This window comes from Phaeodactylibacter luteus, assembly GCF_007993045.1.
In the GTDB taxonomy this organism is placed as follows: domain Bacteria; phylum Bacteroidota; class Bacteroidia; order Chitinophagales; family Saprospiraceae; genus Phaeodactylibacter; species Phaeodactylibacter luteus.
This window is the reverse complement of sequence record NZ_VOOR01000038.1, coordinates 1-50,083: the sequence shown is the minus strand read 5'-3', so window position 1 is coordinate 50,083 and position 50,083 is coordinate 1. Positions and strand designations below refer to the sequence as shown.

At 54.8% G+C, this 50,083-nt stretch carries 35 protein-coding genes and 1 pseudogene; 21 read left to right on the top strand and 15 right to left on the bottom strand.

Annotated elements, in window-relative coordinates; translation table 11 throughout:
- Positions 1 to 192: 192 nt before the first annotated feature.
- The 3 genes from FRY97_RS16070 to FRY97_RS16060 all read right to left on the bottom strand — a co-directional run bounded on the left by FRY97_RS16070 (position 193) and on the right by FRY97_RS16060 (position 3,207).
- The gene (locus FRY97_RS16070; protein WP_147168581.1) at positions 193 to 1,629 is read right to left on the bottom strand and encodes a Glu/Leu/Phe/Val family dehydrogenase; all 1,437 of its coding nucleotides are present in this window, start codon (positions 1,627 to 1,629) and stop codon (positions 193 to 195) included.
- Complete coding sequence (locus FRY97_RS16065) at positions 1,622 to 1,837, bottom strand: CcmD family protein (protein WP_147168580.1); 216 nt, start codon at positions 1,835 to 1,837, stop codon at positions 1,622 to 1,624. The genes FRY97_RS16070 and FRY97_RS16065 overlap by 8 nt, the downstream gene beginning before the upstream one ends.
- 290 nt (positions 1,838 to 2,127) lie before the next feature.
- Positions 2,128 to 3,207: a branched-chain amino acid aminotransferase gene (locus FRY97_RS16060; RefSeq protein WP_147168579.1), complete on the bottom strand. Its 1,080-nt coding sequence runs from the start codon at positions 3,205 to 3,207 to the stop codon at positions 2,128 to 2,130.
- A gap of 114 nt (positions 3,208 to 3,321) precedes the next feature.
- On the opposite strand from FRY97_RS16060, the gene FRY97_RS16055 reads away from it, so the two are divergent.
- The 9 genes from FRY97_RS16055 to FRY97_RS16015 all read left to right on the top strand — a co-directional run bounded on the left by FRY97_RS16055 (position 3,322) and on the right by FRY97_RS16015 (position 12,077).
- Entirely contained in the window at positions 3,322 to 3,783 is a 462-nt protein-coding gene (locus FRY97_RS16055) for a hypothetical protein (RefSeq protein ID WP_147168578.1), read from the top strand.
- Between the two features lie 37 nt (positions 3,784 to 3,820).
- Complete coding sequence (locus FRY97_RS16050; RefSeq protein WP_147168577.1) at positions 3,821 to 4,402, top strand: non-canonical purine NTP diphosphatase; 582 nt, start codon at positions 3,821 to 3,823, stop codon at positions 4,400 to 4,402.
- 489 nt (positions 4,403 to 4,891) lie between these two features.
- Positions 4,892 to 5,905: a hypothetical protein gene (locus tag FRY97_RS16045; protein WP_147168576.1), complete on the top strand. Its 1,014-nt coding sequence runs from the start codon at positions 4,892 to 4,894 to the stop codon at positions 5,903 to 5,905.
- Between the two features lie 4 nt (positions 5,906 to 5,909).
- On the top strand, positions 5,910 to 6,173 hold the full coding sequence (secG, locus tag FRY97_RS16040; RefSeq protein ID WP_147168575.1) for a preprotein translocase subunit SecG: 264 nt from the start codon (positions 5,910 to 5,912) through the stop codon (positions 6,171 to 6,173).
- Positions 6,174 to 6,416: 243 nt separating this feature from the next.
- Entirely contained in the window at positions 6,417 to 6,692 is a 276-nt protein-coding gene (locus FRY97_RS16035; protein WP_147168574.1) for a co-chaperone GroES, read from the top strand.
- 78 nt (positions 6,693 to 6,770) lie between these two features.
- On the top strand, positions 6,771 to 8,414 hold the full coding sequence (gene groL, locus FRY97_RS16030; protein WP_147168573.1) for a chaperonin GroEL: 1,644 nt from the start codon (positions 6,771 to 6,773) through the stop codon (positions 8,412 to 8,414).
- A gap of 131 nt (positions 8,415 to 8,545) precedes the next feature.
- Complete coding sequence (locus FRY97_RS16025) at positions 8,546 to 9,532, top strand: OmpA family protein (RefSeq protein ID WP_147168572.1); 987 nt, start codon at positions 8,546 to 8,548, stop codon at positions 9,530 to 9,532.
- Positions 9,533 to 10,008: 476 nt separating this feature from the next.
- Entirely contained in the window at positions 10,009 to 11,121 is a 1,113-nt protein-coding gene (ald, locus tag FRY97_RS16020; protein ID WP_147168571.1) for an alanine dehydrogenase, read from the top strand.
- 98 nt (positions 11,122 to 11,219) lie between these two features.
- Complete coding sequence (locus FRY97_RS16015) at positions 11,220 to 12,077, top strand: alpha/beta fold hydrolase (RefSeq protein ID WP_147168570.1); 858 nt, start codon at positions 11,220 to 11,222, stop codon at positions 12,075 to 12,077.
- Positions 12,078 to 12,082: 5 nt separating this feature from the next.
- Here the strand turns inward: FRY97_RS16015 and FRY97_RS16010 are convergent, their stop codons facing one another.
- Entirely contained in the window at positions 12,083 to 13,486 is a 1,404-nt protein-coding gene (locus tag FRY97_RS16010) for an RtcB family protein (RefSeq protein WP_147168569.1), read from the bottom strand.
- 147 nt (positions 13,487 to 13,633) lie between these two features.
- On the opposite strand from FRY97_RS16010, the gene xseA reads away from it, so the two are divergent.
- Together xseA and xseB are read left to right on the top strand one after the other, a co-directional pair.
- Positions 13,634 to 14,860: an exodeoxyribonuclease VII large subunit gene (gene xseA, locus FRY97_RS16005; protein ID WP_170254689.1), complete on the top strand. Its 1,227-nt coding sequence runs from the start codon at positions 13,634 to 13,636 to the stop codon at positions 14,858 to 14,860.
- Positions 14,857 to 15,039: an exodeoxyribonuclease VII small subunit gene (gene xseB, locus FRY97_RS16000; RefSeq protein ID WP_147168567.1), complete on the top strand. Its 183-nt coding sequence runs from the start codon at positions 14,857 to 14,859 to the stop codon at positions 15,037 to 15,039. The genes xseA and xseB overlap by 4 nt, the downstream gene beginning before the upstream one ends.
- 47 nt (positions 15,040 to 15,086) lie before the next feature.
- Here the strand turns inward: xseB and FRY97_RS15995 are convergent, their stop codons facing one another.
- Positions 15,087 to 17,489, bottom strand: a complete 2,403-nt coding sequence (locus FRY97_RS15995; protein WP_147168566.1) for a carboxypeptidase regulatory-like domain-containing protein — start codon at positions 17,487 to 17,489, stop codon at positions 15,087 to 15,089.
- Positions 17,490 to 17,704: 215 nt separating this feature from the next.
- On the opposite strand from FRY97_RS15995, the gene FRY97_RS15990 reads away from it, so the two are divergent.
- The gene (locus tag FRY97_RS15990; protein ID WP_147168565.1) at positions 17,705 to 17,941 is read left to right on the top strand and encodes a Kazal-type serine protease inhibitor family protein; all 237 of its coding nucleotides are present in this window, start codon (positions 17,705 to 17,707) and stop codon (positions 17,939 to 17,941) included.
- Positions 17,942 to 18,417: 476 nt separating this feature from the next.
- Here FRY97_RS15990 and FRY97_RS15985 read toward each other — a convergent pair whose 3' ends face one another.
- Positions 18,418 to 18,945, bottom strand: coding sequence for a GNAT family N-acetyltransferase (locus tag FRY97_RS15985; RefSeq protein ID WP_211356894.1), 528 nt, complete (start codon positions 18,943 to 18,945; stop codon positions 18,418 to 18,420).
- Between the two features lie 113 nt (positions 18,946 to 19,058).
- On the opposite strand from FRY97_RS15985, the gene FRY97_RS15980 reads away from it, so the two are divergent.
- From FRY97_RS15980 to FRY97_RS15955, 5 genes are all read left to right on the top strand, one after another.
- A complete protein-coding gene (locus FRY97_RS15980; RefSeq protein ID WP_147168564.1) occupies positions 19,059 to 22,370 on the top strand; it encodes a VCBS repeat-containing protein in 3,312 nt (1,103 codons plus the stop codon).
- A gap of 12 nt (positions 22,371 to 22,382) precedes the next feature.
- The gene (locus FRY97_RS15975; RefSeq protein ID WP_147168563.1) at positions 22,383 to 24,203 is read left to right on the top strand and encodes a sodium:solute symporter family protein; all 1,821 of its coding nucleotides are present in this window, start codon (positions 22,383 to 22,385) and stop codon (positions 24,201 to 24,203) included.
- 41 nt (positions 24,204 to 24,244) lie between these two features.
- Entirely contained in the window at positions 24,245 to 25,183 is a 939-nt protein-coding gene (locus FRY97_RS15970) for a DUF4434 domain-containing protein (RefSeq protein ID WP_147168562.1), read from the top strand.
- A gap of 1 nt (position 25,184) precedes the next feature.
- Positions 25,185 to 26,357 carry an AGE family epimerase/isomerase gene (locus FRY97_RS15965; protein ID WP_147168561.1) on the top strand — a complete coding sequence of 391 codons (1,173 nt, stop codon included), beginning with the start codon at positions 25,185 to 25,187 and terminating at the stop codon, positions 26,355 to 26,357.
- A gap of 513 nt (positions 26,358 to 26,870) precedes the next feature.
- Entirely contained in the window at positions 26,871 to 27,992 is a 1,122-nt protein-coding gene (locus FRY97_RS15955) for a glycoside hydrolase family 10 protein (RefSeq protein WP_147168559.1), read from the top strand.
- Here FRY97_RS15955 and FRY97_RS15950 read toward each other — a convergent pair.
- Positions 27,986 to 29,857, bottom strand: coding sequence for an FAD-dependent oxidoreductase (locus FRY97_RS15950; RefSeq protein ID WP_211356893.1), 1,872 nt, complete (start codon positions 29,855 to 29,857; stop codon positions 27,986 to 27,988). The genes FRY97_RS15955 and FRY97_RS15950 overlap by 7 nt on opposite strands.
- 463 nt (positions 29,858 to 30,320) lie before the next feature.
- Here FRY97_RS15950 and FRY97_RS15945 point away from each other — a divergent pair, with 463 nt between their 5' ends.
- Both FRY97_RS15945 and FRY97_RS15940 read left to right on the top strand, forming a co-directional pair.
- The gene (locus FRY97_RS15945) at positions 30,321 to 33,392 is read left to right on the top strand and encodes a SusC/RagA family TonB-linked outer membrane protein (protein ID WP_147168558.1); all 3,072 of its coding nucleotides are present in this window, start codon (positions 30,321 to 30,323) and stop codon (positions 33,390 to 33,392) included.
- Between the two features lie 36 nt (positions 33,393 to 33,428).
- Positions 33,429 to 34,940, top strand: a complete 1,512-nt coding sequence (locus FRY97_RS15940) for a SusD/RagB family nutrient-binding outer membrane lipoprotein (RefSeq protein ID WP_147168557.1) — start codon at positions 33,429 to 33,431, stop codon at positions 34,938 to 34,940.
- A gap of 302 nt (positions 34,941 to 35,242) precedes the next feature.
- Here FRY97_RS15940 and FRY97_RS15935 read toward each other — a convergent pair whose 3' ends face one another.
- From FRY97_RS15935 to folP, 4 genes are all read right to left on the bottom strand, one after another.
- Positions 35,243 to 40,168 carry a translocation/assembly module TamB domain-containing protein gene (locus tag FRY97_RS15935; protein ID WP_170254688.1) on the bottom strand — a complete coding sequence of 1,642 codons (4,926 nt, stop codon included), beginning with the start codon at positions 40,166 to 40,168 and terminating at the stop codon, positions 35,243 to 35,245.
- A 113-nt stretch (positions 40,169 to 40,281) separates the two neighbouring features.
- The gene (locus tag FRY97_RS15930; RefSeq protein ID WP_147168555.1) at positions 40,282 to 41,250 is read right to left on the bottom strand and encodes a YheT family hydrolase; all 969 of its coding nucleotides are present in this window, start codon (positions 41,248 to 41,250) and stop codon (positions 40,282 to 40,284) included.
- Positions 41,251 to 41,320: 70 nt separating this feature from the next.
- Entirely contained in the window at positions 41,321 to 42,712 is a 1,392-nt protein-coding gene (locus tag FRY97_RS15925) for a hypothetical protein (protein ID WP_147168554.1), read from the bottom strand.
- Positions 42,712 to 43,554: a dihydropteroate synthase gene (gene folP / locus FRY97_RS15920; RefSeq protein ID WP_147168553.1), complete on the bottom strand. Its 843-nt coding sequence runs from the start codon at positions 43,552 to 43,554 to the stop codon at positions 42,712 to 42,714. The genes FRY97_RS15925 and folP overlap by 1 nt, the downstream gene beginning before the upstream one ends.
- A 414-nt stretch (positions 43,555 to 43,968) precedes the next feature.
- Between folP and FRY97_RS15910 the strand changes: the two genes are divergently transcribed.
- Positions 43,969 to 45,369: a c-type cytochrome gene (locus FRY97_RS15910; protein ID WP_147168551.1), complete on the top strand. Its 1,401-nt coding sequence runs from the start codon at positions 43,969 to 43,971 to the stop codon at positions 45,367 to 45,369.
- 1,342 nt (positions 45,370 to 46,711) lie between these two features.
- Here the strand turns inward: FRY97_RS15910 and FRY97_RS15905 are convergent.
- Positions 46,712 to 47,194 carry a hypothetical protein gene (locus FRY97_RS15905; RefSeq protein WP_147168550.1) on the bottom strand — a complete coding sequence of 161 codons (483 nt, stop codon included), beginning with the start codon at positions 47,192 to 47,194 and terminating at the stop codon, positions 46,712 to 46,714.
- On the bottom strand, positions 47,173 to 48,063 hold the full coding sequence (locus FRY97_RS15900) for an RHS repeat-associated core domain-containing protein (RefSeq protein WP_147168582.1): 891 nt from the start codon (positions 48,061 to 48,063) through the stop codon (positions 47,173 to 47,175). The genes FRY97_RS15905 and FRY97_RS15900 overlap by 22 nt, the downstream gene beginning before the upstream one ends.
- A 265-nt stretch (positions 48,064 to 48,328) precedes the next feature.
- Between FRY97_RS15900 and FRY97_RS15895 the strand changes: the two genes are divergently transcribed.
- Positions 48,329 to 48,502: a hypothetical protein gene (locus tag FRY97_RS15895; RefSeq protein ID WP_211356891.1), complete on the top strand. Its 174-nt coding sequence runs from the start codon at positions 48,329 to 48,331 to the stop codon at positions 48,500 to 48,502.
- Between the two features lie 68 nt (positions 48,503 to 48,570).
- Here the strand turns inward: FRY97_RS15895 and FRY97_RS15890 are convergent, their stop codons facing one another.
- Complete coding sequence (locus FRY97_RS15890; RefSeq protein WP_147168548.1) at positions 48,571 to 49,317, bottom strand: hypothetical protein; 747 nt, start codon at positions 49,315 to 49,317, stop codon at positions 48,571 to 48,573.
- A pseudogene (locus tag FRY97_RS22435) lies at positions 49,307 to 50,083 on the bottom strand (hypothetical protein); the annotation flags it as partial. The pseudogene FRY97_RS22435 and the gene FRY97_RS15890, both read right to left, overlap by 11 nt.

Below are 50,083 nucleotides of genomic sequence, written 5' to 3'. Positions count from 1 at the left end.
TCGTAAGATATTGAGTAAAAAAACAAACAACAAGCAAACAATTGATTTTGAGCTTCAATATTTTGAATTCAAGAAAAAATCAAAATTTTAAACACCCGCTCTCCGCCTGTTGCTTATGTTGGCCTTTATATGGGGCGGGGCCGCAAAAGTGCCCCGCCCTGCTCATTATTTACAACCCTATGCGTAGCCTGCCTATGGGAAAATGCCCAAAGACAGATAATCGCTGCTGATTTTGTTGATAGCGCTCACAAAAGCAGCGGTACGCAGGTCCTCCACTTTTTTGTTCCGCTCCATAATCTCCCGGATCTGCTGATAAGCCGTGATCATCGTCTCTTCCAAGCCTGAACGGACCAAGTCGATTTCGTCCGCTCCCCGGGCGATCATCATGCGCTCGCGGTCGGTAACGTTTTTGCCTGTAGTGCGCTCGATGAGGTCGACCAGGTTTTGGTTGATCTGCTGATTGAAGCGCTTCTCCATCCGCCCAAAGCGCATGTGAGAAAGGTTTTTCAGCCATTCAAAATAAGACACTGTCACACCGCCTGCGTTCAGGTAAACGTCAGGGATAATGAGCTTGCCGTTTTTGAGCAGGACCTCCTCCGCCATAGAAGTGATAGGCCCGTTGGCCGCCTCAGCGATGATTTTGGCCTTGATCTTGTGGGCGTTCTCCATGGTGATCTGATTCTCAAGCGCCGCGGGCACCAGGACATCACAATCAAACTCCAAGACCTTCATCCGGTCCTTCTGTTCGAGGCTAGTCGCCCCCGGGAAGCCCAGGATAGAGCCCGTCTCCTGACGGAACTTGATGAGCTCGTGGATATCGATGCCATTTTCATTGTAGATAGCGCCTTCCACTTCGCCCACGCCCACGATGAGCACATCCCCTTCATCTTGAGAGATGGTAGCCGTGTAAGAGCCTACATTGCCCAGCCCTTGAACGACCATCCGCTTGCCTGCAATGCCCTTGCTCAGGCCCAGGCGCGCCATATCGGCTTCCTGCTCACAAGCCTCGCGTATGCCATAGAACACCCCGCGGCCAGTAGCCTCTGTACGCCCGCGGATACCGTTTTGGCTCACCGGCTTGCCCGTTACGCAGCCAGCAGCATCGATGTCATCACCTTTAAACGTGCGGTAAGTGTCATAGATCCAAGCCATTTCGCGGGAGCCTGTCCCATAATCCGGTGCCGGCACATCCACAGATGGGCCGATCATATTCCTGCGGACCAGCTCTGTGGTGTAACGCCGGGTAATTTTCTCCAGCTGCTCGGGCGTGTATTCCCAAGGGTTGATTTTCACACCGCCTTTGGCACCGCCGAAGGGCACATCAACGATAGCGCACTTGTAGGTCATCAGCGTGGCCAAAGCCATCACTTCTTCCTGGTTTACGTGGTTGGAGTAACGGATACCCCCTTTCGTCGGGGCCCTGTGGTGGCTGTGCTGTACACGGTAGGCCTCAATTACATGGTACTCATTGCCAACCTGCACCGGGAAGCGGATCTGGTAAACCGCGTTGCACTCCCGGATCTGATCGAGCAGGCCACGGTGCAAGCCAGTGTGGGCTGCAGCTTTTTCAAAGTAGTTCTGAACACTCTGATAGAAGCTCGTCTGTGACTTTGGTTCGAGATCAATCATTGTCCTTAATTTGGTTTTCTAATTTGGTTAGCTTACGGTCCAGGTATACTAGGAACAAGACTAGGCCAACAAAAATGGCAAGAACGACAGCGACAACCACGTAAATTTTACCTGTACTGCGCATAAAGTCTGTATCGGTGCTATTTTGGGCAGCCAGTACATTCAACAGGCACAGAGAGAGTAAGGCGAGTGAAAAGCGCTTTTTCATCTTGTTGGTTTCATGATGACTCCTGGAAAGCCTTTTCTCAGGCGTTTTCCCGGACATAAATTGCGGGGCTAAAGTCGGTCTAATTTTTAACTTCGCAAAATATTATTTGGCATTTTGGTTGCGATTTTGCCCCGCCCATATAACTTAAGGCAGCTATACTATTTGGTGCAGGCAGCAGTTTGCATTTTCTGGTTTAGCCCCAGCCATATCATTGCGGGTATAAACGAAAAACAGGCCCCCTAATTGCTTGAGGAGCCTGTTTTTTCAGCTGTATTTTCAGCTGCCTCTGCCTAAGCGTTTACGGGTTCGCCTACCGGGACGATCCAACCGTGCTTATCGTCTATTGTGCCAGCACGGAGGGCATCGATATGCTCTTTGATGGCTGGCCCGACTTTGCGCTCCGCTACCGGCGGCAGCTCCATGTCTTTGCCTTTGTAAGCGATTTTGGACACATGCGCAATCACAGCGGCAGTGCCCGAGCCAAAGACCTCCTGCAGCTTGCCAGCGGCATGGGCCTCTACCACCTCATCGATAGAGATGGCACGCTCTTCTACCTCAATGCCCATCTCAGGCAGGAGCTTAAGGATGGTATCGCGGGTAATGCCGGGCAGTATGCCACCGTTGAGGGCTGGAGTGGCCACTTTGCCATCGATGACAAAGAAGATGTTCATCGTGCCCACCTCCTGAATGTACTTGAACTCCTTGCTGTCCAGCCACATGACCTGATCATAGCCTTTTTGGTTGGCCAGGCGGGCGGGGAGCAGAGAAGCTGCATAGTTGCCAGCTACCTTGGCTTCGCCCGTGCCGCCGTGCACAGCCGCCCGGACATACTCCGTATCCGCAATAAGGCTGACCGGCTTTGGGTAGTAGGGCCCAACCGGGCCGGTGAAGATGATGAACCGGTAAGTCTCAGATGGCTTGACCCCAATGAACTCGTCCATGGAGAACATATATGGACGGATATAAAGCGCACTGCCCTTTTGAGGTGGGATCCAGCCCTGGTCCAAGTCGATGAGCTTGTGCAGCCCCTCGAGGAAAAGCGCTTCTGGAACTTCAGGCATGCACATGCGGCGGGCCGAGTTGTTCAGCCGCTTGGCGTGCATCTCCGGGCGCAGGAAAAAAGGCTTGCCCTCTACAGACTTTGAGGCCTTCATCCCCTCGAATATCGCCTGCCCGTAGTGCAGCACCATGGCCGCCGGGTGCATTTCGAACCTTCCGAAAGGGACAATCCTGGCATCTTGCCACTCGCCTTCCTTATAATCGGCTACGAACATGTGGTCCGAGAATACCTTGCCAAAAGGGATGTTCTCGAAATCGACTTCGCCAAGGCGGGAGTTTTGAGCTTTTGTGATTTTTATATTAAATTCCATCTCCATAATTTTGGTACAAAGATAATCAAAACTAATTTTATTTCAAGCTCCGCCCTAAAAAGACCGAGCCAACAATCATTATTCGGACATCCACAGCCAATAATTACAATTATTTTGAAGCCTTCCTTTTTCGACTTCCCGCTCATCCCTGCCCCTGAGCCGTGCCTGCCCGAAAACCGCATCAGCGGCCTTGGGCAAAAAGGGGTCTTTTGCATTGTGCTTTGCCCGGAAGGGCAAGACCCTGAAGCCTTGAAAAGCTTTTTGGGCAAGGTGCTGGGCGCTGCGAAAATCGACCTGCACGAAGATACCTACACCTTGCTATTACAGGAAAGCGAAGCCATAAGTTTTAGTTCATTGCAGCGGAGGTTAAACATCAAGACCCTTCTGCTGTTCGGGCTTCCGCCCCAAAAAGCGGGGCTTGGCTTTGCCCTTCCTCCGTATCAGCCGGCCCTGTTCGGCGGGGCCCGCTTCCTGGCAGCAGACCCGCTACATGACATTCTGGCAGAACGCCAGGCCGGCGGCAAAGCCATGTCCGGCAAGCTCTGGGCAGGGCTGAAAACGCTGTTTTTGCCCTGACGGACATCCGCTCTTTATTCCAAACAACCCAACCATTATGCCAACTTTAGTTTTTGCCACAGGCAACGCCAACAAGATCAAAGAAGTCGAACAGCAGCTAAACGGGCAGTTTGAGCTCCTCAGCCTGAAGGACATCAACTGTGAAGAAGAGCTGCCAGAGACCCGGCCTACCATCGAGGGCAACGCCTTGGAAAAGGCCACCTATGTGCACGAACACTACAACGTGGACTGTTTCTCGGAAGATACGGGGCTCGAAGTGGACGCCTTGGGCGGAGAGCCGGGGGTCTACTCCGCACGCTATGCAGGCCCTGCACATGACGACGAAGCCAATATGTCTCTCCTTTTGGCCAACCTGAAAGGAAAAGAGGACCGGTCCGCCCGGTTCCGGACCGTCATCGCCCTCATCCTCAATGGGCAGGTACACACTTTTGAAGGGGTTGCAGAAGGGCAGATCATCCACCGCAAAAAAGGCAATAACGGCTTTGGGTACGACCCTATTTTCATCCCAGATGGCCACGACCGTACCTTTGCGCAAATGGATACCGCTGAGAAAAGCGCGATCAGCCACAGAGGCCAGGCCGTAGCAAAGCTTGTCGCCTTCCTCAATGAGCAGGATTGACAAAGCCTCCGCTTTTCAGTATCTTGGTCTTTCGTCCCTTTAGGCCTATGCCTTTGCCCGCTGAGGGCAGGCCATAAAAGCTGGGCTAAAAAGGGCCGGGCGCAAACCAGATTGCCATTTTTTTTGGGGCCTGCTCCTGCCACAGGGCAGGAGCCGCTATGCTACGGGGCTCGCTATCCGCTCGGCCCCTCGCCCTACAGGCGTCGGGTCTGGCCTTCGGCCACCCCTCCGCAGCGCTAGGCCGGCTCCACCCTAAAGCCGATAAGGCTAAACGCTAGCGACATTTTGGTTTACGCCTAGAGGGCCGTTATCCGGGCGAGTGAGCCCATTGTCATATTTTATAGCCTGACAACCTAAGATTTATCAATGCTGACTTGCTATTTGCCACACCACGCAGCAGACGCAGAGCGAAATCCTAAGTTGTCAGACTTTAAACTTACTTTTGAACCCCGGGCGCTTACTTTTTAATGCCAGGCAGGATATAAAATCATGAACGCAGACCACTTCCATCAATACCTGCAGCACCCTGAAATGCTGCAGCGGGTATCCTTCCAGGAGATCAAGACCCTGGTACTGCAATATCCATACAGCCAGCCGCTCAGCGTACTGCTGCTGTGCAAAGCCTTGATGGACAACCGCGACGACTGGAAAGGGCACTTGGCGAGGGCATCCGCACTGACTACCGACCGGAGGGCACTCGCTGCACTGGTGGACCGCCTCACCTCTCCAGAGCCGCAGCAAGAGTCATTCACTTTGCAAGAAGAATACCTTGAGCTAAGGAGCCTGGAAGAGCTTGATGCGGAGCAGGACAGCCTGCTCCCCCTTCAGGAAGAAGATGGTGCGGCCGGGCCCGATACCCTCCACATCCATTTCCCGGAAGGGCTGGGGCTCAGCCCTGCTCAGGAAGAAGAAGACCTCGCCTGGCCGGCAGGAGCAGGGCCGGAAGCCGAAGACCCGCCCCTGCCCGACCAAAGCCCTCCCGCCCCTGCAACGCCTGAAGAACAGGCGGCAGGGCCGGATACCACCGCTGCTGAAATGCCGAATGCCAGCATGCAGCCGGCACCTGCACGCGAGCGTTGGATAGAACATGCCGTCAGCACGGCGGTCAGCATTGCGGGGCTCAGCCCCATAAAGCCTGAACCCGCTGATGAGCGCATGCCCGTAGACCGGCCACTGCATACCGGAGTGCCGAAGCCCAGGCCCAAAGCCTCTTTCAGCAGCTGGATCGCACAGTTCCAGCCGCCAGATATACAGTCCCAGCTGGGCGACCTGATGGAGGCCAGCAAAAAAGAAAAAGACCGACACAGCAAAAAGAAAGTGGACCATATCGCCGCCCGCAGTATCACTGAGAACGATGAGATCGCCTCCGAAACGCTCGCCCGCCTGCTCGCCCGGCAAGGGCAGACCGGCAAAGCAGTGGAAATGTACCGGCGGCTGATGTTGGTTTTTCCAGAAAAAAGTGATTACTTTGCGCAGCTAATTCAGAATCTTAAAAGCGATTAGAGATATGCTGACTACCATGACTGTATTCATCGCCCTCGTTTGTATCCTGCTGATGGGCGCTATTCTGATCCAAAACCCCAAAGGTGGCGGCGTAGACTCCACTTTCGGTGGCACACAGGCTAACCAAATGTTCGGTGCAGCCAAATCAACTGACTTTATCGAGAAGGCTACCTGGTACCTTGCCATCGCCCTCTTCGCGCTTTGCATCGCCACCACATTGCTCGTAGGCGGCACCGAAGGCGCAGCAGAGCAGCTTCTTTCTCAATAACACACTGACGGCCAGACCATAAGCATGGCCGCCTGAACAGGCTGAGTGAGCAATTCACTCAGCCTGTTTTTTTTGCCATTCTGTCACCATGCACGCAGTGCAGCAAGGGCAACTGACAAAGGAGGCTGGCCCGACCTGCAAAAATGACAGAAAAGCGCGTTTGGCACGCCCTGTGATGGTACATTCCCGTGCGAAAGCACTCCAACAATTATTTAACAAAACGAATTCATAAAAGCTTTAACTATGAAGCCCATCAATGACAGAGTTGTGGTCAAGCCTGCTCCCGCTGAAGAAAAGACGCAGGGCGGCATCATCATCCCTGATACGGCTAAAGAGAAGCCGCAGCGCGGCGAAGTGGTAGCCGTTGGCCCCGGCAAAGACGGCAATGAAATGACCGTTAAGACCGGTGACGTCGTGCTCTATGGCAAATATGCCGGACAGGAGCTGCAATATCAGGGGCAGGATTACCTCATCATGCGTGAAGACGACATCCTTGTCATCCTCGAAGGCAACGAATAAGGCCTTCCCTCCCCACAGCGGCCTGCCCGCTGCTGAATTCATCAAACTATTCTCAGAACACAAAAAATCAACCTAACCATGGCTAAAGAAATTAGCTTTGATAGAGATGCAAGGGAGAACCTGCGCGCTGGCGTGGATGCCCTCGCTAACGCTGTAAAGGTGACCCTCGGCCCCAAAGGCCGCAATGTGGTCATCCAAAAGAGCTTCGGCGCACCACAAGTGACCAAAGACGGTGTGACGGTCGCCAAAGAAATTGAACTGGAGGACGCTGTAGCCAACATGGGCGCTCAGATGGTCAAAGAAGTAGCTTCCAAAACTGCCGACATCGCCGGCGATGGCACTACAACAGCGACCATCCTTGCACAGGCTATGATCAATGCAGGTCTAAAGAACGTTACTGCAGGTGCCAACCCTATGGACCTCAAGCGCGGTATCGACAAGGCGGTCCAAGCCATTATCGCCAATCTCAAGGAGCAGTCTGAAGTGATTGGAGACGACTTCGAAAAGATCAAGCAAGTTGGCGCTATCTCTGCCAACAACGACGAAGAAATCGGCACGCTGATCGCGGACGCGATGAAGCGTGTTTCTAAAGACGGGGTCATCACAGTGGAAGAAGCCAAAGGCACCGACACCTACGTAGAGGAAGTGCTCGGTATGCAGTTCGACCGCGGCTACCTCTCCCCCTACTTTGTGACCGATACCGAAAACATGATCACGGAGTATGAAAACCCTTATATCCTGATCCACGACAAGAAAATCTCCAACATGCAGGACATCGTGCCTGTGCTGGAAAAAGTGGTACAGGCCGGGCGCCCGCTCCTCATCATAGCAGAAGATATTGAAAGCCAGGCTTTGGGCGTATTGGTGGTCAACCGCCTGCGCGCTCAGCTGAAAGTAGTGGCCGTAAAAGCCCCTGGGTTTGGCGACCGCCGCAAAGCTATGCTGGAAGACATCGCTATCCTGACCGGCGGCACAGTCATCAGCGAAGAGAAAGGCTACAAGCTGGAAAACACTGGCCTGGAGCACTTGGGGTCTGCTGAAAAAATCACCGTTGATAAGGACAACACCACCATCGTCAATGGCAGCGGCGAAGCCGACATGATCGAGGCCCGCATCAATCAGATCAAACAGCAGATCGAGGCGACTACCTCTGATTACGACCGTGAGAAACTGCAGGAGCGCCTGGCCAAGCTGTCTGGCGGTGTGGCAGTACTCTACGTTGGCGCTGCTACTGAGGTAGAAATGAAAGAAAAGAAAGACCGCGTGGACGACGCCCTGCACGCTACCCGTGCTGCAGTGGAAGAAGGTATCGTAGCCGGTGGCGGTGTCGCCCTGGTGCGCGCCATCAAAGTCCTGGACAACGTAAAAGGCGAAAATGAAGATCAGAACATTGGTGTTCAGATCATCCGCAAAGCCTTGGAAGCCCCTCTGCGCACCATCGCGGACAACGCAGGCGTAGAAGGGAGCGTTGTTTTCCAGCGCGTATTCGAAGCAGAAGGCAGCATGGGCTACAACGCCCGTACTGATGTCTTCGAAGACATGAAGAAAGCTGGGGTGATCGACCCGACCAAGGTTACGCGCATTGCCCTCGAGAATGCTGCTTCTATCGCTGGCATGGTCCTCACTACAGAGTGTGTGATCAGCGACAAGCCTGAGCCAGAAGGTGCAGGCGGCGCTGGCATGGGCGGTGGCATGCCGGGCGGTATGCCAGGCATGATGTAATCAGCCCCTGAGCAGATTAACCCTTAAAAAAGCTCTCTGGCGGGAAACGCCAGAGGGCTTTTTTCGTTCTCTTATTGGGCTTGAGGGCCCTAGTGGCTCAAGCCCTATTTCCTGACTAACCAACTTTCCTTATGAAAAAAATATCGTCTGCCTTTTTTGCCCTTGCCATCGCCTTAGGCATGAGCAGCTGCGTAAGCTACCAAAAATATGAAGATACGCTTGCTGAGCGGGACAAGCTGCAGGCCAACTACCAGGACCTGGAAACACAGCTGGCCAGCAGCGCCGAAAGCAACCGGGGCCTACGCGAAGAGAACCAGTCTCTTTCCAAGCGATTGGCAGAAGCAGAACAGGACCTCCGCACTTCCCGGGACCGGTACAGCAGGCTGGAAAAGTCTAACGAAGACCTGATGAAACGCTACGACCGCATGCTCGAGCAAAATCAGCAAATGCTGGAGTCTTCCTCCGACGAACGCAAACAGCTCATGGCACAGCTTACCCTCAAAGAGCAAGAGCTCAACCGGCGCGAACAACAATTGCGGCAGCTGGAGCAGGCCATAGAGGAAAAAGAAGCGGATGTGGAAGCCCTCCGACAAGGCTTAGTGGAACGGGAAGCCAGGGTCAATGAACTGGAAGAGGCTATTGCCGCTAAAGAGGCCAAGCTCAACACCCTGCGGGAGCGCATCAACCAAGCCTTGCTCGGCTTCTCCGATGCCGACCTCTCCGTGCGGGAAGAAAATGGGAAGGTCTATGTTTCGCTTAGCCAGAACCTCCTGTTCCGCTCTGGCAGCAAAACCATCAACACAGAGGGCAAAGACGCCATCCGGAAGGTCGCAGCGGTCCTGAAAAGCAACCCTGACATCGGCATTACGGTAGAAGGGCATACCGATACAGATGGGGAGGCAGCCTTCAATTGGGACTTGAGCGTGGGCCGGGCCACTTCCGTCGTGAAAGTCATTACCGATGAAGGCGTCGACCCTGCACGCATTACCGCTGCAGGGCGGGGGGAGTTCTACCCTATCGCCAGCAACGATACTGCAGAAGGCAAAGCCAAAAACCGGCGGACAGAAATCATCCTGACCCCCAAGCTTGATGCCCTTTACCAACTGATAGAGGAGTGAACAGCACTTGGCCGGCAGCTGCCCAAGGCGTAAACCCAAATATCGCTTATGCTTTCCGGGCACTAGTGGTCTGTCAAGGCTAAAACTAGGGGTTGCCTGCGGCGACTTTTGAGGCTACGCTTCGTTGGACAACCTCTTACGTAGCGCTGCTATGCGCGGGAACATCCGCCTTGATTAGCCTCAAAATCCGCTCCCACTCAACCCATAAATTAACACTTGACAGACCACTAGGCTGGCATTGGCCTAGCGCTGCGAAGGGGTGGCCGAAGGCCAGACCCGACGCCTGCAGGGCGAGGGGCCGAGCGGATAGCGAGCCCCGGAGCATAGCGGCACCTGCCGCGAGGCAGGGGCAGGCCCCGGAAATAAAGCAGCTAAAAACCAGGGCGGCTCGGCTAAATATCCACAGTTTGACTATTTTTGCGGGGCATTTTGGGCAGCAGCCCTATTCCCTAACCAAAGGTTAAAACACCAAGCTTATGATTATTGGGGTTCCTAAGGAAATCAAGAATAACGAAAACCGCGTAGCGCTCACCCCTGCCGGGGCCATTGAACTCACCAAACGCGGGCATGAAGTTTATGTGCAGGCTACAGCTGGCCTGGGCAGCGGCTTCCCGGATGCAGACTATGAAGCAGCCGGCGCTCATATCCTGCCGACTATCGAAGCCGTATACGCTAAGGCTGAGATGATCGTCAAGGTCAAAGAGCCCATCGAGCCGGAATATGAGCTCATCCGCGAAGGGCAGCTGCTCTTCACCTACTTCCACTTTGCATCTTATGAGCCACTGACCAATGCGATGATCAAAAGCAAAGCGGTCTGCCTGGCTTATGAGACCGTTGAAATGCCAGACCGCAGCCTGCCCCTGCTCATCCCTATGTCCGAAGTGGCCGGGCGGATGTCAATTCAGGAAGGCGCCAAATTCCTCGAAAAACCAATGGGCGGCCGTGGTGTGCTGCTCGGCGGCGTGCCCGGTGTGGAGCCTGGCCGCGTGCTCATCCTGGGAGGGGGCGTTGTCGGCACCCAAGCTGCTAAAATGGCAGCTGGCCTAGGCGCTCAGGTGACCATTATGGACATCAGCCTCAACCGGCTACGGCACTTGTCAGACATCATGCCGGCCAATGTGAATACCGTATACAGCAACGAGTTCAACATCCGCCGGCACATGAAAGAAGCTGACCTCATCGTAGGCGCAGTCCTCATCCCCGGCGCCAAAGCCCCTCACCTCATCACACGCGATATGCTCAAAGAGATGAAGCCGGGCACTGTACTTGTAGATGTTGCGGTAGACCAAGGCGGGTGCATCGAAACCTGTACGCCTACCACACACGAAGCACCTACCTTTATCATAGACGACGTAGTGCACTACTGTGTCGCCAATATGCCGGGCGCAGTACCCTATACTTCTACCATCGCCCTGACCAATGCGACCCTTCCTTACGCTATCCAACTGGCGGACAAAGGATGGAAGCAGGCCTGTGCAGACAATGAGCCCCTTAAGCTCGGGCTGAATGTTGTGGACGGCAAAGTGGTCTACAAGGGCGTAGCAGATGCTTTCGGGCTCGACTACACGCCTGTAGATGCCATGCTCTAACGGCTACGCTTTACTGCCGTCAACCTTGAAAAGCCCTTTCCCCTTGTGCGGGAAAGGGCTTTTTGTACCTTCATGCCAACCATCCGCTTTTTGCCCCTATGCAACGTCCGCAGCCTATCCGAAAATACCTCATCCGTACCCTTCTCTTGCTGGGCGCTCTCCTGCTAGGGCTCGGGCTGTTTATCGAAGCTGCCGACCGCTACCTCTCTTCGCAGAGGGGGGCAGAATGGCTGTATGAGGACATCGGGCAGCCTAAATCCATCAACTACAGTGAAAGCGGCTTGCGCTACCTCACCGTAGGGGATACCAGCCTACAGCCGCTGCTCCTCCTTCACGGCGCACCCGGCGGCCTGTTCGATTGGCTGCCCCTTGCCGGCCAGGACAGCCTGTACCGCCAATTTTACCTCATCATCCCCGAACGGCGGGGCTATGGGGGCACCCGCCCACGGCAGCCGGAGCCTGATGTGGCGGCACAAGCTTCTGAGATGGCCCTGCTTCTGAGTGATGCTGCCAATAAGCCAGCTACCGTAGCTGGCCACAGCTACGGTGCGCCTATTGCTGCTGCGCTCGCAGGCCTGTCCCCGGGGCAGGTCCGGCAGCTCTATGCTATTTCCGGGCAGTACGACCCAAGCAGCGAAGTGACCTTCAGCATCTCTTATTGGGTAGCCCATCCTTTTTTCAGCTATTTTATGCCGAGCATGCTGTGGTCTGCCAATACCGAAAAACTTGAACACCCTGACGCCCTCGTCCGGGCAGAGCCCCTTTTCCAATCCATAAAATGCCCTACCTACATCATACATGGAGACGAAGACGCCCTCGTCCCCTACTCCAACGCGGCCTATCTTGCCGAACGGGTGCCACAAGCCGAAGTCTTCACCCTCAAGGGGGAAAGCCACCCTGTGCATGTGCAAATGCCAGCTTTTTTTGCCCGCCTGTTCCTTCGCAAAGCACAGTAGCCGTTTCACTTGCCGTCATCCATCCTGACCACTTTCGGCCAAAAACGCCCCAATACCTCGACCAGCCCTTCTTGCGCGGCCATTACCTGGTATATGTCTTTGTAGGCAAAAGGCGCTTCATCTAGCCCACCGCCGATAAGGCTCACCCCATGGCCTGCCAAATGCTGTTTTACTGCTTTTGGGCGGATGGACTCTTTGGCTTTCCGCCTGGACAGCTGCCGGCCGGCACCATGAGCGGCAGAAGACAAAGCGCTGGCCTCACCTTTCCCCCTCACGATAAAGCCTGGCGCAGTCATAGAGCCTGGGATGATGCCCAAAACCCCTTTCCCTGCAGGTGTAGCCCCTTTGCGGTGCACTATCCACTCCTGGCCATCAGCCTGTACTTCTTTCCAGGCAAAATTATGATGGTTTTCTATCTTGCCCAGCGGCTCCTCCCCTAGCGCCGTGCTAATGCGCTCGTGTATTTGGCGGTGGCAGGCAGCCGCGTATGTTCCGGCCAGGTTCATCGCCAGCCAGTATTCCTGCCCAGCTTCCGACTCCATATCCAGCCAAGCCAGGTGGGCAGCCTCCCTGGGCAACAGGCATACTTCCCGCGCTATTTGGGTGTAGTGCTGGGCGATGGCAGCCCCCATGCCCCGAGAGCCAGAATGGGACAGCAGCCCCAGGTATTGCCCAGCGGGCACGCCCAGCTGTGTATCCTCTTCCGTAAGCTCTGCCACTCCAAACTCCACAAAATGATTGCCAGAACCGGACGTCCCGATTTGTAGCCGGGCCTTGCCTTGCAAAGACCGTAGCTTTGGGATTTCACAGAACAGGCTGTGGTGCAGTACTTCATCATCCATCGGGCGGTCAAAGGCCGCTTTGCCAAAACGGGTGTTCTCCAAAAGCAGCGACTGCAGCTTCTCCCTGTTCTTTTCTAAAAAGGACGGCGGGAGCGGATAAACTGAAAGCGACATACGGCACCCGATATCCATGCCCACGCCATACGGCATCACTGCATTTTCGGAGGCCCAAACACCGCCTATGGGCAGCCCATAACCATGGTGGGCATCTGGCATAAGCGCCCCTGCCGACACTACGGGCAGGCGCATGGCCAAATCCATCTGCCCTCTGGCACTGAGCGAGATCCCCGCTTCGCCAAAGGCCTTGTAGGGGATGGGCTCGTCTTTTAGCACCTGCTCCACAACAACCGGCAGCCCAGGCTCCAGCTTTTCGGCTACTGTGCCCCATACCTCGTCGGCCCGAAAGCCATCCGGGCTGCGCAGCACCGCCGACAGCTCAGCAAGCACCTCCTCCTTTTGGGCGAACTTACGGTGGCGGCCGGCTTGTTCTAAGGCCAGGCTGACTGCCGGGCCTTTGGGGAACCCCATCTTGATCAGGTCACGGCCTCTCAACTTCAACTTTTTCATGCTGGCAAGTCTGGTATATGGGCAAGGAACTCCTGCCTGTGCACTTTAGTTCCCCGTGCATGGCTTGCAAAAGGCCCGCTGTGCCTATTTTGCTCAACTCTCCCCCTCCATTTTTCGTTACCTTTAGCCTTATAAATGTCTTCGGCCTTGGAAAAACACTCTCTTTTTGAGCTCAACCGCTATCTCAGGCGGGCCATTGCCCTTAATCTGCCAAACGGGGTATGGGTCAGCTGTGAAATCAATCAGCTGGGGCAATCTCGTGGGCATTACTACCTCACCCTTGTGGAGAAAGAAGCAGAAGGGGAAGCGATCATTGCGCAGGCAGAAGCGGTACTGTGGAGCCGGCAACACAAAAAGCTGCAACGGCAGCTGGGCAGAGAACTGCAGCTCGTGCTGCGGGAAGGCACACAAGTCCTGCTCAAAGTACAGGCCGACTTCCACGAGCGCTATGGGCTGAAATACATCATTGAAGAAGTAGACCTCAGCTACACCATCGGGCAGCTTGAGCTCCAAAGGCGCGCGGTAAGGGAACAACTAGAAAAAGAGGGCTTGCTGTACCTGAACAAACAGCTGAAGCTGCCCACAGCGGTTCAGCGCCTGGCCATCGTCAGCGCCGCTACGGCAGCAGGGTATGCCGATTTTATGCAGCAGCTGTCGCAAAATGAGTATGGCTACCGTTTTTCTGCCCGACTGTACAACGCAGCTGTGCAGGGGCAGTACGCTGCGGATGAAATTGCCCGTCAGCTAAAAGCTATTGAGCAAGCAGCCCGTCCGTTTGATGCGGTTGCCCTAGTGCGCGGAGGCGGTGCCCGGCTAGACCTTGCAGCCTTTGATGAGTACAAAGTTTGCAAAGCCATTGCACAATGCCCCTTCCCTGTAATCACAGGGGTAGGGCACGAAACAGATGAGCCCCTCGTAGAGCTCGTGGCACATACCCCTTTGAAAACGCCTACTGCGGCTGCGGCTTTCCTGATAGACCGGAACCTGCAGTTCGAAGCCCATCTGCTCGAGCTCGGACAGGGGCTGCAGCGGCGTGCTATGTCCACGTTGCGGGAAGCCAACCTCGGGCTAGAGCAGCATGCGCAGGCTATCGCCCTTTTGGCCCGGCAAGGGGTGGACAGGCAACAGCAGGCCGTTGGCTTCCTGAGCGCCCAATTCCCTGCTGCCCTGAACCGCCAACTGCAACAACAGTCCACACGGCTCGGGCAGCTGGAACAGCTCTTCGAACTGCTCAGCCCCGAGGCTACGCTCAGGCGGGGCTATACACTTACCCTCCGCAATGGGGCCCCTGTCAGAAAGGCGTCTCAGCTCAAAAGCGGCGACTCCATCACCACCCGATTTATAGACGGAGAACAAAAAAGTACAGTAGAATGAACCTTAGCTACGAAGAAGCCCTGCAAGAGCTACAGGGCATACTGCAAGAACTGCAGGACGGCAAGACCAATATGGACGAGCTTGCTGCGAAAGCTAAAAGGGCCAAAGCCCTCATCACTTATTGCCGGGCCAGGCTCCGAGAAACCGAAGAAGAGCTCGGCGGGCTATTTGAATCCTAAGGAGTGCCCACGGCAAGGCTGCTGCGCTTTGCCGTGGGCCTGCCTCGCTAAGGATACACCTTTTCCATTGCGCCGTTCGCTTCCCGCACCACAAAGGAAGTGTTGAAGCCTGCTGCACGCGCAGCCTGCCAAGCTTGCACCGCCTCTTCCACTGTCCGGAAGCCAGACAAGTACATCACCGTCAGCCCGTCTGACCGGCGCACATCTTCTATTGGCCCCAAGCCCTTGATTGCGCTGCCATCGAACCAGCGCGGGTCTTTGTAGGCTGCCAATTGTACTTTAAAACTGCCTTGCCCTACCCGGCGGGCAGGAGGAGCAATTTCGGGCTCGGCCATAGTGCTGCCCCCTTTAGGGCTAAACCCCTGGTTGACCCCTTCTTCCGTAACGAGGAAAGCCTCCTTATACCCCTTGGCTTTGATGGCAGAAAGCGCTTGATTGGCTTCCGACCGGGAGCTAAATACCCCGACCCGGATTTTGTATTTCCCGCCTTCTACTTTTGAATACACCTGCCCAACCCCTGTCAAGTTGGAAAATGCATCAAGCCCTGGCTGGCTGAGGGCTGCGACCTGTACCGCAAAGCCGCTTACTGTCGGAGCAGCCGGCTCGGTTGGGGCAGTAGGCTCTTCTAATACGCCCGGGCGCGGCATAGTGCCAGGAGGGGGCGGAGACACCGCAGCATCAATCGGCAACATCGCGATACTGCCCAGTATGTCGCCATCCAAACCATCGCTCGTATTGACCGTCCGGCTGATATCCCGGAAACCTGGGCGAGAATAACGGATCAGGTAAGAAGCATTGGGCGCAAGCGCAAGGGTATACTCCCCGTTGGTCCCTGTCATCGACTCCATAGTGGTACTGGTAGCTTGGTTGGTTGCCATAACAGACACCCCGGAGACCGGCATACGGGTCTGATAGCTCGTTACCTGCCCCTGGAATTGTTCCCCCAGCCGGCTAAGCATAATGTCGTGCTCGCGGTTTTGGCGCAAGCCTAGGGTAGAAACCCTGAAAACCGCATCTGTATAGCCATCGGCCCGGATGACCACGTTGCAGTCCAGCCCTTCCACCGCCTGAAAGCTGTAGGTGCCCTGAGCATCAGCCCGGAAAAGCCCTTCCCCACAGTTGATGAAATCTACAGAGGCATAAGGGATAGGCTGCCCATCAGAAGCATTCCGGATATTCAGGACGATGTTGTCGGCTGATTTGAAGACTTTGTAAATATCTTCTGCCCCGCGCCCGCCCGGCCGGTTAGAGACCAGGTAGCCTAAGTTGCGGAAGCTGTCGAAGACAAAGCCGTAGTCATCACGGGGGCTATTGACCAAGTTGCCCAAGTGGAAGATACGTGCCCACCGCCCGTTGGCGGTCTCTGCCCGGAAAATGTCATAACCGCCGAGCCCTTGATGCCAATTGCTGGAAAAGTAGAGCATATTGCCATCAAAGAAAGGGGAGATCTCGTCGCCGGCAGAATTGACGATCGGCCCCAAATTTTCGGGAGCGCTCCAGGTATTGCCCATACGGTAAGACACGTAAATATCGAAGCCCCCGAAGCCGTCTGGCCGGTTGGATGCAAAGTACAGGGTATTCCCATCTGGCGACAAGCTTGGCCAGCCCGTAGAGAAGCCATTGCCGTTGTAGGGGAAAGGCATCTCTTCGGTCCAATCGCCGCCCCGATTGACAGGGGATATGTAAAGGCTGAGCTCCAGCCCACCGGTAGGCACATGCCGGGTCCCATCGATGAAGTTGTTTTTGGTATAAATCACTTCATCCAGTTCTGGCGTAAACGCCACCGGGCCGATATTGACAAAATTTTCCCTTAGAGGGCTACGCTGCGGCACAGCTGCATCTAAGAAACCATTGCCGGAAACCCTAGCACGGTAGAGCTGATTATTCGCTTTGCCCGTCCAGGTAGCGCCAGGCTGCTGCAGGTCGCTCCTCGCAGAAGAGAACATAACCTCTTCCCCATAAAAAGCCAGCCCGAAGTCTGATGCATTGGTATTGATGTACTCATTGCTGACCAGGTAAGGCGAAGAAAGCCCCTGCTGATTGCGGGCGAACGCACAGCTTTGGGCAAAGTGGCTGCCTTTCTCTGCTCCATCTTTATTCGAACGGGCATAAGCGTTAAACCACTGCTCGGCCTTATCATACTGGCCTAGCGCCTTCAGCACCAGCGCGTATTGAAACAGCTCCTCCCCTTGCAGTTTGTGCTCCCGGATGACTTTTTCGAACCAGCTGCGGGCCTCCTCCATCTGATTGAGGTAGCGGTAGGAATCCGCCAGCCGCACCATCGCCTCGTAATTGGCAGGGCGCTTTTCGAGCAGCTCCAGATAAGAGCGTACCGCAAGGTTATAGGCGCCTAATTCATAATCTTTATTTGCCCGGCTAAGCTGGGCTTGCAGGGGGAAGGCCGTTGCGGCCAGCAGGGCCAGAAGGCAGGCACTAAGCAGTGGTTTCATAGTTTTGGTATGTTTTCCAAGTCTTTGGCAACAGCTGGGGGCTGTTGAATTGAGGGTAATCGGTTGTCCGTGGGCTGCGCAGCCCGGTATTTCAAAGGTAAAGAAAATTAAAATATCTGGGAATAGGCCATATCTTAGCCTTATCTACGAGCTTGTCCGGAGCGGTAACGACGGTACTGCGCCTGATGTTGCCCGCCGCCAAAACCATACGCCCTATGAAGTACCCTCTCCTCCTTGCTGCCCTGTTCATGCTTACCCTTTCTGCCACCTGCAACCGGAAGAGCAGCCTGCCGGAAGGCTGCATAGACCCCGATAAGATCAATCCGGAAATGGCCTGCGCCGAAATCTACCAGCCTGTATGCGGCTGCGATGGCAAGACTTACCCAAACGACTGCTATGCCAAAAACAATGGGGTCACTGCTTGGACGGATGGGGCCTGCGGGGAAGAATAAGCGGCCGCTCAACGACAGTGGCAGCAGCTGGGCGCAAACCAGATTGTCGCTTTTTTGGGGCCTGCCCCCTCCGTAAGGATAGGGGCCTGCCCCTGCCTGGCGGCAGGTGCCGCTATGCTGCGGGGCTCGCTGTCCGCTCGGCCCTATCGGGCTTGCCACCCCTTCGCAGCGCTAGGCCGGCTTCATCCTAAAGCCTACAAGATTGAACACTAGCGACATTTTGATTTACGCCCCAGCAGCTCAGCTTAAGAAAGCGTGTTGGGGTTTTGGCCTTCTAGTCGAAAATTAGTGCCTCAAGCCATTTTTTGATTAGACGAGGCCCGAAAACCGGAGCTTAGCCAAGTCCCGCTTTTTATGCACAAAAGCGGGAAGGGTTTTCGGGGCGAAGTATAAGCGAAAAAGTGTCCCGCTGTCCAGCGGGACAGACCGATTACTAAAGCCCCAACACGCTCTAAGACGGGGCCAGGACATGATGTTCAGGGCAGCCCATCTTCAAACCGGTACAACAAGCCCGGCTGCCCCTCAAAAACAATCTGACGCTCCTGTACGAAGCCCAGCTTCTCAAGCACCCGCACCGATGCACGGTTGGCTGCCATCGCCCTCCCGATGATGCGGGCCAGCCCCAGCTCGCCCCGGCCGTACGCCAGACAAGCCGCCGCCGCCTCAGTAGCGAACCCTTGCCCCCAATACCTTCGGAACAGACGGAAGCCCAGGTCAGCCTCCCTTGTTGCAGGGTGCCACTTCAGCCCGCACCAGCCCAAAGGCTCCTGATGGCCCGTCCGGAGGCAGACCGCCCAGCGCCCCATCCCATAGCGCAGGTAGGCCTCAGCCGGGTAAGCCTCCAGAAATGCCCGGGCCGCGGGCAGGCCCCTGAACGGCCCATCGCCCGTGTAGCGCACCACCTCCGGGTCATCGTTCAGGGCTTTGAACCAGGGGGCATCCTGCGGGCATAATTCCCGCAACACCAAGCGGGAAGACTGAATCTTGATGATGCCTTTTTTCATGAAACATTACTTTACAGCCTGATGCTGCGCAATGGGAATAACCCAACTGTGTGCGCACACAAATATTTTTTAAAAAACTAGGCGCTTCTATGGGATTTGTTTAATTTCCTCACATGAAACGAATAAAACCTTTTATTGCTGCCTTATCCTTAGTCTTTTCAGGCTGCGGGGCGCCCCCGCCCCAATCTTCTTCTGATGGCTTTGCCAAGCTGACAGCCGATCAGACCGGCATCTCCTTCTCCAATGACCTTTCGGAAACGGAAGAGCTCAACGTCCTCGCTTATGAATACTTCTACAATGGCGGGGGCGTAGCCGTAGGCGACCTCAACGGAGACGGCCGCCCCGACCTCTACTTCACCGCCAATATGGGGCCCAACCGGCTTTACCTGAACCAAGGGGGGATGAAGTTCGAAGAGGCTACACAGGCAGCAGGGCTGGCAGGCAAGAAAGAAGGATGGAGCACCGGTGTCAGCCTGGCAGACCTCAACGCAGATGGCCGGCTCGACCTGTACCTCTGTTATTCCGGTGACAAGCCTGAACAGCTGAGGAGAAACGAGCTTTACATCAATCAGGGCAACGACGACAGCGGCAGGCCGATGTTCCGGGAGCAGGCTGCCGATTTCGGGCTGGACTTCCCCGGCTACACCAATCATGCTCTTTTCTTTGATTATGACCGGGATGGCGACTTGGACTGCTACCTGCTCAACCACTCCATAGAGGACTTCCAAAGCTTTGATGCCTCTTTTGTAAAAAAACAGGCCGACCCCTTTGCCGGCGACAAGCTGCTGCGCAACGATAACGGCCAATTTACAGACGTCACCGCCGAAGCTGGCATCAAGAGCACCCCCCTTGGCTTTGGGCTTGGCATAGCTGCATCCGATGTGAATGGCGACGGCTGGCCCGACCTCTATGTCTCCAACGATTATATCGAAGAAGATTACCTCTACATTAATCAGCAAGACGGCACATTCAAAGATATGCTCAAGGAGCAGCTGGGCCATATTTCCCATTTTTCTATGGGCTCTGATATTGCCGATATCAACAACGATGCCCTACCTGATATCTTATCCCTTGATATGCTGCCAGAAGACAACCGCCGGCAGAAGCTGCTCTATGGGCCGGATACCTATGAGAAGTACCAATCTATGCTCCGCAATGGTTTTTACCATCAGATCATGCGCAACATGCTCCACCTCAACAACGGGGACGGCACCTACAGCGAGATCGGGCAGCTGGCAGGCATCTCCAACACAGACTGGAGCTGGGCGCCGCTTTGGATCGATGTTGACAACGACGGCTGGAAAGACCTCTTTGTCTCCAATGGCTATCTGCGCGACTATACCAACCGCGATTTTGTAGCTTACTACGCAGATCAGCGCATCAAGGAATCTAGAGGGCTGAAATCCGATGCGCTGATGGACATCATCGCCAAGATGGAATCTACGCAAACGCCCAATTACCTTTTCCACAATCAGGGCGGGCTGGCTTTCTCCGATCAGTCTTCCGGCTGGGGCTTTGGCGAGCCCCTATTGTCCAATGGAGCTGCAGCGGCAGACCTTGACGGGGACGGCGACCTTGACCTTATCCTCAACAACGTCAATACGGCAGCCTGCATTTATGAAAACCGCCTGAAAAGCCGCAGCCAAAACCACCTTCAGATCTTGCTTGAAGGGCAGGCGGGCAACCGCTATGCCATAGGGGCACGGGTCACAGTAGAAGCTGGCGGGAAAACACAGCTGCAAGAGTTTTACCCCAACCGGGGCTTTCAGTCCTCTATGCACCTGCCCTTACATTTCGGCTTAGGCGAAGCTAGGGCTGCCAGCCGCATACGGGTGCAATGGCCCAATGGAAAGGAGACGGTGCTGAAGGATATGCCCGCAGGCCAGCTGATAACCCTTTCCATGGCCGAGGCTAGCCCTGCTGCTCCCCCCGCTCCAAACACTTTACCCCATTTTTCAGAAACCACTCCCCCTCTGGCCTATCGTCATCAGGAAAATGCCGATATCGACTTTAAAGTCCAATCCCTGCTCCCTTGGGGCGTATCCTACAGCGGCCCTTGTGCGGCACAAGCCGACGTCAACGGGGACGGGCGGGAGGACCTCTTCATTGGGGGGGCAAAAAAGCAGCCCGGGGCCATCTTCCTACAACAGCCCGATGGCACCTATGCCTTATCCCCTCAGCCAGCTATAACAGCCGACCTTATCATGGAGGATACCGGTGCCGCCTTCTTCGATGCCGATGGGGATGGTGATGCCGACCTCTACGTGGGCAGCGGCGGCTACCATTACCTGCCCCAAGATCTTGCCCTTCAGGACCGTCTCTACCTCAATGACGGAAAAGGGCGCTTTGAAAAAGCAGCTACTGCCCTGCCCCTCATGCGCAACAGTACCGGAGCTGTAGCCGTTGCAGATTATGACGGGGACGGGGACATAGACGTGTTCTCCGGCGGCCGCCTTATACCAGGCCAATACCCGCTTGCCCCGCGCAGCTACCTGCTGCTCAACGACGGGCAGGGGCAATTCCGGGATGCTACCGAGGAGCTTGCCCCCGGCCTGTACAGCCCGGGCATGGCCACTAGCGCCCAATGGCTAGACCTTAACGGGGACGGTGCCACCGACCTCCTCATCGCTGGCGAATGGATGCCCCTCAAAGCTTTCATCAATCAGGGCGGGAAACTGAGCCTCAGCCCTGACATCCTTGGGCCTGGCACAGAAGGCTGGTGGTGGGCACTGGAAAAAGCGGACCTCGACGGAGATGGGGATGAAGACCTCATCGCCGGCAACCTCGGCACCAATACCCAACTAAAGGTAGGCCCGGACACCCCCGCCCGGGTGTACGTGGGCGATTTTGACGAGAACGGGGCTGTAGACCCCCTTATCGAGCACTACATTCAGGGCAAGCCCTACCCCTTCAACAGCCGGGACAACCTCTTCGGGCAGCTGCCCGGGATGAAGAAGAAATTCCGCGACTACGCATCCTATTCCAATGCTACCATCAGCGACATCCTCAGCCCACAGCAATTGGAAAGCGCTCAGCTATTGGAGAGCCGGATGGGGCATACCGTGGTACTGATCAACGGCGGGCAAGGCCAATGGGACATCCGCCCCTTGCCCGCTGAGGCCCAGATCAGCCCTGTTTTTGCCATCTGCCCTACCGATATCGACGGTGACGGTGACGCCGACCTCATCCTGGGCGGCAACCTTTCTGATACACGGGCCAGTATGGGCCCCTGGGACGGCAACTATGGGCAGGTTTTCCTCAATGATGGCAAAGGAGGGTTCCGCTACCTGCCACAGCGGGAATCCGGCTTCTCTATCATAGGCGATATCCGCGAAATTGTGCCCCTGGGCAACGGGCGCCTCCTTTTCCTGCCCAATAACAGAGCGGCACGGGCTTATGCGCCCGCTTCCCCCAACCTCCAATAACACCCCTGATTAATGAACTTATCCATACTGGACATCAGCATCATCTTCGGCTACCTTGTACTGACTATCCTATTCGGCTTTTGGGTGTCAAGGCGGGCTTCGAAGGATATGCAAGCCTACTTCCTGGGCGGCAACCAAATCAAATGGTACCTCCTTGGCCTTTCCAACGCCTCCGGCATGTTCGACATATCGGGCACGATGTGGACAGTGACCATCCTCTTCGTCTACGGGCTAAAAAGCGCTTGGATACCCTGGCTCTGGCCCGTTTGGAACCAAGTGTTTGTCATGGTCTTCCTGGCGCTATGGCTACGGCGGTCAGGCGTACTAACTGGCGCACAATGGATTACTTTCCGCTTTGGGGACAAGGCTGGTGGGCGGTTGTCCCACATCATCGTCACGGTTTTTGCCATCATCAGCGTATTTGGGTTCATCGCCTATTTTTTTGAGGGCATCGGCAAGTTTGCCATCATCTTTTTCCCTTGGGACCTCAGCGCCGACCTCGGTTTCATGGCGCTCACTTCCGCCCAGTCTTATGCGCTGATCATCATTGCCATCACCACCCTGTACACCATCAAAGGCGGGATGTACAGCGTCGTTGGCACAGAGGTCTTGCAGTTTGTCATCATGTCCATCTCTTGCGCCGTGGTCGGCTTCATCGCCTACACCTCTGTGAGCCAAGAGCAGATAGCAGCAGCAGTGCCCCCTGGTTGGGACGAGCTCTTTTTTGGGTGGGAAATGGGGCTAGACTGGACCGGCTACCTGGACAGCGTGAACCAGCGCATTGCTGAAGATGGGTTTGGGGCCATTGGGCTGTTGCTGATCGCCATGATCTTCAAAGGCATTTTTGCCAGCTTGGCCGGCCCAGTGCCCAGCTATGATATGCAGCGGGTGTTATCTACCCGTACGCCCGCTGAAGCTGCACGCATGAGCGGGCTGACCATATTGGTCCTCTATTTCCCGCGTTACCTGATGATTGCAGGGTTTGCGGTGCTCGCCTTAGTTTACCTGACCCCTGAATTTGAGGCGATGGGGGCCGATATCGACTTCGAGACGGTCCTCCCCCTGGCCATCGACCGGTTCGTCCCTTCCGGATTTCAAGGGCTGCTGCTGGCGGGCCTGTTGGCGGCTTTCATGGGCACCTTTGCAGCCTTCATCAATGCCGCGCCCGCCTACCTGGTCAACGACCTCTACAAAAAGTATATCAACCCTGAAGCGCCTCAAAGAACCTACATCCGCTATAGCTACCTGGCCTCTTTTGCCTTGGTGGCCATAGGGTTGATCGGCGGGTTCTTCGCCCAGAGCATCAACGCCCTAACGCTTTGGATCACCTCTGCCCTTTACGGCGGGTACGCTGCAGCCAATGCGTTGAAGTGGGTGTGGTGGCGGTTCAATGGCTATGGCTATTTTTGGGGCATGATCGGCGGGCTCCTTGGCGCTACCTTTATACCGCCCCTCTTCCCTGATGTGGTCGCCATCTACCTTTTCCCCGTGATTTTTGCCATCTCTGTGGCCGGCTGCCTGCTGGGCACCTTCCTCACGCCCGCTGAACCGGATGAAGTGCTGATGCACTTTTACAAAAAAACCAACCCTTGGGGCTTTTGGGCGCCCATACGGGAAAAAGTCTTGGCTGCAGACCCTGGGTTTGAGCCCAACCAGGACTTCAAACGCGATGCCTTCAACGTGCTTGTCGGCATCATTTGGCAAATGACCCTGGTGGTCATGCCCATGTACCTGCTCATTAAGCAATCGGCAGAGCTGGGCGTGGCTTTCCTTATTTTCCTGCTCACCTCCTGGCTCTTGAAAAAATACTGGTGGGACCCCTTAAAAGACTAGGCTAGGGCAATGGGCCCTTTCAAAACAGACATCAAGCAATCATGCAGATAACAGGCACTTTCCTGGACGAAATCTCCCATGACATCCCCCACCAAAATTGGGGCGAAAAAGAATGGGACCTTGATTTTCAACACATGAAGCGCATGGGGATTGACACCGTCATCCTTATCCGCTCTGGCTACCGGCAATGGCTGGCCTACCCCTCCGCTTACCTCATGAAAACCGAAGGCGCCTACAAGCCCCCCGTAGACCTTGTCCGGCTTTTCCTAGAGCTGTCGGAGCGGCACGGCATGCAATTTTACTTCGGCCTATACGACTCCGGCAAATATTGGTGGGACCAAGGCGATTATGCGCGGGAGGTGGAGCTCAACCTTCATGTCATTGATGAAGTCTGGGCTGCCTATGGCGACGCTCCGGCATTTGGAGGCTGGTACCTCAGCCAGGAGGTCAGCCGCAAAACCGGAGGCATAACCGGTCTGTACCGGAAGCTGGGCATCCACTGCAAAGCCGTGAGCGGAGGGCTCCCGACCCTTATTTCACCCTATATAGACGGCAAAAAAGCCATTCTGGCCAAAGACCCTTCCCTCTCCCGCGAAGATGCGGTAAGCTTGGAGGACCATCAGCGGGAATGGCGGGAGATCTTCGCAGGCATACAAGGAGCTGTGGACATCGTCGCTTTCCAGGATGGCCATGTCGACTACCATGAGCTGGCAGACTACTTCGCCATCAACAAAGCTTTGGCAGATGAATTCGGCATGCAGTGCTGGACCAACGCAGAATCTTTCGACCGAGATATGCCCATCAAGTTTTTGCCCATCAAGTGGGAAAAGCTGCGGCTAAAGCTCGAAGCAGCCCGGGCTGCAGGGCTGGACAAAGCCATCACTTTCGAATTTTCCCACTTCATGAGCCCGCAGTCTGCCTACCCACAGGCAGGCCATCTCTACAACCGTTACCAGGAATACCGCAAAATGCTCGCCTGAAATGACCACAGCAGACCACTACAGCCCTATTTACCGGGACGAACTACTCGGCAAAGTGTTGCCCTTTTGGGAAAAACACAGCCCGGACCCAGAGCATGGCGGCTATTTCACCTGCCTGCTGCGCAATGGCCAAGTTTACGATACCGACAAAATGGTTTGGCTGCAAGCCCGCCAAGTCTGGACTTTTTCTATGCTCTACAACCGCTTGGAGCAAAAACAGGAGTGGCTGGATATGGCAATGCTCGGCGCCGATTTCCTGGAGAAGCACGGCCGGGCGCCCAATGGGGACTGGTACTTTTCCCTCAGCCGGCAGGGGCGGCCGCTGGTACAGCCCTATAATATTTTCTCAGACTGCTTCGCTGCTATGGCCTTCGGGCAATTGTACCTGTCTACGGGGGAAGCGCGCTATGCAGAGACCGCTTCTGCTACCTTCCGGAAAATACTGGAACGGCGTGGCAACCCCAAGGGCATTTACAACAAGGCAGTGCCGGGCGGGCGGGCACTGCAGGGCTTTTCCCTGCCCATGATCTTGTGCAACCTCTGCTTGGAGCTTGAGCCCCTGCTTGAGCCCCAACTCGTTGAGCAGACTATAGACGAGTGCATCCACACCGTGATGGAAGTCTTTTTTGACCCGACAACCGGGCTGGTGCTCGAAAATGTGGAGCCCGGCGGCGGGCTGAGCGATTCTTTCCCCGGGAGGCTCATCAACCCCGGGCACGCCTTAGAAGCCATGCGCTTCATCATCGACCTGGGCGCGAGGAGAGGAGATGCCAAGCTCTGCAGAAAAGCCGGGCAGCGCATACTCCATATGCTCGACTTTGGCTGGGACACCACCTATGGGGGGCTGTACTACTTCCTGGACCGCAAAGGCTATCCGCCCGAACAGCTGGAGTGGGACCAAAAACTATGGTGGGTGCACTTAGAAGCCCTGGAAGCCGTTTTAAAAGCCTATGTACAGACCAAAGACAGCCGGCTGGCGGATTGGTTCCTCAAGCTGCACCACTATTCCTGGCCGCGGTTTTCAGAACCTGAGTACGGAGAATGGTATGGCTACCTAAAGAGGGAAGGCACACCGCTGCACACCGCCAAAGGCGGGAAATGGAAGGGCTGCTTTCATGTGCCCCGTGCATTGTGGGGCTGCTGGCAGGCCTTGGAAGCGCTCCGCACATCTTAGGCATGAACCAAACTGTCGCAGGTGTTTATGCTTTTCGGGCTCTAGTGCCTCAAGTCATAAATCCTTGCCACCCCAAGTTTTGTTCTTTTCCGCCTACTCTTCGTTAAAGAACCGCTCCTTTAGCTCGGGCTAAAGTCGCGAACCTTCGCCTTGATTAGCCGGAAAATAACCTCAACTTAAGTATCATAGATTTATGGCTTAAGGCACTTGCCTGGCATTGGCCTAGCGCTGCGCAGGGGTGGCCGAAGGCCAGACCCGACGCCTGCAGGGCGAGGGGCCGAGCGGACAGCGAGCCCCGGAGCATAGCGGCACCTGCCCGGAGGCAGGGGCAGGCCCATCCCAAAAAAACGACAATCTGGTTTGCGCCCCACATCTTAGCGTTTATCTGGAGTCCATTCCCATTGCCAATCCAACGCTTGATGCCCGCCTGCCAGCAATGCCATTCGATATAAACCCTAGATTTTCAAAATAAAACCACTCCAAACAAGCCCTAAACTTCTCAAAATCCACCTTATGCTCAACACCCGGCTGCATTTCCTCTTGCTCTTGCCCGTCCTGCACCTCTTTATCCACAGCTGTGCGCCCGCTCCAGAAACAGCACCTGGCCCTCCGCCCGTCCGGGGTTTCTGGCTGACCAATGTTGACAGTGACGCCATGGACAGCCGGGAAGGGCTGCAGGAAGTAGTCAGGCTATGCGAAAAATGGGGGTTCAACACGATATATACCTGTACTTGGAACCGGGGGTACACCCTCTACCCCAGCCCATTGATGGACAGCCTCTTTGGAAAGCCCATCGACCCCCGTTTTGCAGGCCGCGACCCCCTGCAAGAGCTCATTGAGCTCGCCCGGCCCAAGGGTATCCGGGTCATTGCCTGGCTCGAATTCGGATTTGCCAGTTCTTATGAAGAGCCCGATGGGGGCCACCTGTTGCGTGCCCGCCCCAAATGGGCGGCCAGGGACACTGCAGGGGCCATCGTCTCCAAAAACGGTTTCCAATGGATGAACGCCTTCGACCCAGAAGTGCAAAGCTTTATCCGGCAGCTGGCACTAGAAGTAGCCCGCAGGTATGATATAGACGGCATACAGGGGGACGACCGCCTGCCGGCCCTGCCCTCAACAGCAGGCTACGACAGCCTGACAGTGGCCCTTTACCAGGCCGCACACAAAGGGCTATCTCCGCCTGCCAACCCAAAGGATACCGCTTGGGTGGCCTGGCGGGCCGGTTTGCTGAACCAGTTTATGGGCACGCTCTCCGATGCGCTCCAAGCGGAGTCGCCCGGCCTTGTGCGCTCCTTCTCCCCCAGTATTTACCCCTGGAGCAAATACGAATACCTTCAGGACTGGCCTACATGGGTCAGGAACGGATGGGCAGATGAGATCATACCGCAGGTCTACCGCTACGACTTCCCTGCCTACAAAAAAGCACTTTTAGACATTACCCAAGAGCAGCTTGCCCCAGAGGGCAAAGCCCTGCTTGCACCAGGCATACTGCTCAAAGTTGGCGAATATGTAGCCCCGGACACCCTGCTGCAGCAAATGGTCGGCCTCAACCGGCAGGAAGGCATCCAAGGCGAAGTATTTTTCTTTTACGAAGGCCTCAGGGAACGCCCAGCCTTCTTCGAGCAGCTCTACTGACCACGCAGCCAACGGCCAGACATATCTACCGGGGCGTGTTCAAAAGGCTTTAGCAGCTCGTCGGCCAGCACAGCCCACTGCGCCCGGGTAAGGTTGTGCGCTGGGGGCAAAACGCCCAACCCGGCCTTTTCTGCCAACTGCTGCAGATAAGCTACCCGCCCTTCTCCATCTTCGGGCCAGCCCAGCGGGGCCTGCCAATGAGCAGAAAGCCCATCCAGCCATTGGACAGCAGCCCTGAGCGAGACTGGGCCTTGTGCTGTGCCAGTTGGAGCTGGAGCGCCCACCTCTTCAAACGCGGCCAGCAGAGCGGCCGTCTGTAGGGCAGAATCAGGAAAGATCCAGGTCCGGTTAGCCCATTTATAAGGCTCCCCCTCTCCAAGGAGGAGGCCTGCAGCAGCAGCCCGCTGCACCGCCTGGAAATGTGGGCTGCCCGCAGGCAGGTCGTAAAAAGGCAGCAGATACCCCCCCGCATCTAATACAGCTTGCTGTACCAACCGCACAGGCAGCTCTGAAGGGGCGATGCCCTGGGCAGCGGACAGTGCAGCCATAAGCCCCGCTACCTGCCCGGCTTGCAGGATGACCGGCTGCAGCCGGGTGGAGCCGTTGGCCACGTTCGTCACGCTTATGGCTTTATCCGCTATCAGCAGCCAAGGCACATCGCTAGGGACGAGGCTGCCAGCCGGTATGCTAAAGGAAGGGACAGGGGGGAACTCCATGGCAGGCGCTACCGGGTTTTTATCGTGGTGATGGTCTACCGGGTAGTCCCCTACCGCGATGGCAGCACGGTAAAGGGGCAGCGGGGCAGTGTAGGGGTTGAGCATATGCTGGAGGCCCACCCGTGCGAGGCCGTGCACACGCCGCCCTTCTCGATGGTAAGGCATGAGGGCCATGCGGTCTTCGGAAGGGAACTCGTCGTCTGCAAGCCCTAAATGGGTATAGCCCAGCTCCTGCTGCAGATAATAGACAAAGCGCCGGGTCTGGTCTTTGGCCCGTTCATAGGCCAACATGCGCTGGGCATCTGTCTGCCCGACCGGGTTGTAATAATAATCGTTGCCCTCTATCGGCCAGTTGATCATATATTTCCCATTGGGCAGCTTGCCGTAATCCAACATCTGCTGGCAGGCCAATTTCCCGGGCTCCGCGCACCGGTCTTCACAAATACAGAAAAACTCGGCGGCCTCGTAGGCGGGCGGCTCCTGCAGCAAGGGGGCTTGGCCTGGCCCGTAATCTTTCAGGACCGCTACGTAGGTCAGGTCTTGGATGATGGAATTGGGCTTTTGCGGAGCAGGGGCCTCTCCGGTATCCTCCCGGCTGTCCATGCCCAAGTCAAAAGCAGCGCCTACGGCAGCAGCCACATCGCCCAGATCGGTGCCATCGATGAGCACCTTTGCCCTGATGGCTCCCTGGCCTGGGAGCTCAATGGCCCACAAGCCATCTACCCGCTTGATGCTGCCCCATTTTTGCTCCTTGAGCACAGTGAGGTTGGGCTCGCCCCTAGCCATTTTCTCAAAAATAGCCGCCCCTACGTGAGGCTCGAACTGTGTCATGCTGACCCACCCTGTAGCAACAGCTTCAGGCCCGCCATAGTGCTGATAGAGCTCCTGACGGAATTCCCCCCACAGGCCGGCAGGCAAATGGTGATTGCCATCGATTGCGCTCACGCCGGCTGATGTGAGCATACCGCCATGCCAGGGCATGGGGCCCGCCAAAAAGGTTTGGGCGCCAGACCTGGCAGCCTGCAAACCGGCAGCAATCGCCCCTGTGCCCGAACCCAGCACGGCCACATCATACTCCCTTGGTTCATCGGGCTTGGCGCAGCCTGACAATAACCATAAAGCCAACAGGAAAAATAGATTTCGCATCATAGCATAAAGATTTTAAGGTCCTTTCAAAACCAAAAGCGCACAAAACCGCACCCTAATCGGCACAAAAGCGCACTAATACTTACTTTTTTCGGCCCTGCCCATCCGGCTTTAAAAATTGTGTGCGCACACAATTTTGTGCAAATAATTGTGCTAATCTAACAATAATGCATAAATTAGTACCTTGAAAGCAATAATTGATGGCTATACAATACTATAGCCGCATAAAATCTCAAAGCCTGACCCCAGAAAGCCCACCTATTGACCTAAACCGGCACAAAACAGCGAAAAACCAAACTACAACTGCCCTTAGGCCGGCCTGTGAGGATATCATGAATGAGCGACTATATCATCAAACTAAACCTTTTTTCACTAGCTGCCTGATGCGATGTGCCCTTACAAGGGGGAAGTCACTTCAGTCCAGCTAAACCTTATTTCATGATTGTGACCAACAAAATTCAAAACAATGAGTAAGAAACTACTAACGACCCTTTGCTTTTTAGCAATGCTGGCCTTTCCGTTGGTGGCCCAGCAGACTGTCTCGGGCACCATTACCGGTGACGACGGAGAAACCCTGATCGGGGTCAACATCCTCGAAAAGGGGACGTCCAACGGGGTGCTTTCCGACTTGGACGGCAACTATTCCATTAAAGTAGCGGATGGGGCTACACTGGTTTTCAGCTACACTGGCTTTGAGACCCAAGAGGTGGAAGTGGGCAACCAAACAGCCATTGACATCACGCTTTCTGCCGGGGTCAACTTGGACGAAGTGGTGGTAACCGCTTTGGGCATCAAAAAAGAGAAGAAAGCCCTTACCTATTCCGTTTCGGAAGTATCCCCTGACGGATTCGCGGAAGCCCGGGAGACCAACGTGGTCAACTCCCTGGCCGGCAAGGTGGCTGGGGTGAACGTAGCCTCTACCGCTACAGGTGCAGGTGGCTCCTCCCGCGTGCTGATCCGGGGCAACAACTCCCTGTCCGGCTCCAATCAGCCGCTTTATGTTATCGATGGGGTGCCCATCGACAACACCAACTTGGGCTCTGCAGGCATGTGGGGCGGCGCTGACGGCGGCGATGGCATTTCTTCCATCAACCCGGAAGACATCGAAAGCATCTCTGTATTGAAGGGGGCTTCTGCAGCAGCCTTGTACGGCTACCGCTCTGCCAACGGTGTGATCCTGATCACGACCAAAAGCGGTGCAGCCCGCAAAGGCATCGGGGTAGAATTCAATACGCAGGTACGGACAGAGACCCTCAACAATACCTACGACTTCCAGCGGGAGTATGGCCATGGCCGCGACGGCCTCAAGCCTTCTACCGAAGCGGAAGCGCTGGCCAACGGCCTGTATGCTTGGGGAGCGCCGCTTGATGGCTCTAGTGTCATTCAGTTCGACGGTGTTTCCCGCCCGTACAGCGATGCCGGAGACAACGCCAGCCGTTTTTACCGCACCGGGCTCTCTTACATCAATACCCTGACGCTTTCTGGCGGCAACGACCGGGCGAACTTCCGCTTCTCGGCCTCCAACTTGGACAACGAGGACATCATGCCGAACTCTGGCCTGACCCGCCGCAACTTCACGCTGAACACCAACGCGAAGCTGGGCGAGCGCTTTACGACCAGCATCATGGCGATGTATGTCAACGAAAAAGCGCACAACCGCCCCCGGCTTTCTGACTCCCCGGGCAACGCCAACTACACAGCGCTTTCTCTTCCTGCAAGCATCAACGTAGAAGACCTCAAAGGCGATGCGGATAAGCTTGGCGCCAACGCTGATGGGACGGAGTTCCAGTTCAACGACAACGTTTTCGTCACCAACCCTTACTGGGCTGCGTACCAGTTTGAGAACGACAGCCGTAAGGACCGCCTCATGGGCAAGGCTCAAATTCAGTACGACATCACTGAAGACCTCTTCGCACGTGGCCGCATCGGCCTCGACCGCTTCACTTACCGGGCACGCAACCTGACACCGTTTGGCACCGCTTACAGCCCGAACGGCCAGATCAGCGAGACCACACGCGAGGTGCAGGAACTGAACACGGAGATCCTGTTGGGCTACAACAAAGACATCTCCGACAACCTTTCCCTCACCATCATGGCTGGCGGCAACCAACAGCGCAACTTTGATGAGACTTTGGGCGGCAGCGGCAGCAACTTCAACGTGCCTTTCCTCCACAGCATCAACAATACCGCCAACCGCAGCGTGACCTTCGGCTTCGGCGAGTACCAGGTGAACAGCTTGTACGGCTCTGCTGAAGTGGGGCTGATGCGCGCCATCTACCTGAGCGGTACTTACCGCAACGACTGGTTCTCTACCCTGACTGCCCCTGATGGCAGCGGAGAGAACAATCAGGGGTACTACTCCGCTGGCGTCGGTGTTGTCCTTTCTGACCTTATGGCACTGCCCCGCGCTATCGATTTTGCTAAAATCCGCGCGTCTTACGCCACTGGTTCTGGCCCGGGCGTAGCAGCACAGCCTTATCAGCTGGCGCTCACTTACGGCATCTTCGGCCAAGGCCACCTCGGCAATCCCCTGGGCTACATCACCAACGGATCTATCCCGAATGCGGCCCTCGTACCGCTTGTGACAAAGGAAATGGAGATCGGCTTTGACCTGCGCATGTTCACCGGCCGTCTGACCGCCGACTTCACTTACTACGACCGCGCTACAGAGGACGATATCATCAGCGCTGCTGTTTCCGCTACCTCAGGCTTTACGTCTAAAATTGTGAACATCGGCTCCATGTCCAACAAAGGGGTGGAACTGCTGTTGACCGGCACACCGGTCAAAAACGAGAACTTCAGCTGGGACATCAACTTCAACTTTGCCCACAACGAGAACCTCGTTGAGCGCCTCCTGACGCCTGAGGGCGACGAAGAGACCCTGCGCGCAGACGAAAGCCGTACGCGCAACGCTTACATCGAGCACGTGGAAGGCCTCCCTTACAGCCAAGTGGCTGGTTTTGCTTATCAGCGGGACGAAGCGGGCAACATCGTTGTCAACGCAGATGGCCTGCCACAGCAAGGCGAGTTCACTTACTTCGGCACAGGCGTTGCTCCAACTACCATGGGCATCGGAAGTGCGTTCAACTACAAAAACTTCAGCCTGAGCTTCCTGATCGACATGCGCATGGGCGGCAAAATTTACTCTGCGACCAATGCCTTCGCTTACACCCGCGGCCTGCACAAGAACACCCTGGAAGGGCGGGAAACAGGCATCGGCCCTATCGAAGCTGCTAACGTAGAAGACTACTACGGCCGCATCGGTGGAAGCATCACTGAGCAGTTCATCTACGACTCTGACTTCGCTAAGCTGCGCCAGGTCGTACTTTCTTACAACCTCCCACGCAGTGTCATCCAAAAACTGCCAGTTAGCGGCGTCTCCCTTAGCGTAGCAGCACGTAACCTGGCTATCCTTTGGAAGAAAGCGGAAAACATTGACCCAGAATCTACCTACAACGTATCCAATGCCCAAGGTCTGGAAATGTTTGGGGTGCCTTCTACCCGCACGGTTCAGTTCAACCTCGGCGTGAAGTTCTAAGCGATGCGCTTTCCGTTAATCTAAAAACTAAGAAACATGAAACTTCGATTCAAAAATATACTTCTCCTGGCGGTGGCGCTCCTGATGACCACAACCGCCTGCGACGAAGGGTTTGGCGAGCTCAATACCAACCCCAACGCCGCCAATGAGATCAACCCTAAGTTCCAGTTCACCTTCATACAGCTGCGCACCTCCGGTGAGCGCTATGAAAACTGGCGGGCCAGCCTCATCTATTCTTCCATGATGATGCAGCACATGGCAGCCCTGTGCAGCTACTGGACAGGCGACAAATACACCTACAACGCGGGTTACGCCTCTTCTTTGTTCGACCGTCAGTACGAGCAGGCTGTGCGCGATATGCAAGACCTGATCGTGACGCTGGAGAGCGGAGAGGCTGGCGATCAGACGATGCTCGGCATGGCACGCATCTGGCGCGTCGTGATCTTCCACCGCCTGACCGACCTCTACGGGGACGTCCCTTACTTCGAGGCTGGCAAAGGTTTCCTGGAAGGTGTTGACCGGCCTACCTTTGATGCTCAGGAAGCGATCTACATGGATATGCTCAACGAGCTGGAGCAGGCTGTAGCACAGCTGGGCGAGGGCGGATTTGAAGAAGCAGACCTCATCTACGGCGGCAATGTAGACCAATGGCGCCGCTTTGGCAACTCCATGATGCTGCGCTTGGGCATGCGGCTGTCTGAGGTGAACGCCTCAGAAGCTCAAAAGTGGGTAGAGAAAGCCATCCAAGGTGGCACCCTTCAGCCTGGCGACGATGCCTTCATTGAGCACACCAACGGGCCAGAAGGCATCAATATGAACGGCATAGGCGAAGTGCTCGACTTGGCTAATGGCTCTGCGGGCGAAAACTGCCCACGCATCAGCGAGACGTTCATCAACTGGATGAAAGACCACAACGATCCCCGCCTGACGGTTATCGCGAGCCCTGCCGTCAACACTGGCGAGTTCACAGGCCTGCCTAACGGGCTGGATAATACGACTATCCTCGACAACCCTACTGGCACAGACATCGAAGACTTTAGCAGGGTGAACCAGGCTATCGTCCGCGTATCCTCCCCTATGATGTTCATGACTGTAGCTGAAGCAGAACTGCTGCAGGCTGAAGCTGCTGTACGTGGCTGGGGCGCTTCCGATGCAGCCGGCCACTATGCCAATGGCGTACGTGCGGCCATGAAGCGCTGGGAAGTTTATGATGCCAGCCTCGCCATCAGCGATGCAGACATCGACGCCTACCTTGCGGCCAACCCTTTTGACAGCGGCGATGCCATGCGCCAAATCGGCGAGCAGTACTGGGCAGCGACTTTCCTCAACGAGTACGAGACTTTCGCCAACTGGCGCCGTACCGGCTACCCGGAGCTGACGCCCGTCAACTACCCTGGCAACGTGACTGGTGGCACTATCCCTGTGCGCCTCGTATTGCCACAGGGCGAGCTCAGCGTGAACCCGAATATGCAGGCTGCACTCAACAACCAAAGCCTGGGCACCGACTTTGCTACCCACATGACGATCCCCGTTTGGTGGGACCGCTAGCATGGCCAAAGCCAGCCGGCAATAAATTAGAATCTATTACTTTTTTACCAAGCTACTGAGTTTAAGGAGATGCCCCCGCAAGAAATTGTGGGGGCTTTTTTATGTGCCGGCCTGATCGGGGGCTTATTGGGGGCCTGCCCCTGCCATCGGGCAGGTGCCGCTATGCTACGGGGCTCGCTGTCCGCTCGGCCCTGTCGGGCTTGCCACCCCTGCGCAGCGCTAGGCCAATGCCAGGCTAAAGCCCGAAAAGCATCAGCGCCTGCGGCATTTGGGCTCACGCCTTTATTGGGAACTACAGCAGGCTAGTCCCGCACCTTGCGGCCTGCTTTGCGGAAGCTCTTCAAAAACTCGCTAAAGGAATCGAACTCTTTGCGGTAGCTGATGCCGGAGCCAATTTCCAGCCGGCTGCCCCCGCCGATATCGGGCTCGAGGCGCTGATAAATGCGCAGCTTGAGCGTACGGTCTCGGTTGAGGACATACTCAATGACCACGTCGTTGCCCACGAAAGTGCCACCCGACTCCGGCACCCTGGCATTATTGCCTATATCCACATTGCCGCCCACTAGGATGGTCAGCCGGTCGTTGAAAAACTCTTGGCGCAGCCGGACCTGGAATTCATCCCCCCGCCGGAAATTGGCATCGCTGCCGAAGTTCGTCTGATACTGGTTGTACGCGATGTCAAAATCAATGCCCGACAAAGCGCTCTGCTCTCCAAAAAACTCAGAAAACAGCTCTGTCAATAGCAAAGACAACTGATTGGAGATGAACTCGCTTACGGTATTATAAAAAATATCGGTGCCTTGTATGGCCAGGTCGGCTGGCAAAAACTGCCCGACCACAATGAGGCCAAAGACCTGCCGGTTCAGCTCGTTGGGGTCCTGTTTGAGGATACGCAGCTTACTGTCGGTCATTGTTTTCAGCCCCCCAGTCAGCTGCGGGAAGCTGATATCGAAATTGATGACCGGCTTGAGCAGGTCGCCGCGGAGGTCCATCGTAAGGTCAACATCAGTAGCTTGGCTAGCCCCTTGCCGAAGGTCTTCGGGCGCATCGATCAGGTACTCCTGTATGAAGTTGGCGACCGGAGTAGCCAGGCCAGAGTATTCGGCTTCGAGCTGTATCTGTGCTTCGAAGGGGTCTCCCGACCAGGTAATCACGCCGCCCCGCTTGATTTCGAAGTCTTTATTCACTACGTTGTACAACGTAAAGAGGTAGTCGCCCTCTTCTATAACATAATCGCCAAACATCTGGAACTCCCCGGTACGTGGCACCGAAATCCTGATATTCCCCCTCCCTTTCCCCCTAATGATATCGCCAGCCTGCTCGTCGAAGATGATCTCTCCACGGGCTTCTTCCGTGATGACGAGGTCCATTTCCAGGTCAACGCCGGCAGGCGCAGCCTGTGCCTTGCCGCCCTCCTCTGCTTCCTGCTTACGCTGAGTGAAGTTGATAAAATTGAGCTCGGAAGCCTCCGAGCCATAGCTGACCGGAATGACGAGGCGGGTCTCCCGCCCCACAGTGGCGTTGACGTAGATGTCAATTTTATTCATAGGGCCGTCAAACGCTACCCGGCCCTGCCCTAGGGCATGGCCATAGAACAGATCATTGTCTTCTTTGCCAGTATCTAGGGCAAGGAAGCGATCGGTCTCTAGCGTGGCCCTTAGCCCAAGGTTCTTGAGGTACTCATGGGTTACGCCCCCCTGCACCCTAGCTGTATTGCCGTATTTGTCGTAAACGACGGTGCCGGTGGCGTCGAACAGCCCATCTTGGGCATAAATGGTGCCTTCCGGGAAACGGTAGCGCGTTTTAAGAAAATCAATGGTGGTCGCTCCATTGCGCACGGCCACCGTCCCCCCAATGTGGGGCTCGCCTGGGAACCCGTAGATATCCAAGCGGGTATCAAAACGGCCCTCTGTGCCCGTAATAGTGCCTGCCAGCCAATATTCTGCGATATCCACAGGGAAGCTCGTGACATCAATGTCTATGTCAAAAAAACGGGCTTGGTTGCCTTGGGGGTAGAACGTTTGGAGGCCAGGGTTGTCCTGCGGATTGTAATACCCCTCTGCAATGAGCTGAGCAGTATCTTTGGTCAGTGCCAGATAGCCCCGGTAGGGGCTTTGCAAGTCTTTAGCAGAAGCATCGAGGCGCAGTGCGCCCCAGTCGTCTTCATTGACCCAAAAGGTATCTGCCCGGACGACCGCCTGCAGCCCTTTCATCTCGAAGATGTTATCTACTTCTGCGGTGAGGCTAAACGGCCCTCCGAAGTCCAGCTCGTTGTAGTCCCAAATTTCGTCTATAAAGCTGAAATCAAATTTCTCCATGGCCAACCGCAGCCCTTTCTGCCCTTTGGTCTCAAGCCGGATGGTACGCTCCTTGTTGGACAGCACAAAGTTTTCAGAAGAGATGTACCCCTTGCGGAAAATGATGTAGTTGTCGGCTTCGATAAGCCAGGGGGTCTCCAGCAGGATGAGGTTCGACTGATCGAACCGCAGCTGATAGTTGAGGCTGTCCGCCAGGAACAGCTGAGCATTCAAATTGAGGTTGTCTAGCAGCGCGAGCCCCTCTGACTGATAAGCCAGGGCAAGGTCTAGGGTATCCCGGTCCAAGTCTGCCAAGATACGGATAGGCGATAGGTAATGCTTATCGTTGAGCACGGGCTCGCTGACCATGAAACTGAGGGAGCCCGTACTGTCCTCCAAACGGGAGAACAGCCCTACCTCATTGAGCTGAATGTTGCCAAAACGGAATTGCGGGATGCTGGCAGAGACCAGTATGGAATCCCGCTCATTGTCAAAATACCCTTCCAGTTTGGCACCGGAAATACGGCCCAGCCGGGGTTCGAACAGCCCCAATATGCCTTTGGTATCCTTGATATCGACCCGGTAAAAAAAACGGTTCTCCCGCTCGTCCCTCCTCGGCGGCTGTAGGCCCAGGCGGTCAAAAAAGCCGGTATAGTTGCGCCTTAGATAGCCCATAAAAGCACCGGGAATGTCTTCGATATCAAAGTTGCCGCTCAGCTTCGCGTCCAGCAAGTCAGACGCCACAACAAACTGCTTTTCCCCGGAAGGGAGAAAGAAAGACCGGAAGCTGACACCTTCTACAAGGATGGTATCCACCCCACGGTGGAGGATGCGGAACCCTGCAACCTGCCCAGCCCCTTCCAGCTCAGACAAGCTGCTGTTGCGGAGGTCGAGGCTGAGGTCTCCCGAAAGCACCAGGTCTTTTTCGGACAAATTCAGGCGCTGCATGACCAAGCGGTTGACCGATGCATCAAAATTGAAAGCGGGCACTGTATCCGTAAGATCTACCTCGCCCTGGAACGAGAAATCGATATTCTCATCCTGGATGTTAAAATCCCCCTCAAACCGGTTTTTCTTAAGCACTCCTGTCAGGGTGGCATTTTCGTAATTGTAGCCCCGGTAGAGGAAGCTCCCGACCTCTGCGCTCAGGTCGGCACTAGCGCTTTCGGCGGTAAGCCCTACCCCATTGCGTACGCTGGAGGAGAAATTGACCAGGCCCAGGTCTTGGTTTTGGGCAAACCCGCCCAAGTCAAAGTCGATCAGGTCCAGGCTGCCACTGTAAGCTGCCCGTTCCCGCCCCCGGCTGAGGTTCTTGATCTGCATGTCCATCCGTGCGCCCCCCAGAGCAGTCTTAAGCTCCCCGTAGGCAATATAATCTGAGAAGAACACGTCGAAACTGCCGGTAAAATAGAGCCAGCCCAAGCGGTTGAAAGCCTCGGGAGGGTTGAACTGTGGGAAAAGCTGCCGCAGGGTGCGCATATTGGTCCTAAGCTCCCTCAGGCGCAAGTTGATGGTCCGGAAATCGGGGGAAGTCAGGTCTCGGGTGCTCAAGTTGCCCTGTGCCACGAAGTTGCGGTTCTCCAGGGCGATGTACATATCCCGTGCATCAAGGTTGTTGACGGTCCCCTTTATCAGCCCATCCACATAAAGGCTGCGCTCGCGGTTGGCGGTAAAGAATGCGTTGCCCTCAAGCCCCGGTGCAAAGGTCATAATGTCGTCGAGGGTGACGGAAGCATTATTGAGGCGGGCCTCCATCCGGACTTCATCCGGGAATGACTTAAAGTCTTCGTAGGTGTCGTAATCGAAAAACAAGGTATCCCCAATTTCGCTATTGGGGGTAGCGAGGTTCAGGCCATAAAGCCGCAGGCCGTGGTTCCATACCCTGCCCCAGCTAACGGAAAGCTCATTGAGGACAAACCCGCTGAGGTCGCGCAGGTTGAAGGCTTCAATACGGCCTTCGAAATCGAGGCTGTCTGAACAAAAGGACATGTCCCGGAAAGCAATATTGATATCGAAAACGTCCATGTGCTGGTAGTCCAGCATATCAGCGGGTGTTGTCTTGACGGGTGCGTTGCGCCAGTTGTGGAGGGAGAATTTGCCACCGGCCACGTCAATGGCTTCGGCTGTGATATACAGGGGCTGCACAGGAGCTGATGCCGCATCGGCAATGGCCGCGGAGGGTTGGGCCTCGGGGGCAAAAAAGGCGATAGAATCCGCTTCAGAAATTTTGCGCTCGTACTCATCCAGCCGGATGTAAGGGCCCTTGAGGGTGATTTTTTTGGCGTGGATGGTTTTTTGAGGCAAGTTGAAGGACTCGAAAGTAGCCTCGCCCTCTGCAAGGTACATTTCGTGCCGCTGCCCCCAATCTTCGTCCTGTTTCAGAAAGCGGACACGAGAAAGGGACAACCGTTCTACCCCTAGCCTGAAGGGGCGCTTCGCTGCCGTTGTGCCCACGGTATCGGCCGGGGGGGACAACCGGCCGAGCAAGGTTTGGATGTTGTTCTGTGCCGTCCCCACTTTTTTGCGCAAATTGACCGTAGCGCTGTCTAGAGCCAGCTCTTCCACCACCAGCCCCTGCCTGGCTAAGACGACAGGGTTGATGTTGAAGTTGACGTAAAGCCGGCGGCTGTAAACTGCGGTATCTCCAGGCGTCAGGTCTTCGATGTAGAAATTTTCCAGGATAAGGCGATTGAGGAAGCGCACGTTCAGGCGGTCAATGGTGACGGTAGTCTGCAGGGCATTGCTCAGCGAACGGGTCACTTTGCCGGCAATCCAGTTTTGTACTGCAGGCACCTGGAGCATGCCCATCAGCAAAAGCAGCAGCAAAGCCAGGCTAAGGAGCAAGCGCTTTAGCCAGTGCCAGGCCCTGCCAGCCCAAGACCGCTTTTGCGCCGCCCCGCCTGTTTCTTGCTCTGCTTTTGGTTCTTCCATGCGTTTCGCTAACATTTGGCAGGCTCCAGCCTGTGACAGCGCACAGGTTTGCCCACCCTATACAACTCCTATCAACGGGTTTTTCTCTGCCTTAGCTACAGTTTAACGTCCTTTTAATGCGGAAGGCTATCCCGAAGGAACTCATAAGCCCGGCGCTCGGTCCAATACTGCCCATCTTTGCTGCGGGTTACAAACCCGACGTGGCCGCCCCAGTTTGGCACCTCAAGGTGGAAAGCGCGGTGCCCCTCGGCCAGCTCCCAAGGGTAGCAGGACTCGCTCAGGAAGGAATCGTCTTTGGCATTCACCAAAAGGGCCGGATGCCGGATGCTCGGGATGAAGTGTATGCTGCTGCTGCTCACCCAATAATCTTCAGCATCGCGGAAGCCGTGTATAGGTGCGGTGAACTGATCGTCAAAGTCGATAAAATTGCGGGGCATGCGCGCAGGCAGTTTGATGCGCCCGGGGAAGCGCGCTGCCTTTTCCTTCATCTTATCATTGAGGGTGACCAGGAAGCGCTGACGGTACTGCCAATTGTAGAGCTTATCAATTTCCGTATTGGCCGAAAGGACGTCGCAGGGCACAGAAAACGCCACGCCCCCCACCAGTTCTTTGGGGTATTCATTGCCTTCGCCCAAGTACTTGAGCACTACGTTGCCGCCAAGGCTGAACCCGATCAGCCCGACGTGGCGGTAACGGCCAGTGCCCAGAGCATGGGCGATGATGTGCTGCAGATCAGCAGTTTCTCCGATATGATAGGAGCGCAGCGCCCAGTTCGGCTCTCCGCTGCAGCCCCGGAAATTCACGCCCAGGGCGTCCCATCCCCGCTCATTGAAGTAACGGGCCATGCCACGGATATACGGGCGGTCTGCAGAACCTTCCAGGCCGTGCAATACGATGACCAGCTTGTCGTGCCCTTCCACAGACCAGTCCAGGTCCAGAAAGTCTTTATCGGGGGTGGAGATCCGCTCCCGCTCATAAGCTACGCCATCGACCCGGCGGAAAAAGGCCGGATAGATGGTATTGACGTGGCGGTTGCGGAACAGCCCGCGGACTTTGTAGGAAGAAGAGTTGACGACTGGCATAAAAGACAAATGGTTTTGCGAAAAAAGTAACAGGCTGGAAAATCCAGTGCAAAGATAACAGCCCCATACACTATTTTACGGGGTTAAGGGAGCGAATGTTCAAGTTCAATTGCAGGACGTTATCCCCCAAGCGGCGCTCATAGCCTTCGAGGGCACGGCGGGCATGGCCCAAATCTGTAAAAATCAGGCCAAAATAGAGGGCATAACCGTTCTCGAGCTCATCGAAGCAGCCCAGCCAGACGGCACTTGCCGTAAACCCATAAGACTCCAGCGTGGCTACCCTCGACATAGCGGCTGTGAACGAAGCGTATACCCCTTCCTGTACGATATACCCGACTTCGTCCAGTGGGCGGATGCGGGAACAATCATAAACGGTAGCCTGGCTGGCGATGAAGGCTTCTATGGGAGAAGCGCCTTGGCTTTTAGCAACAGGCCTGGCCGGCTCAGGCTGCAGCTGTGGGCCGAGGTACGCCTGCAGGTCGCTGCGGATGGGGTAAGGCCATACCAAGGGCGTATCTATCCTGAACTCCAGGGGCTGCGTATACTGTTCATTGCGCTGACGGGCAAGGGCCACCCGCTCTTGGTACGCTTCTTCGCTCTCTACAATCCGGGTAACGGCTTTTTGAGACTGAAGGTACAACAGCCCGGCTGCGAGCAAGGCCGACAGCAAACATACCAAAGCCTGATACTTGTACTGCTGCTGAAAGCGCTTGAGATTCTCGGCATCGAACTGCCGCAGCCATGCGGGCAGGTTGCCTGCTTCAAACAAGCGGTTGACATCAGCTTGGGAGAGGAGCTGTACGTTCCTGCGTTTGCTCTTGAAGGTATCCGTCCGCGAAGGGGTCATCAGCAGGCGGGGCTCCTGACGGTTTTTCAAGACCAATAGGCCGATGCCATGGTAACGGCACTGATTCTGCAATTCCAAGAAGTAGGGGTCGCGTTCAAAATCTGTGAACACCCCCTCCCCCAAGGCGATCCACTGCTCATTGGCATAATAGCGCTTGAACTGCTCTATGGCATAGATGTAGCGGTACCTTCTGTGCCAGCCGATGAGGAAACGGTAGGTGGCCAGCCCTGCGGAAAAAACCGCAATCAGCAGGGCGATACTGCCGGTGAGGGTCAGCTCGGCCACGGTCAGCACAGCAGCCTGGTGCGCCCAGAAGAGGAGGGCAAGGGCCGTGATGGCCGACAAAGCGGCAGCATCCCACCACATCAGCCCCGGCTGTTTCCGGAACCGTACCTCCCCTTGGCGGTCTATCGCAGTCGCCTCGAAGGTAGCCCGGAAGAGCTCCCCGTTTTTCTGGGTAAAAGCGTAGAGCCCGTCGGCTACAATCCCCCCTTCCCCCCTTACATCTACCGTAAGCGTAGCAGCCCCCTGCCGCTCCCGGAACCGGTAATGGTGCTTCAGAAAACGGAGCGTGGCCCGTTTCACCTCCTGCTCGGTCATATATTCCAACTGCATCAGGCTTCTTCTAGGGCTTTCCAGAGTGAAATGACATCAACGGCGGCCTTGACGTCGTGCACCCGGAGCAGGCGGGCGCCCTGCTGAAGGGCGGCCATGTTCAGGGCAGCCGTGCCCGGCAGGGCGCTTTGGGCGTCGCCCCCCGTTACTTTGTAGATCATAGATTTACGGCTCAGCCCAGCCAAAACCGGCACTTCCGGCACCTGAAAAGCGTGCAGGCGCTTCAGCAGGGCATAATTGTGGGCAACCGACTTGCCGAAGCCAAAGCCGGGGTCCACAATAATATCCTTCACCCCAAGAGCCCTAAGTTTCCCGATTTCAGCAATCAAGAAATCCAGCACTTCCTGCACCACATCGGCGTATGCCGGCTGCTCCTGCATTGTCTTGGGGCTGCCTTTCATGTGCATAAGGATGTAGGGCACACCGAGCTCTGCCACCGTAGCATAGAGCGCATCATCAAAAGCGCCCGCTGAGATGTCGTTGATCATATGCGCACCTGCGGCCACCGCAGCTCTTGCCACTTTTGAGCGGATGGTATCCACACTGATGATAGCTTCCGGGAATGCTCGGCTTACGGCTTCCACAACGGGGAGGACCCGCTTCAGCTCCTCCTCCGGAGAGATCAGCTCTGCGCCCGGGCGGGAGGACATGCCGCCCACATCGATGATGGCCGCCCCCTCGTTCAACATTTGGGCAGCCTGCTTTACCGCCTGATCGAGGTGGCGAAAGCGGCCCCCATCGTAGAAGGAATCGGGCGTGACATTGAGTATCCCCATCACTTGAGGCGTTTGGAGGCTGAGCAGCCTCCCTTTGCAATTTAAAGTCAGTCGAGGATTGAGCATGGAAGTACATTTTGTGGGCCCGCTTCTACAGCTGCAAAGGTAAGGAATCTAAAGATATCCCTTAGCAGAACCTCTGATCAGGGGCAGCTGCAGAAAATGGCCTGCTGTGCTCAACCTTCCCTCCTATCTGATGGTTAGGCAGTCAGTACAGGGGGGAGCGAAACAGAACACCGCTGTCGTTCATGCTTTTGGGGCTTCAGCCTGGCATTGGCCTAGCGCTGCGCAGGGGTGGCCGAAGGCCAGACCCGACGCCTGTAGGGCGAGGGGCCGAGCGGACAGCGAGCCCCGGAGCATAGCGGCGCCTGCCATCGGGCAGGGGCAGGCCCCATCAAAAAAATAACGATCGGGTTTGCGCCCATACCAAGCATTGCCCTGCTGCCCGAAGAACATTCAATTGGACAACCACTTTTCCTTATGCGTACCTTGCTCACTGCCGCTTTGCTACTGCTCATACTTTTTGCCTGTCAGCGCTACCGGGAACTGCCCGGCACCCGGACAGACGACAGCTGGAAAGTAAAGCGCATTGCCGCCTCTGCCCAACAAACAGGGGGCGACCCCGAAGCCGGTTATGCTTTCATAGGCAGCGGCGCTTATATTGGCAGCGGCGTACCGTATGATTTTTTCAAAAAACGCCTGCCCAACAAGCCCGATTCAGTGCTACTGCGCGAGGGCAGGAACGGCAGCCTGCCCTATGCACTGAGCGTTTTCCCTGCTGCGGAAAATGGCGTGCCCGTACTGAGCGGAAATTGTTTCACCTGCCATGCCGGCCGGATCAACGGGGAGCTGTTGCCTGGCTTGGGCAACAGCTATTCCGCCTTCCAGAAAAGCTTCAAACCGCTTGCCAAGGCCATGAAAGTGGGCATGAGCTTGAAGTACAAAAAATCGGACCCGGAGTGGGAGGCCTATGAAGACTTCGCCCGTTACTTTGCCGCTATGGCCCCTTACATTCAGACCAATCAGCCGGGGGCCAACCCTGCCTTCCGGCTGGCAGAGGCTTGCATGCGGCAGCGGGACCCCGTTGACCTGACTTGGAAAGAAGCCCCCAACTACCCTATGATGGCGTATACCATTGCCACAGATGTGCCCCCCCTATGGCACGTCAAAAAGAAAAACGCCCTCTACTACAATGGCATAGGGCGGGGCGATTTTACCAAGCTGCTCTTTCAAGCCTCCGTGCTAGGCATACCAGACAGCACCGCCGCGCGGCAAGCGATCATTGGGTTTAAAGATGTGCTGGCCTGGCTGCAAGAGCTTGAGCCCCCACCCTACCCAGGCCCTATCGATGCGCCCTTGGCCGCTCAGGGGCGGGCCCTTTTTGAAGAGCACTGCAGCGGCTGCCACGGCACCTACGGGGCCGTAGAAACCTACCCCAACAAGCTGATATCCCTCAGCCTGGTCGGCACGGACCCCATGTACGCCAACTATGCCTTCAACAGCGGCATTGTGGAATGGTACAACAGCAGTTGGTTCGCCCAATCGGCCCCCCGTTCTTACTTTCAGCCAGAGCTGGGCTATATGGCACCGCCCCTCGATGGCATTTGGGCTACTGCGCCCTATCTGCACAACGGCAGTGTGCCCACAGTGGATGCGCTCCTTAACAGTAAAGCCCGCCCAGTCCTGTGGGAGCGCACGGGCGATAGCCATGATTACGACCACAATGCCCTGGGGTGGAGGTATACCTCACCCAAAGAAGCCAAGGGGGAATGGGCTTTTGATACCCGCCTGCCAGGCTACAGCAATCAAGGCCATACCTTTGGGGACGAACTGAGCCCTCGAGAGCGCAGCGCAGTGATTGAATATTTAAAGACCCTGTAGCGCGCTGCCCCAGCGTGAACCTCGTAGGCATGACCTGCTGTTAATTAGATTTTCCAAAATATACGCAAAACAGTGTTCTGATTGCGCTGCGGCGAAGGTAAAACCTGCGCAAAACGGAGTTTTGATAATGATACGGCGTAGGCGAAACCTACGCCGGACGGCGGGAGGATCACGCGCTGTTTCTGGAGCGGGCGCACAGCTGTGGATAAGGAGGTGCAGGACGGGCAAGAGCAAGAGGAAATGCAGCCGGGTGTTGAGCATAAGGTGGATTTTGAGAAGTTCAGGGCTTGTTTGGAGTGGTTTTACATTGAAAATCTAGGGTTTATATCGAATGGCATTGCCTGCAGGCGGGCATCAAGCGTTGGATTGGCAATGGGGCCGAGCTTCAGATATGCGCTAAGATGTGGGGCACAAACCAGATTGTCGTTTTTTTAAGGGGCCTGCCCCTGCCAGCGGGCAGGTGCCGCTATGCTCCGGGGCTCGCTGTCCGCTCGGCCCCTCGCCCTACAGGCGTCGGGTCTGGCCTTCGGCCACCCCTTCGCAGCGCTAGGCCAATGCCAGGCAAGTGCCTTAAGCCATAAATCTATGATACTTAAGTTGAAGTTATTTTCCGGCTAATCAAGGCGAAGGTTCGCGACTTTAGCCCGAGCTAAAGGAGTGGTTCTTTAACGAAGAGTAGGCGGAAAAGAACGAAACTTGGGGTGGCAAGGATTTATGGCTTGAGGCACTAGTGCCTCAAGTCATATACTTCTGATACTTAAGTTGAAGTTATTTTCCGGCTAATCAAGGCGAAGGTTCGCGACTTTAGCCCGAGCTAAAGGAGCGGTTCTTTAACGAAGAGTAGGCAGAAAATAACGAAACTTGGGGTGTCAAGGGTTTATGGCTTGAGGCACTAGAGCCCGGAAAACATAAACGCCTGCGATAATTTGGTTTACGCCCAACTTGGTAGCGCGCAAGAGAAGTTTTTTGGGGGGGATAGCAAGATACTGCCCTCAACAGAAGCGGACACCAAACTGCCGGCTGTGCTGGAAGTTTCGCTGCATGATTTGGTAGGGATCGCCCAAATGCAGGTCCTCGACAAAAGCCTCCTGAGGCGGGTGCTAACATAGTATCTCGCATCCTGTATCCTGGTCTTAAGCTCGCGCAGCACTGCCTGTAAAATCGCCCGGTCTCCAAGGCACCTTGTCTTCTTTTCCGTCGGCGAGAGGGACGGATATCATAAGGCGCGCAGGGACGATTTATCAAATTGAGAATTGCTGGGCACCCACACAAATTCACATAGAGCCAGAAAAATTCAGTCCATAATGTAAAAAGCCCCACCGTATTGGTGAGGCTCTTTATTTCAGTCTATTACCTTATAATGCCAGCAGTTATCAAAACTTAAATAGCCTTCCTTTTCTTCTTCACAACTTTTCAACAACCTCACATCAGGATATATAGCCAATTCTAACCTATCAGGGTTTTTATAAAATAAGTTTGATACTTGCAAGCGATAAAATTCCTCTAATAATTGCGGAGGTAAATCATCTTTCCTTAGGCTTTCTGAATGAAATATAGGTTTACCGTTTTCAAACTTTACCTTTCCTCTTAAAGCTTTATAACCGCCTATTCGACAGTTTGGATAAAACTCTATATGATATTCCTCTCTGTAGTTTTTTCGATTTTGGTTCCATTGTAGAATATTGAAACACTTGAACATTTCAAAATCAACGTCTTTTTTTTTATTGTAAAAATCCTCTGCCTTTTCCAAACCATTAGTAGATTTAGAGCCAAAACAGCCGAGCATCAAAAATATTAATGTTACTAAAATGACCTTCTTTTCCATTGCATCTGTTTTGCGTATTGTCTACCTAATTGTATAGAATATTGGTCATCTCTGGTATCTAACTGTCCTTCATTAAGTAAAGCATCAGTATTTGCTCCAATTTTTGCTATGAAATTAGGGATACCCCAAAATTTTGTAGTTGCTCCCCATAAAAAGTTTCCATAGTTCCTAAAATCATGACCAACATATTCTCCATTCTTATTTTCTGTTAAGAATAAAGTTGATTGTCTATCTAATAATGAACCCTTCGCAGAAAAATCAATGGGCGCATCAAACCCCCTGCTTTTTGTCCAAAGCTGTACTAAAGCTCCAGGATTTGGGTCAAAAACACCTGCATTCATTAATTCCCCTTGAATATCAAATTTCCCAACTATTTCAACCCTATCAATATAGTTTTGACCATTTTCATCAAATGGTAATCCTATTTCTTCGAGTTGGGCTGGTGTAACAAGTAAACTTGGAAAATTTTCAGGGTCTGCAAAAGTAAACTCAACATCAAACCCTTGTCCCTGATAGTCACGAATTAAACCTACGTCCTCTCCAGGAGCTTCTATCACCTCTCCCGAAAATGTTCCGTCAGAGTTAAACACATAGATATCTTCTGGTGCACGTCCATCAGGGTCTATGAACCGAATCGGATTATCAAAGCCATAAGTATAGCCACTCCATGACGGCATCGTCTCTGCCAACGGATCCACCCCACTCCACCTACCGCTGCCCGCATCATACCACCGCGCCCCATAATCCGACAGGCCGGAGGCCGGGTCCCAGGATTTGCCGTTGTAGCGGTACAAGTGGGCAGGCGCAGGTTCGTCACGCCCTATCCCCTGCAGCTGCAGCCCGAAGGGGTAGTACCATAGCCGCTGCATCACCTCCCCGGCCCCAGGGCCGCTGCCTTCTGCCGCGATTTGACCGTCTTCGTCTGCATCCCTGAACAGCACCGTGGTGTTGCCCAGGTGGCCGGGCAGGCGGTAGCCCGCTTCGCTTAGGGTGCGGTGGGGCAGGTGCTTTTCAATGAACTTGGAAGGGGAAGATAGGGTTTTTTGGGGGAGATTGGAGCGGGTATACGGCCAGTAAATACGAACGCGACGAGATGCCCCCTCGATCGAGGCGGCTAAAAAACTGGCGAAGATTTTGGATGCTGCCGTGGGCTACCTGCTTGGCGAGACCGACAGGGCGGACTTGTTCAAAGGCCCTGCTATGTTACAGCGGCTACAGGATATTTTAAACCTGCCTTCCAAAGAAAAAGAGTGCCTGCTGATGACCGTGGACCATTTTATCAAGGCCGCTAAGATTAATTTGACATGAAAAAGCCTCACTGTGTGGCGAGGCAAGGTTTCAGTTTTTCCGAAAAAAAGACTTAAGTGAAACAGGTATTACTCCTTTTTCACTTCCTCCTCAACACTTTTAATTAGGTTGTGTATAAAAGCCCTCATTTCAAAAGGTAATCTGCCATCTAAGCCAAATGTCTTAACAGCAAATGATTCATCGTTCAAGACTATAAACAACTCATATTCTCTTGCATGTGAAACCCCTACATTATATATTCTATTCATCTGTTCTCTTTTCAACCTCCCCCCCAGCTTTGCCAAGTAATCTATTGATTCTAAAGGGATAAATCCTTTTCTGCTTTCTTCCAGTTCAGAGTGGTACAGATTAAACTCGCCAGATTCCTCCACTTTAAATCCCATAGACAAACTTCTTTCGTATTTCACTTGTAAATCAACGTATTGAAACCTCAAGCCCATACCTGTATCTGACTGATTGAAACATTGGTTCTCGATACATAACTTTTTTTGGGCAAGTTTATAATCAACCGTATCCCCCTCTATCACCATTTTATCTTCCTTGATCTGAAAATAAAGAAAATTTCTTTGTGGCCAGCGCTCCTCATCGGAAAAGCCTAGTGGATATTCCAAAAGGGTATCTGTTATATATATTTTCTCCTTATAACTATAAGGGTAATCATATATAAACATCGCTCGTAGTTTTGAAGGCAAAGGCTTTTCAATTTCATTGCTATTGAGGCTCCATTCTCCTTGAATACCTCTTTTTTCCTCATTACAGCCAAGAAGCATCAATAATAAAAAGCATAGACTGACTTTATACCTTCTAGTGTTCATTGATAAATTTTTGAAGAGAATTTCTGTATTCCAAAGTTGTTAATTGAAGGGACCTACTATATCTTGAATTGTTAAGAATTTCTCTATATATATTTACATGAGTCGCATTATCATCGCCTCGAAATCCACGCTGACCATGCAATGGTTCATGAACCCCCAAAATATTTATTGCATTCCCCGAATCTCCCATATACCAGAGACTCTGTGTGCCTTTTCTCATACCGCTTTTATATTCTGTCCGACTTGCAGAATGAACAAAAGCAGCGATATACATCTTACCTGCAGGATGATCTGAATTCGCAATTATCACCCGTTTATCGAGTGCATCTGAACTCGGAAAATATCCCGGGTTTACCCATATCTTTCCTCCTGAAAGGGATGACATATCAATATCGATAATCCCGGCATCATTAGCTGCGCCCAAAAGGTTAGTGAAGACTTTTGATAAAAACGCTCTGTCCTCTGGCGTTTTCAAGTCAAAATCATTGGCAACATAATTATCTAAGGTTTGTGCATGCGGACTAAACTCAGCCCATTTCATCACTTGGCCATGATCCAAAGTTTCTTCACCGTTTTTTGTCAAGAGGTTGTATTTATCTTCATCCATAATGACAATATCCCCTTCAAAGCCTTTAGAGTCTGTCCCCAAAAACTTTCCATCCCTACCAAATATCGGGCTGTCCAGCGCCCCGTCGGGGTCTATCCTCAAAATCGGGTTGTTCTGGACATAGTTGTACGGTGTCATCCATGCGCGCTCCTCTGCCAA

Bases quoted from the DNA above. Each gene is read 5' to 3' on its own strand.
- FRY97_RS16050 (WP_147168577.1), top strand. From the start codon at position 3,821: ATGCCAACTTTAGTTTTTGCCACAGGCAACGCCAACAAGATCAAAGAA.
- secG (WP_147168575.1), top strand. From the start codon at position 5,910: ATGCTGACTACCATGACTGTATTCATCGCCCTCGTTTGTATCCTGCTG.
- FRY97_RS15990 (WP_147168565.1), top strand. From the start codon at position 17,705: ATGAAGTACCCTCTCCTCCTTGCTGCCCTGTTCATGCTTACCCTTTCT.
- FRY97_RS15965 (WP_147168561.1), top strand. From the start codon at position 25,185: ATGACCACAGCAGACCACTACAGCCCTATTTACCGGGACGAACTACTC.
- FRY97_RS15900 (WP_147168582.1), bottom strand. From the start codon at position 48,063: ATGCAGCGGCTATGGTACTACCCCTTCGGGCTGCAGCTGCAGGGGATA.
- FRY97_RS15950 (WP_211356893.1), bottom strand. From the start codon at position 29,857: ATGATGCGAAATCTATTTTTCCTGTTGGCTTTATGGTTATTGTCAGGC.
- FRY97_RS15970 (WP_147168562.1), top strand. From the start codon at position 24,245: ATGCAGATAACAGGCACTTTCCTGGACGAAATCTCCCATGACATCCCC.
- FRY97_RS16010 (WP_147168569.1), bottom strand. From the start codon at position 13,486: ATGAAAAAGTTGAAGTTGAGAGGCCGTGACCTGATCAAGATGGGGTTC.
- ald (WP_147168571.1), top strand. From the start codon at position 10,009: ATGATTATTGGGGTTCCTAAGGAAATCAAGAATAACGAAAACCGCGTA.
- FRY97_RS16060 (WP_147168579.1), bottom strand. From the start codon at position 3,207: ATGGAATTTAATATAAAAATCACAAAAGCTCAAAACTCCCGCCTTGGC.
- FRY97_RS15995 (WP_147168566.1), bottom strand. From the start codon at position 17,489: ATGAAACCACTGCTTAGTGCCTGCCTTCTGGCCCTGCTGGCCGCAACG.
- xseB (WP_147168567.1), top strand. From the start codon at position 14,857: ATGAACCTTAGCTACGAAGAAGCCCTGCAAGAGCTACAGGGCATACTG.
- groL (WP_147168573.1), top strand. From the start codon at position 6,771: ATGGCTAAAGAAATTAGCTTTGATAGAGATGCAAGGGAGAACCTGCGC.
- FRY97_RS15945 (WP_147168558.1), top strand. From the start codon at position 30,321: ATGAGTAAGAAACTACTAACGACCCTTTGCTTTTTAGCAATGCTGGCC.
- FRY97_RS15985 (WP_211356894.1), bottom strand. From the start codon at position 18,945: ATGAAAAAAGGCATCATCAAGATTCAGTCTTCCCGCTTGGTGTTGCGG.
- FRY97_RS15925 (WP_147168554.1), bottom strand. From the start codon at position 42,712: ATGCAGTTGGAATATATGACCGAGCAGGAGGTGAAACGGGCCACGCTC.
- FRY97_RS16045 (WP_147168576.1), top strand. From the start codon at position 4,892: ATGAACGCAGACCACTTCCATCAATACCTGCAGCACCCTGAAATGCTG.
- FRY97_RS16035 (WP_147168574.1), top strand. From the start codon at position 6,417: ATGAAGCCCATCAATGACAGAGTTGTGGTCAAGCCTGCTCCCGCTGAA.
- FRY97_RS16015 (WP_147168570.1), top strand. From the start codon at position 11,220: ATGCAACGTCCGCAGCCTATCCGAAAATACCTCATCCGTACCCTTCTC.
- FRY97_RS15975 (WP_147168563.1), top strand. From the start codon at position 22,383: ATGAACTTATCCATACTGGACATCAGCATCATCTTCGGCTACCTTGTA.
- FRY97_RS15905 (WP_147168550.1), bottom strand. From the start codon at position 47,194: ATGGAAAAGAAGGTCATTTTAGTAACATTAATATTTTTGATGCTCGGC.
- FRY97_RS16070 (WP_147168581.1), bottom strand. From the start codon at position 1,629: ATGATTGATCTCGAACCAAAGTCACAGACGAGCTTCTATCAGAGTGTT.
- FRY97_RS15935 (WP_170254688.1), bottom strand. From the start codon at position 40,168: ATGGAAGAACCAAAAGCAGAGCAAGAAACAGGCGGGGCGGCGCAAAAG.
- FRY97_RS15890 (WP_147168548.1), bottom strand. From the start codon at position 49,317: ATGAACACTAGAAGGTATAAAGTCAGTCTATGCTTTTTATTATTGATG.
- FRY97_RS15980 (WP_147168564.1), top strand. From the start codon at position 19,059: ATGAAACGAATAAAACCTTTTATTGCTGCCTTATCCTTAGTCTTTTCA.
- FRY97_RS15910 (WP_147168551.1), top strand. From the start codon at position 43,969: ATGCGTACCTTGCTCACTGCCGCTTTGCTACTGCTCATACTTTTTGCC.
- folP (WP_147168553.1), bottom strand. From the start codon at position 43,554: ATGCTCAATCCTCGACTGACTTTAAATTGCAAAGGGAGGCTGCTCAGC.
- FRY97_RS16025 (WP_147168572.1), top strand. From the start codon at position 8,546: ATGAAAAAAATATCGTCTGCCTTTTTTGCCCTTGCCATCGCCTTAGGC.
- FRY97_RS15930 (WP_147168555.1), bottom strand. From the start codon at position 41,250: ATGCCAGTCGTCAACTCTTCTTCCTACAAAGTCCGCGGGCTGTTCCGC.
- FRY97_RS15940 (WP_147168557.1), top strand. From the start codon at position 33,429: ATGAAACTTCGATTCAAAAATATACTTCTCCTGGCGGTGGCGCTCCTG.
- FRY97_RS16065 (WP_147168580.1), bottom strand. From the start codon at position 1,837: ATGAAAAAGCGCTTTTCACTCGCCTTACTCTCTCTGTGCCTGTTGAAT.
- FRY97_RS15955 (WP_147168559.1), top strand. From the start codon at position 26,871: ATGCTCAACACCCGGCTGCATTTCCTCTTGCTCTTGCCCGTCCTGCAC.